This is a genomic window from Arthrobacter sp. Leaf234 (assembly GCF_001422665.1).
In the GTDB taxonomy this organism is placed as follows: domain Bacteria; phylum Actinomycetota; class Actinomycetes; order Actinomycetales; family Micrococcaceae; genus Arthrobacter_D.
Genome location: NZ_LMLU01000008.1, coordinates 1 through 57345 on the forward strand (window position 1 = coordinate 1; position 57345 = coordinate 57345).

54 protein-coding genes (1 of these 54 only partly in view) are annotated in these 57345 nt (G+C 70.5%); 10 read left to right on the forward strand and 44 right to left on the reverse strand.

Translation table 11 applies throughout. The annotated features are described in order from the left end of the window. Positions 1-1099: 1099 nt before the first annotated feature. From tyrS to ASF21_RS13670, 4 genes are all read right to left on the reverse strand, one after another. A complete protein-coding gene (gene tyrS, locus ASF21_RS13655) occupies positions 1100-2422 on the reverse strand; it encodes a tyrosine--tRNA ligase (RefSeq protein WP_055772394.1) in 1323 nt (440 codons plus the stop codon). 12 nt (positions 2423-2434) lie between these two features. Next, entirely contained in the window at positions 2435-4687 is a 2253-nt protein-coding gene (locus ASF21_RS13660) for a HelD family protein (protein ID WP_055772397.1), read from the reverse strand. 38 nt (positions 4688-4725) lie between these two features. Further along, a complete protein-coding gene (locus ASF21_RS13665) occupies positions 4726-5265 on the reverse strand; it encodes an adenine phosphoribosyltransferase (RefSeq protein ID WP_055772771.1) in 540 nt (179 codons plus the stop codon). An 84-nt stretch (positions 5266-5349) separates the two neighbouring features. Then, a complete protein-coding gene (locus ASF21_RS13670) occupies positions 5350-5976 on the reverse strand; it encodes a DNA-3-methyladenine glycosylase (protein ID WP_055772773.1) in 627 nt (208 codons plus the stop codon). Between the two features lie 97 nt (positions 5977-6073). Between ASF21_RS13670 and ASF21_RS13675 the strand changes: the two genes are divergently transcribed. Both ASF21_RS13675 and ASF21_RS13680 read left to right on the forward strand, forming a co-directional pair. Next, positions 6074-7654, forward strand: coding sequence for an Ada metal-binding domain-containing protein (locus ASF21_RS13675; RefSeq protein WP_055772400.1), 1581 nt, complete (start codon positions 6074-6076; stop codon positions 7652-7654). Beyond that, positions 7651-8250: a methylated-DNA--[protein]-cysteine S-methyltransferase gene (locus ASF21_RS13680; protein WP_082471579.1), complete on the forward strand. Its 600-nt coding sequence runs from the start codon at positions 7651-7653 to the stop codon at positions 8248-8250. The genes ASF21_RS13675 and ASF21_RS13680 overlap by 4 nt, the downstream gene beginning before the upstream one ends. Positions 8251-8420: 170 nt before the next feature. Here ASF21_RS13680 and ASF21_RS13685 read toward each other — a convergent pair whose 3' ends face one another. The 9 genes from ASF21_RS13685 to argC all read right to left on the reverse strand — a co-directional run bounded on the left by ASF21_RS13685 (position 8421) and on the right by argC (position 19335). Continuing rightward, a complete protein-coding gene (locus ASF21_RS13685) occupies positions 8421-10316 on the reverse strand; it encodes an ABC transporter ATP-binding protein (RefSeq protein WP_055772403.1) in 1896 nt (631 codons plus the stop codon). A gap of 125 nt (positions 10317-10441) precedes the next feature. Further along, entirely contained in the window at positions 10442-11956 is a 1515-nt protein-coding gene (gene argH / locus ASF21_RS13690) for an argininosuccinate lyase (RefSeq protein WP_082471580.1), read from the reverse strand. Next, positions 11956-13158 carry an argininosuccinate synthase gene (locus ASF21_RS13695; RefSeq protein WP_055772407.1) on the reverse strand — a complete coding sequence of 401 codons (1203 nt, stop codon included), beginning with the start codon at positions 13156-13158 and terminating at the stop codon, positions 11956-11958. The genes argH and ASF21_RS13695 overlap by 1 nt, the downstream gene beginning before the upstream one ends. Before the next feature lie 104 nt (positions 13159-13262). Beyond that, positions 13263-13796, reverse strand: coding sequence for an arginine repressor (locus tag ASF21_RS13700; RefSeq protein ID WP_235498989.1), 534 nt, complete (start codon positions 13794-13796; stop codon positions 13263-13265). A gap of 2 nt (positions 13797-13798) precedes the next feature. Next, positions 13799-14746, reverse strand: a complete 948-nt coding sequence (argF, locus tag ASF21_RS13705) for an ornithine carbamoyltransferase (RefSeq protein WP_055772413.1) — start codon at positions 14744-14746, stop codon at positions 13799-13801. Next, complete coding sequence (locus ASF21_RS13710; RefSeq protein WP_082471581.1) at positions 14743-16176, reverse strand: acetylornithine transaminase; 1434 nt, start codon at positions 16174-16176, stop codon at positions 14743-14745. Before ASF21_RS13710 ends, argF begins: the two co-directional genes overlap by 4 nt. After that, positions 16173-17126: an acetylglutamate kinase gene (argB, locus tag ASF21_RS13715; RefSeq protein WP_055772784.1), complete on the reverse strand. Its 954-nt coding sequence runs from the start codon at positions 17124-17126 to the stop codon at positions 16173-16175. Before argB ends, ASF21_RS13710 begins: the two co-directional genes overlap by 4 nt. 11 nt (positions 17127-17137) lie before the next feature. Next, positions 17138-18307: a bifunctional glutamate N-acetyltransferase/amino-acid acetyltransferase ArgJ gene (gene argJ, locus ASF21_RS13720; protein WP_055772417.1), complete on the reverse strand. Its 1170-nt coding sequence runs from the start codon at positions 18305-18307 to the stop codon at positions 17138-17140. Continuing rightward, the gene (argC, locus tag ASF21_RS13725) at positions 18304-19335 is read right to left on the reverse strand and encodes an N-acetyl-gamma-glutamyl-phosphate reductase (protein ID WP_055772420.1); all 1032 of its coding nucleotides are present in this window, start codon (positions 19333-19335) and stop codon (positions 18304-18306) included. The genes argJ and argC overlap by 4 nt, the downstream gene beginning before the upstream one ends. A 106-nt stretch (positions 19336-19441) precedes the next feature. Here argC and ASF21_RS13730 point away from each other — a divergent pair, with 106 nt between their 5' ends. Next, positions 19442-20407, forward strand: a complete 966-nt coding sequence (locus tag ASF21_RS13730; protein WP_055772423.1) for a quinone oxidoreductase family protein — start codon at positions 19442-19444, stop codon at positions 20405-20407. An 84-nt stretch (positions 20408-20491) separates the two neighbouring features. Here ASF21_RS13730 and pheT read toward each other — a convergent pair whose 3' ends face one another. Together pheT and pheS are read right to left on the reverse strand one after the other, a co-directional pair. Continuing rightward, positions 20492-23035, reverse strand: a complete 2544-nt coding sequence (gene pheT / locus ASF21_RS13735; RefSeq protein ID WP_055772426.1) for a phenylalanine--tRNA ligase subunit beta — start codon at positions 23033-23035, stop codon at positions 20492-20494. Then, positions 23036-24118, reverse strand: coding sequence for a phenylalanine--tRNA ligase subunit alpha (pheS, locus tag ASF21_RS13740; protein WP_055772429.1), 1083 nt, complete (start codon positions 24116-24118; stop codon positions 23036-23038). A gap of 216 nt (positions 24119-24334) precedes the next feature. Here pheS and ASF21_RS13745 point away from each other — a divergent pair, with 216 nt between their 5' ends. Then, positions 24335-24814 (forward strand): eCIS core domain-containing protein, encoded by a 480-nt coding sequence (locus ASF21_RS13745; protein WP_055772432.1) that lies wholly within the window; start codon positions 24335-24337, stop codon positions 24812-24814. Positions 24815-24910: 96 nt separating this feature from the next. On the opposite strand, the gene pcp is transcribed toward ASF21_RS13745, so the two are convergent. Continuing rightward, positions 24911-25549: a pyroglutamyl-peptidase I gene (gene pcp, locus ASF21_RS13750; protein WP_055772435.1), complete on the reverse strand. Its 639-nt coding sequence runs from the start codon at positions 25547-25549 to the stop codon at positions 24911-24913. A gap of 61 nt (positions 25550-25610) precedes the next feature. Here pcp and ASF21_RS13755 point away from each other — a divergent pair, with 61 nt between their 5' ends. After that, a complete protein-coding gene (locus tag ASF21_RS13755; RefSeq protein WP_082471582.1) occupies positions 25611-26717 on the forward strand; it encodes an Rv2578c family radical SAM protein in 1107 nt (368 codons plus the stop codon). Between the two features lie 12 nt (positions 26718-26729). Here the strand turns inward: ASF21_RS13755 and ASF21_RS13760 are convergent, their stop codons facing one another. The 4 genes from ASF21_RS13760 to ASF21_RS13775 all read right to left on the reverse strand — a co-directional run bounded on the left by ASF21_RS13760 (position 26730) and on the right by ASF21_RS13775 (position 29406). Continuing rightward, positions 26730-27299 (reverse strand): DapH/DapD/GlmU-related protein, encoded by a 570-nt coding sequence (locus ASF21_RS13760; RefSeq protein WP_055772438.1) that lies wholly within the window; start codon positions 27297-27299, stop codon positions 26730-26732. A 66-nt stretch (positions 27300-27365) separates the two neighbouring features. After that, on the reverse strand, positions 27366-27821 hold the full coding sequence (locus tag ASF21_RS13765; RefSeq protein ID WP_235498990.1) for an NUDIX domain-containing protein: 456 nt from the start codon (positions 27819-27821) through the stop codon (positions 27366-27368). A gap of 22 nt (positions 27822-27843) precedes the next feature. Next, positions 27844-28092 carry a hypothetical protein gene (locus ASF21_RS13770; protein WP_055772441.1) on the reverse strand — a complete coding sequence of 83 codons (249 nt, stop codon included), beginning with the start codon at positions 28090-28092 and terminating at the stop codon, positions 27844-27846. A gap of 153 nt (positions 28093-28245) precedes the next feature. After that, positions 28246-29406: a glutamate--cysteine ligase gene (locus ASF21_RS13775; RefSeq protein ID WP_082471583.1), complete on the reverse strand. Its 1161-nt coding sequence runs from the start codon at positions 29404-29406 to the stop codon at positions 28246-28248. Between the two features lie 331 nt (positions 29407-29737). Between ASF21_RS13775 and ASF21_RS13780 the strand changes: the two genes are divergently transcribed. Continuing rightward, positions 29738-31036 (forward strand): MFS transporter, encoded by a 1299-nt coding sequence (locus tag ASF21_RS13780; RefSeq protein WP_082471584.1) that lies wholly within the window; start codon positions 29738-29740, stop codon positions 31034-31036. 101 nt (positions 31037-31137) lie between these two features. Here the strand turns inward: ASF21_RS13780 and ASF21_RS13785 are convergent, their stop codons facing one another. The 4 genes from ASF21_RS13785 to infC form a co-directional block, all read right to left on the reverse strand. Further along, positions 31138-32100, reverse strand: coding sequence for a TrmH family RNA methyltransferase (locus ASF21_RS13785; RefSeq protein WP_055772444.1), 963 nt, complete (start codon positions 32098-32100; stop codon positions 31138-31140). 44 nt (positions 32101-32144) lie between these two features. Next, on the reverse strand, positions 32145-32534 hold the full coding sequence (gene rplT / locus ASF21_RS13790; RefSeq protein WP_055772447.1) for a 50S ribosomal protein L20: 390 nt from the start codon (positions 32532-32534) through the stop codon (positions 32145-32147). 89 nt (positions 32535-32623) lie between these two features. Further along, positions 32624-32818, reverse strand: coding sequence for a 50S ribosomal protein L35 (rpmI, locus tag ASF21_RS13795; RefSeq protein ID WP_055772451.1), 195 nt, complete (start codon positions 32816-32818; stop codon positions 32624-32626). Positions 32819-32924: 106 nt separating this feature from the next. After that, positions 32925-34049, reverse strand: coding sequence for a translation initiation factor IF-3 (infC, locus tag ASF21_RS13800; RefSeq protein WP_055772454.1), 1125 nt, complete (start codon positions 34047-34049; stop codon positions 32925-32927). Positions 34050-34389: 340 nt separating this feature from the next. Here infC and ASF21_RS13805 point away from each other — a divergent pair, with 340 nt between their 5' ends. After that, positions 34390-34890, forward strand: a complete 501-nt coding sequence (locus tag ASF21_RS13805) for a DUF1844 domain-containing protein (RefSeq protein WP_321166902.1) — start codon at positions 34390-34392, stop codon at positions 34888-34890. Positions 34891-35014: 124 nt separating this feature from the next. On the opposite strand, the gene ASF21_RS13810 is transcribed toward ASF21_RS13805, so the two are convergent. From ASF21_RS13810 to ASF21_RS16580, 8 genes are all read right to left on the reverse strand, one after another. Further along, on the reverse strand, positions 35015-36316 hold the full coding sequence (locus tag ASF21_RS13810; RefSeq protein WP_055772456.1) for an MFS transporter: 1302 nt from the start codon (positions 36314-36316) through the stop codon (positions 35015-35017). 27 nt (positions 36317-36343) lie between these two features. Beyond that, the gene (locus tag ASF21_RS13815) at positions 36344-37270 is read right to left on the reverse strand and encodes an SseB family protein (protein ID WP_055772459.1); all 927 of its coding nucleotides are present in this window, start codon (positions 37268-37270) and stop codon (positions 36344-36346) included. Next, a complete protein-coding gene (gene priA, locus ASF21_RS13820; protein WP_055772462.1) occupies positions 37267-38025 on the reverse strand; it encodes a bifunctional 1-(5-phosphoribosyl)-5-((5-phosphoribosylamino)methylideneamino)imidazole-4-carboxamide isomerase/phosphoribosylanthranilate isomerase PriA in 759 nt (252 codons plus the stop codon). Before priA ends, ASF21_RS13815 begins: the two co-directional genes overlap by 4 nt. A gap of 62 nt (positions 38026-38087) precedes the next feature. Beyond that, positions 38088-38246 (reverse strand): hypothetical protein, encoded by a 159-nt coding sequence (locus ASF21_RS17180; protein ID WP_200914841.1) that lies wholly within the window; start codon positions 38244-38246, stop codon positions 38088-38090. Positions 38247-38250: 4 nt separating this feature from the next. Beyond that, on the reverse strand, positions 38251-38889 hold the full coding sequence (gene hisH, locus ASF21_RS13825) for an imidazole glycerol phosphate synthase subunit HisH (protein ID WP_055772465.1): 639 nt from the start codon (positions 38887-38889) through the stop codon (positions 38251-38253). Beyond that, a complete protein-coding gene (hisB, locus tag ASF21_RS13830; protein ID WP_055772468.1) occupies positions 38886-39503 on the reverse strand; it encodes an imidazoleglycerol-phosphate dehydratase HisB in 618 nt (205 codons plus the stop codon). The genes hisH and hisB overlap by 4 nt, the downstream gene beginning before the upstream one ends. Positions 39504-39641: 138 nt before the next feature. Next, positions 39642-40736 (reverse strand): histidinol-phosphate transaminase, encoded by a 1095-nt coding sequence (locus ASF21_RS13835; RefSeq protein WP_055772471.1) that lies wholly within the window; start codon positions 40734-40736, stop codon positions 39642-39644. Between the two features lie 106 nt (positions 40737-40842). Beyond that, positions 40843-41340: a LysM peptidoglycan-binding domain-containing protein gene (locus ASF21_RS16580; RefSeq protein ID WP_082471609.1), complete on the reverse strand. Its 498-nt coding sequence runs from the start codon at positions 41338-41340 to the stop codon at positions 40843-40845. Positions 41341-41720: 380 nt separating this feature from the next. On the opposite strand from ASF21_RS16580, the gene lexA reads away from it, so the two are divergent. Next, positions 41721-42428 (forward strand): transcriptional repressor LexA, encoded by a 708-nt coding sequence (gene lexA, locus ASF21_RS13845; RefSeq protein ID WP_055772474.1) that lies wholly within the window; start codon positions 41721-41723, stop codon positions 42426-42428. Between the two features lie 285 nt (positions 42429-42713). On the opposite strand, the gene ASF21_RS13850 is transcribed toward lexA, so the two are convergent. Together ASF21_RS13850 and hflX are read right to left on the reverse strand one after the other, a co-directional pair. Beyond that, complete coding sequence (locus tag ASF21_RS13850; RefSeq protein ID WP_055772477.1) at positions 42714-44795, reverse strand: ATP-dependent DNA helicase; 2082 nt, start codon at positions 44793-44795, stop codon at positions 42714-42716. Beyond that, complete coding sequence (gene hflX / locus ASF21_RS13855) at positions 44788-46365, reverse strand: GTPase HflX (RefSeq protein ID WP_055772480.1); 1578 nt, start codon at positions 46363-46365, stop codon at positions 44788-44790. Before hflX ends, ASF21_RS13850 begins: the two co-directional genes overlap by 8 nt. A 121-nt stretch (positions 46366-46486) precedes the next feature. Here hflX and ASF21_RS13860 point away from each other — a divergent pair, with 121 nt between their 5' ends. Further along, positions 46487-47095, forward strand: a complete 609-nt coding sequence (locus ASF21_RS13860; protein ID WP_055772483.1) for a class I SAM-dependent methyltransferase — start codon at positions 46487-46489, stop codon at positions 47093-47095. 82 nt (positions 47096-47177) lie between these two features. Here ASF21_RS13860 and dapF read toward each other — a convergent pair whose 3' ends face one another. From dapF to ASF21_RS13895, 6 genes are all read right to left on the reverse strand, one after another. Next, positions 47178-48158, reverse strand: coding sequence for a diaminopimelate epimerase (gene dapF, locus ASF21_RS13865; RefSeq protein WP_055772486.1), 981 nt, complete (start codon positions 48156-48158; stop codon positions 47178-47180). Then, a complete protein-coding gene (gene miaA / locus ASF21_RS13870) occupies positions 48155-49078 on the reverse strand; it encodes a tRNA (adenosine(37)-N6)-dimethylallyltransferase MiaA (RefSeq protein ID WP_055772794.1) in 924 nt (307 codons plus the stop codon). Before miaA ends, dapF begins: the two co-directional genes overlap by 4 nt. Further along, positions 49072-50628, reverse strand: coding sequence for a tRNA (N6-isopentenyl adenosine(37)-C2)-methylthiotransferase MiaB (gene miaB / locus ASF21_RS13875; protein WP_082471587.1), 1557 nt, complete (start codon positions 50626-50628; stop codon positions 49072-49074). Before miaB ends, miaA begins: the two co-directional genes overlap by 7 nt. 199 nt (positions 50629-50827) lie before the next feature. Beyond that, complete coding sequence (locus tag ASF21_RS17390) at positions 50828-51862, reverse strand: regulatory protein RecX (RefSeq protein WP_235498991.1); 1035 nt, start codon at positions 51860-51862, stop codon at positions 50828-50830. A 4-nt stretch (positions 51863-51866) separates the two neighbouring features. Beyond that, a complete protein-coding gene (recA, locus tag ASF21_RS13890) occupies positions 51867-52910 on the reverse strand; it encodes a recombinase RecA (RefSeq protein WP_055772494.1) in 1044 nt (347 codons plus the stop codon). Between the two features lie 200 nt (positions 52911-53110). Further along, positions 53111-53329, reverse strand: a complete 219-nt coding sequence (locus ASF21_RS13895; RefSeq protein WP_055772804.1) for a DUF3046 domain-containing protein — start codon at positions 53327-53329, stop codon at positions 53111-53113. A 270-nt stretch (positions 53330-53599) separates the two neighbouring features. Here ASF21_RS13895 and ASF21_RS13900 point away from each other — a divergent pair, with 270 nt between their 5' ends. Next, entirely contained in the window at positions 53600-54109 is a 510-nt protein-coding gene (locus ASF21_RS13900) for a MarR family winged helix-turn-helix transcriptional regulator (protein WP_055772498.1), read from the forward strand. Positions 54110-54164: 55 nt separating this feature from the next. Here the strand turns inward: ASF21_RS13900 and ASF21_RS13905 are convergent, their stop codons facing one another. The 4 genes from ASF21_RS13905 to ASF21_RS13920 all read right to left on the reverse strand — a co-directional run. Next, on the reverse strand, positions 54165-54605 hold the full coding sequence (locus tag ASF21_RS13905) for a helix-turn-helix domain-containing protein (protein WP_055772501.1): 441 nt from the start codon (positions 54603-54605) through the stop codon (positions 54165-54167). A 118-nt stretch (positions 54606-54723) separates the two neighbouring features. Then, positions 54724-55224 (reverse strand): CinA family protein, encoded by a 501-nt coding sequence (locus tag ASF21_RS13910; RefSeq protein WP_055772503.1) that lies wholly within the window; start codon positions 55222-55224, stop codon positions 54724-54726. An 82-nt stretch (positions 55225-55306) separates the two neighbouring features. Then, positions 55307-55894 (reverse strand): CDP-diacylglycerol--glycerol-3-phosphate 3-phosphatidyltransferase, encoded by a 588-nt coding sequence (gene pgsA, locus ASF21_RS13915; protein WP_055772506.1) that lies wholly within the window; start codon positions 55892-55894, stop codon positions 55307-55309. Between the two features lie 9 nt (positions 55895-55903). Continuing rightward, positions 55904-57345, reverse strand: partial view of an FtsK/SpoIIIE family DNA translocase gene (locus tag ASF21_RS13920; RefSeq protein WP_055772509.1) — the 3' portion only. 1435 nt of this gene lie beyond the right edge of the window; only the last 1442 of its 2877 coding nucleotides appear in the window; the start codon falls outside the window, past its right edge; its stop codon occupies positions 55904-55906.

Sequence of the window (57345 nt, forward strand, 5' to 3'; positions counted from 1 at the left end):
GGCACACTATTGAGTTCTCAAACAACAGGAGCTACCGGCACCAAACACAACCAAACCGCTGCATTATCGCTCCGAAGCAACTTTTCAAGCTTACCCACACCAACCCGATCCTGCAAATCCATCCCCGATCCCGCCACCAACCCCCAGAACACTCCAGGAACCAGCACCACAACCAGAACAAACCCACACAACCGACAACAAACAAGAAGCCCATCCCAACGCCATGCACAGCACACGCCGGAACAACTTCAACTCTGTAAGGGGGGTCGTCACCCACACCGGGGCAACTCCATAACTATACGACCACCCCACCCCCACCACCAAATCCACCCACACCCCCAAACCCCAGGCCCCGAATCAACCACCCGGTGCAGGGCAACCGGGCCGACCCTGTGCGGACTGCTTCAGCAGACCGCACAGTCCCACCGGAGCACGTGCTGGTTGGCGCGGAGCCGACTCGTCCTCGCCCGCATCGGCCCGCGCAGAGCCACGTCAGGCGGGCACGGATCTGGGCAGTCTCGGTCGGGATACGCGGGCACCGAGCTGACTCGCATCGGCCCGCGCAGTGCCACGTCGGGCGGGCACGGATCTGGGCAGTCTCGGTCGGGATAGGTGGGCACGGAGCTGACTCGCCGCAGCTCGCGCCGGCCGCCGGTGCCGAAGCACGCAAGCACGCAAGCACGCAAGCACCGAGCGACCTCGTCGGAGCCAGTATCTACTCTGCAAGGGGAGGTGGGCATCGAGCTAAGTCGCCGGAGCAGGGTCGCGAAAGCGCCGTGCTGCAACGACGGGCAGTACGGCCCACACAGCGCAGCCGTGACAAGCACGACGAACCCGGCAAGCCTGACGAACGGACGAACCCGACGAACCAGACGAACCCGACGAACCAGACGAGTCCGACGACCGGACGAGCCCGACCTACCCGACGACAAGCCCGACGACACGACGGCGGACAGTGCAAGGACAAGGCGGGCGTCACGGACGAAGAAGGCCGGCACCTTCCCCACGGGGAGGTGCCGGCCCTACTCGTCGCCGCCGGCCGGTGCCACGTGCGGCGGGTCCGGCCGGACGCGGCCCGATCATCCTGGCCGGTGGGGCGTCAGCCCGCGTCGACCATCGCCAGGTTGCGCTTGCCCCGGCGCAGGAGCAGGTAGCGCCCGTGGAGTAGGTGCTCCTCCCCCACCACATGATCCACATCCGAGATCTTCTGGTTGTTGACGTACGCGCCGCCCTCCGCGACCGTGCGGCGCGCAGCGGAATTGCTGGCCGACAGCCCGGAGGCGACGAGGAGTTCGATGATGCCGAGGCCGTCGCGTCCGACCGTGACCGACTCGAGCTCTGCTGTCGCGGCCTGCAGGGTGGGGAGGTCCAGCGACGCGAGGTCGCCCTGACCGAACAGGGCTGCCGAGGCCGCGATGACCTTGTCGGTGGCCTCGACGCCGTGCACCAGCGACGTGACATCGTAGGCCAGCGCCCGCTGCGCCTCCCGGGCATGCGGCCGCTCCGCCGTCGCGCGCTCCAGCTCCTCGATCTCGGCACGCGAGCGGAACGTGAAGATCCTGATCCGCTCCGCGACATCGGCGTCGGAGGTATTCAGCCAGAACTGGAACATGGCGTACGGGCTGGTCATCGTGGGATCCAGCCAGATGGCGTTCCCCTCGCTCTTCCCGAACTTGGTGCCGTCCGAGTTCGTGATCAGTGGCGTGCCGATCGCGTGTACGCCTCTCCCCTCGACCTTACGGACCAGCTCGGTGCCGCTCGTCAGATTCCCCCACTGGTCCGATCCACCCGTCTGCAGCACGCAGTCGTAGTCGCGGAAGAGCTGGAGGTAGTCCATGCCCTGCAGGATCTGGTAGCTGAACTCGCTGTAGCTGATGCCCTCGTCGGAGTTCAGTCGCTTGGCGACCGTCTCCTTCTTGATCATGGTGCCGACGCGGAAGTACTTCCCGACGTCGCGGAGGAAATCGATGACGGACATCGGCCCGGTCCAGTCGAGGTTGTTGACCATCCGCGCGGCGTTGTCACCCTCGAAGTCGAGGAAGCGCTGCACCTGCCCCTGGAGGTAGCCGACCCACTCGGAGACGGTCTCCTTGGTGTTCATCGTCCGTTCCGCCGTCGGCCGGGGGTCACCGACGAGGCCGGTGGATCCCCCGACCAGGCCCAGGGGACGGTGCCCCGCCAGCTGCAGACGGCGCATCGTGAGTAACTGGACGAGGTTGCCCAGGTGCAGGCTGGGCGCCGTGGGATCGAACCCGCAGTAGAACGTGATGGGCGGACCGGCCAGCAGCTCCCTCAGTTCGCCTTCGTCCGTGGAGACATGGATCAGGCCCCGCCAGGCGAGCTCGTCGTACACGCCGTCGAAGGACGGATCGTTGCGCTGGCCTGCGAGGCCACTGACCGGGGAGTCTGTTTGCTGGGACACCCCACCAAATTATCAGTCGGCCATACCAGCGGGAATTCGGCCGGAGGAGATGACGCGCAGGCGCTGCGTGGGCCTCGTCATCGCGACGTACAGGTCCCCCACCCTCGCGCCGGCGGAGTCGAGCATCTCCTGCGGCTCGAGGATGACCACGCCGTCGAACTCCAGGCCCTTCGATTCGCGGGGACTGATGACCACGATGTCCTGGCCGGGCCCACCCGCGCCGGTCCCTACACGATCCGCGTAGCAGGGAGCGAGCGCAGCGCGGACGTCGGGTACCAGGGCCTCGGGGGCGATGACCGCCAGGAGGCCGCCGTCGATCGCCGCGAGCTCCTCGGGCATGGCCCGCACCAGTGCGGGCAGCACCTCGGGAACCGTGTCGAGCACCGGGGGGAACCTGCCCTCACGCACGGCCTTCGGCGCCGAGACCACCAGTCCGGCGGCGTTGGCCATCCGCACGGCGGCTTCGGCGATCTGGGAGGGGGTCCGGTAGTTGACCGTCAGCTCCTCCAGCTGCCACCGCTCCCCGACGAACGGTTCGAGCGCCTGCTGCCAGGAGCGCGAACCGGCGGCGGAGCTGGTCTGGGCGATGTCACCGACGATCGTGAAGGACTTCAGCGGGCAGCGTCGCATGAGCAGGCGCCACTGCATCGGGGACAGCTCCTGTGCCTCGTCGACGACGATGTGCCCGTACGCCCAGGTGCGGTCGGTGGAGGCGCGATCGGCGGCGGACAGGCGCGTCGCGGACACCGCGTTGTGCTGCGCGAGGTCCTCCGCCGTCAGGACCCCGTCCACGCCGGAGTCCTCGAGGGAGGCGTTGACGTTCTCGAGGGCACGCTCGGCGTTGGCGAGGTCGCGCTTCTGCTCCTGCTCCCGGGCGGCGGTGTCGCGGCCGGCGGAGGCATCGAGATCCCCCAGCAGTTCGGCGGCCTCGTCGAGCAGCGGGACGTCTGCCTCGGTCCAGGGAGCATCGACGGGCCTCGCCAGGGCGGCCCGCTCGGCGTCGGTCAACCCGGGCGCCGCGGCGCGCAGCAGTTCCGGCCGCGCGAAGAGTTCCGACACGAGCTTCTGCGGCGTGAGCGGCATCCACGCGAGGTTCAGGGCGATCCGGACATCCCTGGAACTGCGGACATCCTCCGCGAGGTAGGAGCGGTCCGCGTTGTTGCCGCCGCCCGAGGACTCCTCGAGCTTGTCCAGCAGCTGCTCGGTGAGCTCCCGGAGCAGGATCTTCACGAAGGTCACGCGGCCCTCGTTGTGCGGCTTCCCGGTCGCACGGGCACGCTCACGCGCACGGCCCACCTGCCGGGGGGTGAGGGTCAGCATGGTCCCCTCGACGTTGAGGCGCTTGTTCTCGGCGGGCACCCGCTCGCGGTTCGCGACGGCGCTGCGGATCACCGCGGCCATGTCGAGGCGGCCCTTGATGGCTGCTGCCTCCTCGCTCGTCTCCTGGACGGTGTGGACACCCGGCATGAGGGTGCCGATGCCGGCCATCACGACCCCGGTCTCACCGAGGGACGGAAGGACCCGCTCGATGTACTTCATGAAGGCGTCGGTGGGTCCGACCAGCAGGACGCCGGCGGACTTCAGCCGCTCGCGGTGCGTGTAGAGGAGATAGGCGGCACGGTGGAGCGCGACGGCGGTCTTGCCGGTACCCGGCCCGCCCTGCACCACGGTCACGCCCGGCAGGGGGGCGCGGATGATGCGGTCCTGCTCCGCCTGGATGGTGCCCACGATGTCCGACATCTGGCCTGTGCGGCGAGAATTCAGGGCGGCGAGCAGGGCTCCCTCCCCCTGCAGCGAGTCGTCGTCGCCGAGGAGGTCCGCATCCAGGACGTCGTCCTCGATCGCGACGACGTCGCGCCGCGAGAGGATGAGGTGCCGACGACGCCGGACGCCCATCCGCTCGAAGGCCGTGGCCTGGTAGAACGTCCCCGCTTCGGGTGCACGCCAGTCGACCATGAGCTGCCGGAGGTCGTCGTCGGACAGGCCGATGCGGCCGATGTAGCGCTTGTCCCCGCTGTCGAGGTCCAGGCGGCCGAACACGAGGCGGTCGTCGACAGCGCTCAGCTGGGCGAGACGGTCCTCGTACATGGTGGCGAAGGCGTCGCGCTCCGAGCGGTTCTGGTGGGAGCCGGCCGCCTGGGTGCGCCGCACGTCGGCGAGCTGCTGGGCCTTCTCCGCCCGGAGATGATCGAGCCGGCGGTACAGGCCATCGACGTAGTCGCGCTCCGCGTCGAGTTCGACTCTCGCCTGGGGCGTCTCGGGCATCGGGAACTTCCTTCCATCACACAGGCGGACCGTCAAGTCTAGCGCGGGGCGGGCGCCACGATCTCCAGTGCGTGAACGGTCCGTCCGGCGAGCTTCTCGCGCCCGCCGAGGCCGCCGAGTTCGAGGACCACTCCGCAGCCGACGACGGTTGCTCCCGCCCTGTCGAGCAACGTGCACGCCGCGACGAGCGTTCCGCCCGTGGCGAGGACGTCGTCGAGCACGAGCACGCGGGACCCTGCAGGAAGATCCGATTGGTGGATCTCCAACGCTGCCTGGCCGTATTCGAGGTCGTAGGACTCCCGGTGCACCGCTCGCGGCAGCTTGCCCGCCTTCCGGATGGTGACGACGCCGGTCCCCGTCGCGTACCCGACGGCGGCCGCCAGCAGGAAACCGCGCGCCTCGACCCCGGCGACGGCGTCGAAGGTCCCGGCGAAGGACGCGGCGATCGCATCGACGACTTCGCGGAAGCCCGCCGCGTCCGCGAACACGGGAGTGAGGTCGCGGAACAGGATGCCCGGAGACGGGAAGTCGGGGACGACGACGGTGAGGCGGTCGATGGCCGCCACCGCACGGTCCAGGAGGTGCGTGCTGCCGGGGTCCGCTGCCGGTCCGGGTGCACTGGTTCCGCCGGTCCCGGCTCCGCTGATCGTCACGGATCAACCTTACGGGCTGCGCGGCTTGCCCGGGCGGTACCGGGAGACCGTCGGCTCGTCCGGCAGCCAGAATCGCCAGGGATACTCCTCGGTCCCCGCGACGCCGCTGACACCGACGCGTGGGCCGCGCTCGAACCTGTCCGCACGCTCCTGCGACAGGTCCAGGCTGAACGGCTCCGCGAGCGCGTCGGCGCCGTCGAACCGGCGGTCCAGTCCCAGGGCCTGGGCGAGGCGTGCCGGCCCGCGTGCGAGGTCGAGATCCGACGCGGGGCGGGATCGCCGTTCGCGGGCGAGGTCGATACCCTCCTCGATCTCGCCCCCGCGCAGCAGGAGTCCGGTGGCCCAGCCCTCCGTGCCGCACACGATGTTGGCGCAGTAGTGCATTCCGTAGGTGAAGTACACATAGAGGTGTCCGGCAGGTCCGAACATGGTCGCGTTCCGGGCGGTCATCCCGCGGAAGGCATGCGAACCGGGATCGGCGTCCCCCAGGTACGCCTCCACCTCGGTGATCCGGACGGTGACGGCGCCCTCCTCCGACTGGTGGGTGAGGCGGGAGCCCAGGAGCCTGGGTGCGACGTCCAGCGCACTGCGGGCAAGTTCCGCCCGCGTCGCCGGGCCGGTGCCGCTCTCCTCGATCACGCATCGACCGTAGCAAAGTCCCCGCATCCCGAACGCCGCCGCCATGTCCGAATCCCGCTAGTTCCAGACCGTGACGACTGTCAGGATGGCGGGTATGGACTTCTGGCAGCAGTACCGGGCGATCGATGCCCGCGATGCGCGCTTCGACGGGCAGTTCGTCACTGCGGTCTCGAGCACGGGCATCTACTGCCGTCCGTCCTGTCCCGCCCGGACGCCGAAGCCCGCGAACGTGACGTTCTACCGCACCTCGGCGGCTGCCCACGACGCCGGGTACCGCGCCTGCAAGCGATGCCTCCCCGAAGCGGTTCCCGGCGATCCGGGATGGAACCTGCGGAACGACGCAGCGGCCCGTGCCATGCGCCTGATCATGGACGGGGAAGTGGACCGCACCGGCGTATCCGGCCTGGCGGCCCACCTCGGCTACTCCACACGGCATCTCAACCGGATCCTGACGGCGGAGCTCGGGGCCGGAGCCCTCGCCCTCGCCCGGGCACACCGCGCCCAGACAGCCCGAACGCTCCTCACCTCGTCCGCGCTCCGTTTCGCCGACGTCGCCTTCGCCTCCGGTTTCGGCAGCATCCGCCAGTTCAACGACACCGTGCAGCAGGTCTTCGACCTCACCCCCCGGCAACTCCGCGACGCCGCGCGTGGACTCCCGGTCGAGGTGCCGCCTCCACACGGGCCGGGCCGGGGTCCGGTCCGGCTGTCCCTCGCACTGCCGGTCCGCCTGCCGTACGACGACGGCATCTTCCGCTTCCTCGCCGCGCGGGCCGTGGTCGGCGTCGAGCTCGGGACGGGATCCACCTACGAGCGGCTCCTGAGGCTCCCCACCGGACCGGCCTGGTTCCGTGCCGCACGGGTCGAGCGCCGCACGGACGGCCGGGCCCTGCTCCCCGTGACGGTCTCGGTGACCGGTCTCGGTGACCTTCCCGCCCTCCTGGCGCGCATCCGGCGGCTTTTCGACCTCGACGCCGATCCTGTGGCGATCGACACGGCGCTGGCACGGAGCCGATCCTTCGCTCCCCTCGCCGCAGCGGCGCCGGGACTGCGCCTGCCCGGCTCCCTGGCTCCCCACGAGACGCTGGTCCGGGCGATTGCGGGTCAGCAGGTCACGGTCGCTGCAGCGACGACGGCCCTGGGGCGCCTCGCGGAGGCGGGTCGGCCCGTGCACGCGCCGGGAACGACCCTGACACGGTACTTCCCCTCCGCCCAGGACCTTGCGGACCGCCTCGGACCCCTGCTGCGGGGACCACGCCGCCGGAACGACGCCCTGCGGGCCGCGGTCGTGGAGCTCGCGACAGGAGCACTGTCCTTCGGCGTCGGCTCCGATCCGGCAGACCTCCGCAGGGACCTCCTGGCACTCGACGGCGTGGGGCCCTGGACGGCGGACTACGTCGGGATGCGTGTGCTGGGCGACCCGGACGTCCATCTGCCCGACGACGCCGCCGTCCGCACGGGCTGGTCGCGGGTCCTCGCGTCGCACGCGGCATCCGCGGGATCGGACACGCCCCTCGAGGCGGCGATGCTGGGGATCAGGCCCTGGCGTTCCTACGCGACGCTCCACCTCTGGCGTGTCGCTGCCGAACCTCGTGGCCGGGCAGCGACGGCACCCCGCACCTCATCAGCTGCACCACGTACCCTGTTGGCACCCACCGAACGGACGATCTTCCCATGAGCACCCTCTCCCCTGCAGCACCCACCGCGACGGGCACAACCCCCACTCCGACGCCGACGCCGACGTCCGGCATCCTCCGGCTGCAGGGAACGACGACGACCACCATCGACACCCCCGACGGCGCCTTCACCGTCATAGAGGCCGAGGGCGCGGTGCTCTCCTCGGGGTGGACGGACACCGCGGGGGACCTCGTGGGCCAGATCCATCCCACGATCAGGGCCACCGCCTTCGATCCGGCCGCCTCGGCGCCGGCCCCGATCCTCGAGGCGGTGGCACGGTACTACGACGGCGACTTCGCAGCGATCACCTCCGTGCGGGTGCGTCAGGCCTCCGGTCCGTTCCGCGTGCACGCCTGGGACGTGCTGCGGACGGTGGAACCGGGCGCGCCCGTGACCTACCTGCAGTACGCCGAGCGCGCCGGCAACGCGGCAGCCATCCGCGCCGCCGCGGGCGCCTGCGCGAAGAACGCGGCGGCCCTCTTCGTCCCCTGCCACCGCGTCATCCGGACGGATGGCACCCTCGGTGGATTCCGGTGGGGCCTCGCCGTGAAGCAGCGGCTGCTCGACCGCGAGGCGGGACGGCTTCCGCTCCCCTGATCACCGCCACGCCGCGAAGGCTCCGGCGAGCCGGTGTGCCCGGCGGGCCTCGCCGCGTGGGGGCACCGGCGCGTGGGCTACGGCGTCGGGCCGTGGGCCCGGGCTCGGGTCCTGAGCGATTCCGTCAGGCGTCACCGTCGGGCGTGGGCGTCAGGCGTCAGGCGTCACTGTCAGGCGTGGGCGACGAGGCGCTGCCGGGCCGCCATGTCCCGGTACAGCTCGCTCGTCGCCAGCAGCTCCTCGTGGGTGCCCACCGCGGAGACCCGCCCCTGGTCCAGCACGACGATCTGGTCGAAATCCGCGACCGTGGACAGGCGGTGCGCGACGACGACGACCGTGCGGTCCCGTGAGGCCTCCCCCAGCGTCTGCTGCAGCAGCTGCTCCGTCCGCGAGTCCACGGCCGACGTCGGCTCGTCCATCAGGAGGACGGGCCGATCCGCCAGGATCGTCCGTGCCCAGGCGAGACGCTGGCGCTGGCCGCCGGACAGCCTGATGCCGTCCTCGCCGAGGTTCAGGTCGAGCCCGTCCTCGGACCGGTCACCGAGCGCATCCAGTCCGACGGCGGCGAGCACCCGGCGCAGCTCGGTGTCCGGTGCGTCCGGGGCTGCGAGACGCAGGTTGTCCGCCAGCGTGCCGCTGAGTACGGGAGCTTCCTGCTCCACGAGGCCGATGCGCGCCCGCAGCTCGGAGCGCTCGAGGTCGCGGATGGGGACGCCGTCGAGGCTGATGCCTCCACCGTCCGGCTCGTAGAACCGCTCGAGCAGGGCGAGCACGGTGGACTTGCCGGCGCCCGAGGGGCCCACGAGGGCGGTCCGGCTCCCGGCAGGGACCGTGAAGCTCACGCCGTCGAGGACGAGCTGGGCGTCGTCGTGCAGCTCGCTCCGATCGGCGCCGCCGGTCGTCGCCGCACCGGGCGCACCGCCGGCACTGCCGCTCGCGGAGGGGCCGGCGGCGTCGTCCTCGGTCGCCGCATAGCGGAAGCTGACGTCGCGCAGCTCGATGGTGCCACCGGCCCGCGCACCGGTGGACCCGACGACAGCAGAACCGACAGCAGCAGAACCGCCGACAGCTGAATCCTGGGTCAGGTACTGCTCATCCGCACGCTCGGGCTCGAGCCGGGCGATCTCCTGGATGCGGTCGAGCGCCGCGAGTCCCGACTGGATCTGCACGAAGGCGCCCATGGCCGAACCGATGGGCATGACGAGCAGGAACAGGTACAGGATGAAGGCGATGAGGTCCCCGAGCAGCAGCTCTCCCGCGGCAACCCGGATGCCGCCGACCGCGAGGACCACGATGAAGGCGCCCTGGATGCAGATGGACATGATGGGCTGCACGGCGGCCTGCAGGCGGGCCATGGCGATGCCGGCGCGGAAGGCCTTCGTCGCCTCGACGTCGATGACCGCGGCCTCGCGCTCCTCGGCGACCGAGGCCTTGATGGTGCGGATGCCGGACAGTCCGCGCTCGACGGCGGCGGTCATCGAGCCGACGGCGTCCTGCACCGCGCGGCTGCGCGTGCGGATCAGGCGCCCGAGGAACAGGACGCCGCCGGCGCCGAACAGCACGGCGGTCAGGGTGATACCGAAGAGCAGCGGATCGATGAGCACCATCAGGACCACGGCGGCGCAGAACATGAGGATCGAGGACACGATCTCGAAGAGACCGGACGTGATGACGCTGCGCATCAGCGTGGTGTCGGATCCGACGCGGGAGATGAGGTCGCCGACGCGCCGCCGGTCGAATTCCCGGATGGGCAGTGCCAGGAGCTGCCCGACGAGCGAGCGCCGCACACCCAGCACCACCGACTCCGCGGTCCGCTGCAGCAGGTAGGACTGTGCCGCTCCGAAGACCGCTCCGCCCAGCGTGATGGCCACGAGGAACCAGACGAACACCGTGGCCGGCTCGCTCGCCGAGACGGCATTCACGAGCTGCTGCACCATCAGCGGCTGGGCGATCGAGAGGCCGGTCGAGACGAGGGAGACGACGGCGACCAGGACGAGGACACGGACGTGGCCCCGCAGGTAGGGGAAGAACTCCCGGAGGGTGGCGCGCTGGGTGGTGGTGTTCATAGCCACACAGTGCGCCGGACGGCCGGGCGAGTCAAAGCACTTCGCGACGGGCGTAGGAGGACGCGGGTCAGAGGGATGGCCGGTCCCGGTGTGTCCCCCGCGGGGCACACACCGGAACCGGGCTGTCACCCGGCAGCGTAGGGCTGCACGTCCTCGAGCTCGGCCTTCAGCGCCGTCAGCTGGCGCCGGACCGCGGCCGGCGCGGTTCCGCCCTGGGCGTCGCGGCTGGCCAGCGATCCCTCGACGGTCAGCACCTCGCGGACCGCAGAGGTGAGGTGGTCCGAGATCCCCGCGAACTCCTCGTCCGTCAGATCCCACAGTTCGACGCCGCGCTGCTCGGCCACGCGCACCGCCGCACCGGACAGTTCGTGCGCCTCGCGGAACGGCACCCCCTGGCGGACCAGCCACTCGGCGATGTCCGTCGCCAGCGCGAACCCCTGCGGTGCGAGGGAGGCCATGCGCTCGGTGTTGAACACGAGCGTCGCGATCATCCCGGAGACGGCGGGCAGCAGGACCTCGAGGGTGTCGATGGCGTCGAACACCGGCTCCTTGTCCTCCTGCAGGTCCCGGTTGTAGGCGAGGGGCATGCCCTTCAGTGTGGCCAGGAGACCCGTGAGGTCCCCGATGAGGCGTCCGGCCTTGCCGCGCGCCAGTTCGGCGACGTCGGGGTTCTTCTTCTGCGGCATGATCGACGACCCCGTGGAGAAGGCGTCGTCGAGCGTGACGAAGGAGAACTCCTTCGTGGCCCAGATGATGATCTCCTCGCTCACCCGCGACAGGTCGACGCCGATCATCGCCGACACCCACGCGAATTCCGCGTAGACGTCGCGCGACGCGGTGCCGTCGATCGAGTTGTGGGTGGCGGAGAAGAACCCGAGGTCGGCGGCCACGGCTTCGGGGTCGAGCCCCAGCGAGGATCCCGCGAGGGCCCCGGACCCGTAGGGCGAGACACCGGCGCGGCGGTCCCAGTCGGCGAGCCGCTGCACGTCGCGCAGCAGCGCCCACGCGTGGGCCAGCAGGTGGTGGCTGAGCAGGACGGGCTGGGCGTGCTGGAGGTGGGTGCGTCCGGGCATGGACGCCTCGAGGTTCGCCTCCGCCTGGTCGACGAGCGCCGTGATGGTCGCGAGCACGCCCCGCGCGATGATCCGTGCATGGTCGCGCAGGTACATCCGGCCGAGCGTCGCCACCTGGTCGTTCCGCGAGCGCCCCGCACGCAGCTTTCCACCGAGCGCCGGACCGGCACGCTCGATCAGGCCGCGCTCCAGGGAGCCGTGCACGTCCTCGTCGCTCTCCGCCGGGACGTAGGCGCCCGAGCGGACGTCGGCGTCGAGCCGGTCGAGGGCATCGAGCATCCCGGCGAGCTCCACGTCGTCGAGCAGTCCGGCATGGTGCAGCACGCGGGCATGGGCGCGGGAGCCCTCGATGTCGTACGTGGCCAGGCGCCAGTCGAAGTGCGTCGACTTGCTCAGCGCGGCGAGGGCGTCGGCTGGACCGCCGGCGAACCGGCCGCCCCAGAGCGAACCCTCGTTCGTCCCCGAACGCCCCGCACGCCCGCTTCGCTCGGCCGGGGACCCCGGCGCTCGTGGCTCCGCCCGGTGCCCCAGAGGTCCGGCGGTCCCGCCGTCGTGCGCTGGCGCCATCAGGCGCCTGCCTGCTGGTCCCGGCGCGACGCCACCTTGGACGACATCCCGAAGAGTTCGATGAAGCCGCGGGCCATCGACTGGTCGAAGGTGTCCCCCGAGTCGTAGGTGGCCAGGTTGAAGTCGTACAGGCCGACGTCGGAGCGGCGCCCCGTCACGGTGGCGCGGCCACCGTGCAGGTCCATGCGGATGTCTCCCGTCACGTACTTCTGGGTGTCGTCGATGAACGCGTTCAGCGAGCGCGTCAGCGGCGAGAACCACTGGCCGTCGTAGACCAGCTCGGTCCAGCGCTGGCCCACGGTCTTCTTGAAGCGGGCCTGCTCGCGCTCCATGGTGACGTTCTCCAGTTCGCGGTGGGCCGCGATGAGCGCCATGGCGCCGGGGGCCTCGTAGATCTCGCGGCTCTTGATGCCGACCAGGCGGTCCTCGACGATGTCGATGCGCCCCACGCCCTGGGCGCCCGCACGGCGGTTGAGTTCCTCGATGGCCTGCAGCGGGGTGACGGTGTTGCCGTCGATCGCCACCGGGATGCCCTCCTTGAAGGAAATGACGACCTCGTCCGCGGCGGGCGGGAACTCGGGCGACTCGGTGTAGTCGTAGACGTCCTTCGTGGGGCCGTTCCAGATGTCCTCGAGGAAACCGGTCTCGACGGCGCGGCCCCAGACGTTCTGGTCGATCGAGAAGGGGTTCTTCTTGGTGGTCTCGATGGGCAGGCCCTTCTCCTCGGCGAAGGCGATGGCCTTGTCGCGGGTGAGTGCGAGGTCCCGTACGGGGGCGATGCACTTCAGGTCCGGACCGAGGGTCTGGATGCCGACCTCGAAGCGCACCTGGTCGTTGCCCTTGCCGGTGCAGCCGTGGGAGACGGTGGTGGCGCCGAACTTCCGCGCGGCTGCCACGAGGTGCTTGACGATGACCGGACGAGACACCGCGGAGACCAGCGGATACGCGTCCATGTACAGGGCGTTCGCCTTGAGCGCGGGCATGCAGTACTCGGTCGCGAACTCGTCGCGGGCGTCCGCCACGTAGGCCTCGACGGCGCCGCAGCCGAGCGCGCGCTGGCGGATGGTCTCGAGGGACTCGCCGCCCTGTCCGACGTCGACCGCCACGGCGATCACCTCGGCTCCGGTGGCTTCGGCGATCCAGCCGATGGCGACGGAGGTGTCGAGTCCGCCCGAGTAGGCGAGGACGATGCGTTCGGTCACGGGGATGTGCTCCTTCGGTTGTCCGGGCGGGGCCCGGAAGATCCTGGTGTGGGTGGTCTGTGCCGCTGCTGCCAGCGTAGCGGCGGGTGATCGGTGGGGCGGGGTCAGGCGGTCTCGGCGCTGCCCTGCGGCTCCTGCGCGAGGTTCAGGAAGCGTTCGGCGACGGCGGCCCCGCCGTCGACCTCCCGGCTGACGAGCATGACGGTGTCATCGCCCGCGATGGTGCCGAGGATGGACGGGATGACGGAGTGGTCGATCGCCAGGGCCAGGAAGTTCGCGGCTCCCGGCGGCGTCCGCAGGATCACGATGTTGCCGCTCGCCTCCGCCGTCACGAGCAGTTCGTTGCACAGCTTCGCGAGCCGCGCGTCGAGGATCTCCTGCGAGACCCCGCTCTGGACGTGCCGCCCGCCACCCTCGACCGGCACCGCGTACACGAGGGCGCCGTCGGCCCCGCGCACCCGGACCACGCCGAGTTCCACGAGGTCCCGCGACAGCGTGCCCTGGTTCACCTGGACGCCGTCGGCCGCGAGGAGCGTGGCCAGTTCGGCCTGGGAGCGGACGGGGTGCGCGGTCAGCAGGTCGGTGATCCGGGCGTGCCGGGCCGTCTTCGTGACGGGCCGGGCGGAGTCGCGCTGCACGGTCACGGTGTGGCCGCCGAGCGGGCGACGAGCCAGGTCATGAGCGCCTTCTGCGCGTGCAGCCGGTTCTCCGCCTCGTCCCAGACGAGCGACTGCGGGCCGTCGATGACGTCCGCCGCGATCTCGTAGCCGCGGTAGGCGGGGAGGCAGTGGAGCACGACGGCGTCGGGCGCGGCCTGCGCCATCGCGGCGGCGTCGACGGCGTAGGCCCGGAACAGCTCCTGCCGGGCGGCCTTCTCGTCCTCCTGGCCCATGGACACCCAGGTGTCGGTCGCGACGACGTCGGCCCCGGCGAGCGCGGCGGCGGCGTCGGTGGTGACGAGGACGGACCCGCCCGTCTCACGCGCCCGCTTCTCGGCGGCCGCGACGACAGCGGCCGCAGGAAGGTAGCCCTCCGGCCCCGCGATGCGCACGTGCATCCCTGCCGTGGCGCCGGCGAGGAGATAGGAGTTCGCCATGTTGTTGGCGCCGTCCCCGAGGTAGGTCATGGTCAGCCCCGTCAGCTTCCCCTTGTGCTCGCGGATGGTGAGCAGGTCGGCGAGGAGCTGGCACGGGTGGTAGTCGTCGGACAGGGCGTTGATGACCGGGACGCTGGAGGCGGCCGCCATCTCCTCGAGCCCGGACTGCGCGTAGGTGCGCCAGACGATGGTCGCGACCATCCGTTCCAGGACCTTCGCCGTGTCGGTGATCGATTCCTTGTGCCCGAGCTGGGAGTCCCCCGCACCGATGATGAGGGGGACGCCGCCGAGGTCGGCGATGCCGGAGGCGAAGGACACCCGGGTACGCGTGGACGTCTTGTCGAAGATGACCGCGACCGTCTTCCGGCCCGCACCGCGGCCCGCGAAGGGGGCGTGCGCGTAGGGGTCCGCCTTCAGCTCGGCGGCGAGGTCCAGGACCTCCGCCTGCTCGGCCGGCGAGAGATCGGTGTCGACGAGGAAGTGGCGCGTCATGCTGGTGCCTCCTGGGATGTGCTGTCGGTCGACGGCCGGGCGGCGTCGAGGATGCCGGGGAGCGCGTCGAGGAAGCTCGCTGCCTGGTCCTCGGTGAGGATGAGGGGCGGCGCGAGCCGGATGGTCGCCGGGCCGGTCGCGTTGATGATGAACCCGGACTGCAGGGCGGCCTGCACTGCGGCCGGGGCATGGTCGCCGTCGAGGTCGAACCCGATGAGGAGTCCCTCGCCGCGCACCGCGACGACGCCCCGCGTGGCGGCGAGCCCGCGCCGCAGGAGGGCTCCGACGTGCACCGCGTCCTGCAGGGCACCCGTGGTCTCGAGGACGTGGAGCGTCGCGAGCCCGGCTGCCGTGGCCACCGGGTTGCCACCGAAGGTGGTGCCGTGCTGGCCCGCGGAGATGAGCGTCGAGACCGCCTCGCCGAACGTGACGAGCGCGCCGACGGGGAAGCCCCCACCGAGTCCCTTGGCGAGGGTCATGGCGTCGGGGACCACTCCCTCCACCCCCTGGTGCGCGAACCAGCGGCCGGTGCGGCCGATGCCGGACTGGACCTCGTCGAGGATCAGCAGGGCGCCGTGCTCGCGGGTGAGTTCACGCGCGGCGCGGAGGTATCCGGCGGACAGCGGGCGGACCCCGGCCTCACCCTGGATCGGTTCGACGACGAGGGCGGCCACGGTGTGGTCCATCGCCGCACGGAGGGCCTCGACGTCGTCGAACGGAAGATGCTCGACGCCGCCGGGCAGGGGCTCGAACGGCTCGCGGTAGGCCTTCTTCGACGTCAGCGCGAGGGCGCCCATGGTGCGGCCGTGGAAGGCGCCGTCGAGCGCCAGGATGCGGCGCCGCTCCGGCGTGCTGTTCCGGCGGGCCAGCTTGACGGCGGCCTCCAGCGCTTCCGCCCCGGAGTTGGTGAAGAACACGCGGGACCCCTCGGGGGCGTCGGCGAGCGCGAGGAGCTTCTCGGCGAGCGCCACCTGCGTGGGGCTGGTGAAGAAGTTCGAGATGTGACCGAGGGTCGCCAGCTGGCTCGAGATCACCGACGTGACGAACGGGTGGGCGTGACCGACGGCGTTGACGGCGATGCCGCCGAGCAGGTCGAGGTACCGGCTCCCGTCGGCGTCCCAGACGTAGCAGCCCGAGCCACGCACGAGCACGCGCTGCGGCGTCCCGAACACACCCATCAGGGAGCCGCTGTACCGGGCGAGCCAGTCGGCGCCGGAACTGCCGCCCGTGAGGACGCCGACCGCGTGACCGGCCGTCCCGGCGTCGATCCGGCCCGCCTCCGCGGGGACCGCATCGACCGGACCGGGGGCAGCGTGCCGGCCGTGCGCGGTGCCCTGCGCGGCTGTGATGCCCGTGGTGCCCGTGGCGTCTCTGGTGCCAGGAGTGCCCGGGGTGCCCGTGGTGCTTGTCGTCGTCCCGAGGTCGGTCATGGGGTTCCTCCCGTGAGTGCTGGGGTCTCGTCGGGGACCACCTGGGTGCCGATGCCCGCCGCGGTGAAGGTCTCCAGGAGCATCGAGTGGGCGAGCCGGCCGTCCACGATGTGCGCGCGTTCCACGCCGCCCTCGACGGCCTGCAGGCAGGCGGTCATCTTCGGGATCATGCCGGACTCCAGCGACGGCAGGAGCTCCCGCAGCCTGCCCGCCGACAGCGACGAGATGAGCGAACCGCGGTCGGGCCAGTCGGCGTAGAGCCCCTCCACATCGGTCAGGATCACGAGCTTGGCCGCCCCGAGGGCCACGGCGAGCGCGGCAGCGGCGGAATCGGCGTTGACGTTGAGGACCTGCTGCGTCGGCTCGCCGTCGACGTCGTACTCGGGCGCCACCGTGGAGATCACCGGGATGCGGCCCGCCTGCAGGATGTCGAGGATCGCTCCCGGGTGGACGGCGGTGACCTCGCCGACCAGGCCGAGGTCCACGGGCTCGCCGTCGACCACCGTCCCGGTGCGCACGGCGCGGAGCAACCCGCCGTCCTCCCCGGAGAGACCGACGGCGTAGGGGCCGTGCGAGTTGATCAGGCCCACGAGCTCCCGGCCCACCTGTCCGGTGAGGACCATGCGGACCACGTCCATGGCGTCGGGCGTCGTGACGCGGAGGCCGCCCTTGAACTCGGATTCGATGCCCAGCTTCTGCAGCATCGCGTTGATCTGCGGTCCGCCGCCGTGGACGACGACCGGGCGGATGCCCACGTGGTGCAGGAAGACGATGTCCTCGGCGAAGGCCCGGCGCATGTCGTCGTCCACCATGGCGTTGCCGCCGTACTTGATCACCATCGTGGTCCCGGCGAACCGCTGGATCCAGGGCAGGGCCTCCATCAGCGTGGCGGCCTTGTCCTGCGCCCGCAGGGTCGACGCGGAGGGTCCGGTCGGGGGTGCGTCTGTCATGGTCCCTCCCATCAGCTCGAGTACGCCGAGTTCTCGTGCACGTACTCGTGCGTGAGGTCGTTGGTCCAGATGGTGGCGCCGGCGGATCCCGCTGCGAGGTCGATCTCGACGGCGACATCCCGTCCGCTGAGGTCCACGAGGTCGCGCGGGTCGCCGATGCCGCCGTTCCGGCAGATCTGGACGCCGTTCATGGAGACGTTGAGCTGGTCCGGCTCGAAGACGGCGTCGGTGGTGCCGACGGCGGCGAGGACCCGGCCCCAGTTCGGGTCGTTGCCGAAGATGGCGGTCTTGAAGAGGTTCGAGCGGGCCACGGCGCGGCTGACCACCTCGGCGTCCCGCTCGGTCGCGGCGTTGACCGTCGTGACGGCGATGGTGTGGCTCGCGCCCTCGGCGTCGTGGATGAGCTGCGCGGCGAGGTCGAGGCACACATCGGTCAGGGCCGCCGTGAACTGGGCCTGGTCGGGCGCGATCCCGGCTGCGCCCGAGGCGAGGAGCACCACGGTGTCGTTCGTCGACATGCAGCCGTCGGCGTCGGTGCGGTCGAAGCTGACACGCGTCGCCTCGCGGAGCGCCGCGTCCAGCGCGGCGGGCTCGAGCGCGGCGTCCGTGGTCAGGACGACGAGCATCGTGGCGAGGCCGGGCGCGAGCATCCCTGCCCCCTTGGCCATCCCGCCGATGGCGTAGCCCTCACTGGCGGAGTCGGCGGTCGCCGGGTAGCGGGCTTCCTTGGACACCGTGTCCGTGGTCATGATCGCCTCGGCGGCGGAGGGTCCGCCTCCCCGGCCGAGTGATCCGGCGGCGTCGGCGACACCGGCCAGGAGCTTCTCCATGGGCAGGTGCTCGCCGATGAGTCCGGTGGAGCACACGACGACGTCGGTGGCCGAGACGCCGAGGAGATCGGCCGCCACCTCGGCGGTGCGGTGCGTGTTCTGGAAGCCTTCCGGCCCCGTGCAGGCGTTGGCGCCGCCGGAATTGAGGACGACGGCGTCGGCGCGTCCGTCGGAGACAACCTGGCGGGACCAGAGGACGGGAGCGGCCACGACGCGGTTGGAGGTGAAGACCGCTGCCGCGGTGTGCAGCGGCCCGTCGTTGACCACGAGGGCGATGTCGGGCTTGCCGGTGCTCTTGAGGCCGGCGGCGACGCCCGCGGCGCGGAACCCGCCCGGGTAGGTGATACTCACGGTGCGATCCCCTGGATGGTCAGGCCCCGGGTCTCGTCGAGACCGAGGGCGATGTTCATGGACTGCACGGCTCCGCCGGCGGTCCCCTTGGTGAGGTTGTCGATGACGCTGCTGACGATCACGCGGCCGGCGTGCGCGTCGAACGCGAGCTGGAGGTTCGCGTAGTTCGAGCCGAGGACCGACTTCGTGGCGGGCCACTGCCCCTCGGGGAGGATGCGCACGAACGGCTCGTCCGCGTAGGCCGCCTCCCATGCCTCACGCAGCTCGGCGTAGCCGACGCCGGGGCGTACCTTCGCGGTCGCCGTCGTGAGGATGCCCCGGGCCATCGGCGCGAGGGTCGGCGTGAAGGACAGCGACACGCGCTCGCCGGCGGCGAGGCTGAGGCCCTGCTCCATCTCGGGGGTGTGGCGGTGGCCCCCCCCGACGCCGTAGGGGCTCATGCCGCCCATCACCTCGGAGCCGATCAGGTGGGGCTTCGCGGCCTTGCCCGCACCCGACGTGCCCGATGCCGAGACGACGACGACGTCGTCGGGCTCGAGGAGGCCCGCGGCGAAGCCGGGGGTGAGGGCGAGGAGCACGCTCGTGGGATAGCAGCCGGGAACGGCGATGCGGCGCGCACCCTCGAGGGCGGCCCGGTGTCCGGGCAACTCGGGCAGCCCGTACGGCCAGGTGCCCGCATGCGCGGAACCGTAGAACTTCGCCCAGGCGGCGGGATCCTGCAGGCGGTGGTCCGCCCCGGCGTCGATGACGAGCGTTTCCGGCGGGAGCTGCGCGGCGATCTCCGCACTGGCTCCGTGCGGCAGGGCGAGGAAGACGACGTCGTGCCCGGCGAGGACCTTGGGGGTCGTGTCCTGCAGGATGCGACCGGCCAGCGAGTGCAGGTGGGGCTGGAGCGCACCGAGGGCGGACCCGGCACTGCTGTGCGCGGTGATGGCTCCGACCTCGATGTCGGGGTGGTTCGCGAGGAGGCGCAGGAGCTCTCCCCCGGCGTAGCCACTGGCGCCGGATACCGCTGCGGTGAACGTCATGCCCCAACCCTACAGCAAGGATATGCAGAGCTACACATAGTTATGCAGTCCTTCGGTGCGGCCTGCGGGAATAGCATGGGCAGACGCCACCGAAAGGATCAGCATCATGCCCTCAGCCATCGTCGTCCGGCAGGCAGGCGGACCCGAGGTCCTCGCCCTCGCTCCCGCGGACCGCCCGGAACCGGGTCCCGGCCAGCTCCTCGTGAAGGTCGCCGCCGCCGGGGTGAACTTCATCGAGACCTACCAGCGCAGCGGCGCCTACCCCGTCGAGCATCCCTTCACCCCGGGAGCCGAGGCAGCGGGCACCGTCGAGGCGCTCGGGGCGGAGACCGCGGGCTTCGGGGTGGGTGACCGCGTCGCCTTCGCCGAGGGGACGGGCACCTACGCCGAGTACGCCCTCGTCGACGCCGACCGCGCCCTGCCCGTGCCGGAGGGCGTGGACCTCGAAACCGCCGCGGCACTGCCGCTGCAGGGAATGACCGCCCACTACCTCATCAACTCCACGTTCGAGGTGCGGCCCGAGCACACCGTGCTGGTCCACGCCGGCGCCGGTGGCGTGGGTCTCCTGATCACGCAGCTCATCAAGGCCAAGGGCGCCCGGGTCATCGCCACCGTGTCCACGGCCGAAAAGGAGGAGCTGGCCCGCAGCGCCGGCGCCGACGAGGTGCTGCGCTACGACGGCTTCGCGGATGCTGCGAGGGCCCTGACCGACGATACGGGCGTGGACGTCGTCTACGACGGCGTCGGCAAGGACACCTTCGACGAGTCCCTGCGCGCGCTGAGGATCCGCGGGACGCTGGTGCTCTACGGGGCGGCATCCGGCCCGGTCCCTCCACTGGACCTGCAGCGCCTCAACAGCGGGGGTTCCCTGTTCGTCACCCGCCCCACGCTGGTCCACCACCTGCTCACCCCGGAGGAGCGGCGCTGGCGCTCCGAGGAGCTCTTCGGTGCCGTCGTCGCCGGCCATCTCGAGGTGCGCATCGGCGCCCGCTACCCCCTCGCGGAGGCCGCACGCGCCCACGAGGACCTGCAGGGCCGCAGGACCACGGGGAAAGTGCTGCTGGTCCCCTGACCGGACTGCGTGTCCGGACGACGGAAGGCCCGCCCGCGCGAGCGTGGGCGGGCCTTCCGTCGTGCCGAGCGGGTCTCCCGGAGGTCAGCGCTGTACGGCTCCGAAGCGCTCGGCCGCGCCGGCGACGGCGCTGTCCCGCGCGGCGCTCGCCTCCTCGGCGGTCAGCGTCCGGTCGGGAGCACGGAAGCGCAGCGCGAACGCCAGTGACTTGCTCCCCTCGCCGATGCCCGGGCCCGTGTAGACGTCGAACAGGCTGACGTCCTCGAGAAGTTCGCCCGCGCCCTCGCGCAGGGCCTCGAGCACGTCCCCTGCGACCACGGCGGCATCGACGACGAGCGCCACGTCCTGGGTCGCGGCAGGGTAGGTGGACAGCGGCCGGGCCACGATCACGTCGGCCGCGGCGTCGAACAGCAGGTCCACGTCGATCTCGAAGGCGACGGTCCGCGCCGGGAGGTCCTCCGCCGCGATGAGCTTCGGGTGCAGTTCGCCCGCGTACCCCAGCAGTTCCCCGCTGCGCAGCGCGAACTCCGCGGTACGGCCGGGGTGGAACGCCTGGTGGCTGCCCTGCCGGACCACGACGTCGACCCCGGTGACCTGCGCCATGAGGTGCACCGCGTCGACGGCATCGGCCCAGTCCCAGGCGCGGGGTGCCACCCCGGCCGACGGCGCCGCCTCGTGTCCGGTGAACAGGCCCGCCACGGTCTGCGGCTGGTCCGGGATCCCGGCGTACAGCGCGTCGAGGACGGCGTCGTCGGGCTTGATGCCCAGCGGCGGGATCGAATCCGTGCCGAGCGCATCGCCGGGCAGGAACACCGCCCCCGCCTCGAAGAGGGCGAGGTCCCGGAAACCGCGGGAGTGGTTCCGCCGGGCGAGTTCGGCGAGGCCCGGCAGGATCGACCGGCGGAGGAACCCGAGTTCGGCACTCAGCGGGTTGGCGAGCTTCACCGACGGCGCGGCCATGCCCTCCTCCGGTGCCCCGAACACGGTGTTGGACCGGGCGCTGACGAACGGGTAGGACAGCACCTCCGTGAGGCCCGCCGCCGCGAGGGCGTTCAGGAGCCGGCGACGCTGCTGCTGGCCACGGGTCAGGCCGCGGCCGGGCGGTGCCACGGGCAGGCTCGAGGGGATGGTGTCGTACCCGAGGAGGCGGATGATCTCCTCCGTGAGGTCCTCCCGTGTCTCGAGGTCGGAGCGCCAGCTCGGGGCCGTCACGCGGTAGCCGCCGTCGGTGCGCTCGACCGCCGCGCCGAGGTCGGTGAGCGTGCCGGTGATCTCGCCGTCGTCGAAGGGACGGCCGATCAGGCGCGCCGGGAAGTCGGCGGCCAACTCGATGACCCGCGGCTCCGGTGCCTGGCCGGCATCGGTCACGGCGTCGTCGACCGTTCCGCCCGCGAGGTCGAGGAGGAGCTCGACGGCGCGCTGCGCGGCGATGTCCGCCACGTGCCAGTCCACGCCGCGCTCGAAGCGCTTGGACGCCTCGGAGGGGAGCTTGTGGCGGCGGCGCGAGCGGCCGATGCTGACGGCGTCGAAGTGCGCGGACTCGATCAGGACGTTGCGCGTGCCGTCGGTGACCTCGGTCGCGGCCCCGCCCATAACGCCCGCGATCCCGATGGGGCCGGAGGCGTCCGTGATGAGGAGGTCCGCGGCGTCGAGCGTGCGCACCTTGTCGTCGAGGGTACGGAGCGTCTCGCCGGCGGTGGCGCGCCGGACCACGATCTCGCCCGAGAGCGCGTCGAGGTCGTAGAAGTGCAGCGGCTGGCCGAGTTCGAGCATCACGTAGTTGGAGATGTCGACCACGAGCGAGATGGAGCGGATCCCCGCGAGGCGCAGGCGCGCCGACAGCCAGGGCGGGGTGGGCCGGGTGGGGTCGACGCCGCGGACCGTCCGGGCCACGAAGCGGTCGCAGCCGGGGACACCGTAGACGGGCGCACCGTCCTCGAGCCGCACCGGGTAGCCCCCGCCCGTGCCCGGCGGCACGACGACGGAGGCCGCCGGGTCGGTGAAGGCCGTTCCCGTGGCGTGGGCGTACTCGCGGGCCACACCCCGGATGGAGAAGCAGTACCCGCGGTCCGGGGTCACGTTGATCTCGGCGGCCTCGTCGTACAGTCCGAGCAGCTCCATGGCGTCGGTGCCGACCTCGGGATCGAGGCCCAGCGTCGAGAGCACGAGGATGCCGTCGTGGTCATCGCCGATCCCGAGCTCGCGCACCGAGGCGATCATGCCGGCGGACACGTGCCCGTAGGTCTTGCGGGGGCTGATGCGGAAGTCGCCCGGCAGCACCGCGCCGGGCAGCGTGACCACCACCTTGTCACCCTCGACGAAGTTGTGGGCGCCGCAGACGATGCCCTGCACGCCGGAGGGATCGATCCCGTCGCCGGACAGCGCCTGCCCGGCACCCTCGGGCACCACGCGCACCTGGCACCAGTTGATGGTCTTCCCGTTGGACTGGGGTTCCTTGACCAGGCTGAGGACCTGCCCGACGACTATCGGTCCGGTCAGCTCGTCGGTGGGACGGTGGACGTCCTCCTCCTCGAGCCCGACCTTCACGAGCTCCGCCATGACGTCTTCCGCGGTGGCGTCCGCAGGTACGGCTGCGTACTCGCGCAGCCAGGAGAGTGGGACTCTCACTTAGATCTCCATCCCGAAGTGTTCGCTGAAACGTACATCGCCCTCGATCATGTCGCGCATGTCGATGACCTCGTTGCGGAACATGAGTGCCCGCTCGATCCCCATCCCGAAGGCGAAACCGGAGTACACGTCCGGGTCGATCCCGGTGGCCCTGAGCACGTTGGGGTTGACCATGCCGCAGCCGCCCCACTCGATCCAGCGCGGCCCACCCTTGGCCCCCGGGTGCCAGATGTCGAGTTCGGCGCTGGGTTCGGTGAAGGGGAAGAAGTTCGGCCGCAGGCGCACCCTGGCGTCGTCGCCGAACAGCTGCTGCGTGAAGTGCTCGAGCGTGCCGACGAGGTCCGCCATGGTGAGGCCCTTGTCGATCGCGAGGCCCTCGAACTGGTGGAAGACCGGCGTGTGCGTCGCGTCGAGCTCGTCGGTGCGGAACACCTTGCCCGGGCAGAGCACGTAGATGGGCAGCTCGCGCTCGAGCATGGACCGCACCTGCACCGGTGAGGTGTGCGTGCGCAGCACGAGGTGCGCTTCGGGTGGCTCCACGAAGAAGGTGTCCTGCATCTCGCGGGCGGGGTGGTCCGGCTTGAAGTTCAGGGCGTCGAAGTTGAACCACTCCGACTCCAGCTCGGGCCCCTCCGCGATCTCCCAGCCCATCCCGACGAACACGTCGCTGACGCGCTCCTGCAGGGTGGAGAGCGGATGCCGTGCACCGGTACGACGGCGGCGGGGCGCGGCCGTCACGTCGACAGCCTCCTCGACGAGGATGCGGGCGTCCCGTTCGGCCTCGAGCTCGGTGGTGCGTCCGGCCAGTGCCTGGTTGATGCGCCCCCGCGCCGGGCCGATGTTCTTGCCCGCCGCCGACTTCTGCTCCTTCGGCAGCGCGCCGATGCCGCGGTTGGCGAGGCTCAGGGGCGACTTCTCCCCCGTGTGGGCGATCCGTGCCGCCTTGAGTCCGTCGAGGTCTCCTGCCGCAGCGATGTCGGCGAGCGCGGCATCCACGGCGGCGGCGACCGACGCGGCGTCCAGCGGATCGGGGACCTGCGCATCGGGGCCGGCGGGCCCGGCCTGCTCTGGGGTGTCGGACATATCGATTGCTACCTTGCACTCTCGCGACGTGCGGCGGGCGGCCTGCTCGGCCGGCCACGCCGTGGACAGGAAAACGCCGGCTCGCAGCGTGGGCGCACCGGCGGGTCAAGTCTAGGCGACCGGCTCGGCGGGCCCGCAACCGCATCACGCCCGGGCCCAGGCCTGCTCGTCGGACGTCGTCGGTGACCGGTTCTCCGGCCGCAGTACGATGTCGGCATGCACCGGAGCCTCGTGCCCGTCCTCAACTGGGTGAACCTGTCCACCCCGTGCGGCCTGGCCGTCGCCGTCCTGTCGGGCTGCAGGATCACCCGCGGTCCCCATGGCATCCTCCTCGCCGAGGGCTACCGGAGGCGCCTGCCGAGGGCCCGTGCGTTCACCGTGGGTAGTGTCGTGCTGCTGCGCGGACGGGTCCCCCAGGACGCGCCGGCGGGCTTCCGGCGGCTCCTCGAGCACGAGGCGCGCCACTGCCGCCAGTACGCCGCCTGTCTCGGCCTGCCGTTCCTTCCCGCCTATCTGGTGGCCGCCGGGTACTCGCTCGTGCGGACGGGCGATCCGGCGTCGCGGAACCCGTTCGAGCGCGGGGCCGGACTGGCCGACGGCGGCTACCGCGAACAGCCGCTCCGTCCTGTCACAACCGCGGTCCGGGCCGCACTGGACACCAGGCGCGTGCGCCGGAAACAGGACCCGACGTCGTGAGCCCTGCCCGGCAGCGGTCCGCCGCGTGTCCTGCTCCGCCGGTCCCTGCGTCCTCTCCCTGCCCCTGTGTTCCCGCCGTCATCGTCGCGCCCGGTCCTAGTGCTCCGCGCCGGCGGAGACCCGCAGGTCCGTCGATGTCCCCGCCGTCGTCGTCGCGATGGCCACGAGCGCAGCCGCCATGTCCTCGACCGGGAGTCCCGGGGCGCCGTTCGCCTCGCCCTGCTCCGTCGAGTACGGGACGTGGACGAAGCCGCCCCTCATCCCACTGCTTCCTGCGAGGCGGTGCATGAGCCCGTAGAAGATGTGGTTGCAGACGTAGGTCCCGGCGGTCTGCGAGACCTCCACCGGGACGCCGAGCGAGGCCACCGCCTCGCGGCACGCCTTGATCGGCAGGGTGGAGAAGTAGGCGGCAGGACCGCCCGGCTCCACCGCCTCATCGACGGGCTGACGGCCCGCGTTGTCCGGGATGCGTGCGTCGTCGACATTGATGGCGACACGCTCGATGGAGACGCGCTCGCGGCCTCCGGCCTGCCCCACGCAGAGGACGATGTCCGGCCGGTGGCGGTCCATCGCCTCCGCCAACGCATCGACGCTGCGGCCGAAGACGCACGGCACCTCGACGGCGGTCGCGTCCAGACCCTGCTCGCGCAGCAGGGACGTCGCACGCCGGGCGGCGAGCCAGGACGGGTTGGTCGCTTCTGTCCCGAAGGGTTCGAAGCCGGTGAGGAGGATCATTCGACAAGCCTAGGTCAGCCGTCGGATGACAGAGTATTAGAACGCGTGTTCTAATACTTCCATGCGGTGGGAAGGCCAGAGAGTCACGGAGCAGAACGGCAGCACCGTTGCGGAACCAAGCCTCCTGCCACTCGCGGGTCTCGTCCGCACGGTGAGGACCCCGGACTTCGCGGGGATCACCTTCCACGAGGTCGCCGCCAAGTCGGTGCTCAACAAGGTGCCGCCGACATCCTCGATGCCCTTCTCGTGGACGATCAATCCCTTCCGTGGGTGCTCCCACGCCTGTGTCTACTGCTTCGCGCGGAAGACCCACAGCTACCTGAACCTGGACACCGGGCTCGATTTCGACGCGCAGCTCGTCGTGAAGATCAACGCCGCGGAGGTGCTGGCCCGCGAACTCGCCAGGCCCTCGTGGAACCGCGACCATGTGGCCCTCGGGACGAACACGGATCCGTACCAGCGCGCGGAGGGCCGGTACCGTCTGATGCCCGGGATCATCTCCGCCCTCGCCGAGTCGGGGACCCCGTTCTCCATCCTCACCAAGGGCACGCTCCTGGCCCGGGACATCCCCCTCCTCGCGGCGGCGTCGCACGCGGTGTCCATCGGTGTGGGTATCTCGCTCGCGCTGATGGACCCGGTCCTCGCGGAGTCGATCGAGCCGGGCACCCCCGCTCCGAAGGCGCGTCTTGCGCTGATCTCGCGGCTGCGCGACGCCGGACTGCCCTGCGGGGTGATGGCCATGCCGATCCTGCCGTGGCTCACCGACGGCGACGAGTCCCTCGACCAGCTGTTCGGGGCGCTCGCCGCCGCCGGTGCGACCGGGGTCAGCGCGGGCCCCCTCTACTTGAGACCCGGGTCGCGGGAGTGGTTCATGCAGTGGCTCTCAGCGCATCACCCCCGCCTCGTGTCACGGTACGAGGGCCTGTACAGCAGCGGGAGCTATGCGTCGAAGGAGTACCGCGACTGGCTGTCGGGACGGATCCGCGTCTTCAGGCGGAAGCACGGACTCACGGCGGGCGCCGGGTTCTTCCGGAACCTGACGCCGACCGGGTCCCCCGCACCAGCCACTCCCGGCGCTCCCGGCGCTCCCGGCGCTCCCGGCGCTCCCGGCAGGCAAGCACCGTCAGACGCACGGACGCCCGCTCCGGTTCAGGCGGCGCTCTTCTGACCAGCGGTCGGGTCAGCCGGTCACCGAGCGCACCACTCGTGCCGGAGAACCGACGACGACGGCGTTCTCCGGCACGTCCTTCGTCACGACGGCAGCGGCTGCGACGACCGCGTTGTCCCCGATGGTGACCCCGGGAAGGATGATCGCGTTCGAGCCGACCCAGACGTTCCGGCCGATGACGATCGGGGCGGGGATCATGTCGGCGCGCCTGCCGGGGTCGAGGTCGTGGTTGAGGGTTGCCATCACCACGTTGTGCCCGATCAGGCAGTCGTCCCCGATGACCACCCCGCCCTGGTCCTGCAGCTTGCATCCGGCGTTGATGAAGATGCGTCGCCCCAGGGTGATGTTCCGGCCGAACTCCGAGTAGAACGGCGGGAACACCGTCACGGTCTCGTCGACCGGCCTGCCGGTCAGCTCGGACAGCAGCACCCGGACGCGCGCCGGGTCCTTGTACCCGTTGTTGAGTTCGCCCGTGATCCGCAGGGCGTCCTGGCTCACGGCGTGCATCACCTCGTGCAGAGGCGAGTCGCCGGTGATGGTCTCCCCGGCGTCTAGTGCGGCGAGTAGGTCATCGAGTTCCACAGTTCTCTCCTTCGGCAGGTCAGGGTCTCCGGCGTCGGATCAAACCGTCGACGTCCGGCAGCAGGCTCATGACACCCGGCGTGCAGCCGCCTCGGCTCGCAACGCGGCGAGGATCGGACGGTCTGCCGGGATCCACGGGAGGGCTTCCAGCTCGTGGGAGGGGTCCAGGAGGACCCACCGCACCTCGTCGTGGTCCTGGAGGGGCGCAGGCTCGCCGTCCGCGACCTCGGCAAGCCAGACGCGCATCGCGGCCACAGCATTGAGCTGCCACCCCTGGTGGCCCGGACCCTCGATCTCGGAGCCCAGGACGGCGCGGACGCCCAGTTCCTCCTCGAGCTCCCGCAGGAGCGCCGCCTCGCAGGTCTCCCCCGGCTCCACCTTGCCGCCCGGGAACTCCCACATCCCGGCGAACTCGGGCGGCGCCGTCCGACGGGCCACGAGGAGTCGGGTCGGCTGCACGAGGGAGTCCACGACGGCGGCTCCCACGATCTGACGGAGCGGATCCGTTGCTGGTTGCGTCACCCGGGAAGTCTATCGAGTGCGCTCAGCTCTCCTCGGGCGAGGCCGGGCCGTCGCCCGTCGGCGCCGTCCGACGTTCCGGGTCATCCCCGCGCCGGTATTCGCCGTGCGGGCTCAGCCCGGGCACCTGCTGACCGGCGTTGAGTTCCATCGAGGTGTAGGACTCGTCGGAGAAGTCCGCAGCGCTCTCGGACGCGGGCTCGGCAGGCAGGTTGATGTCCTCGCGAAGATGCTCGCTGTGGGGTAATTGGGAGGGGTGCGGTGTCCAGCTCATCCCCCGATCACATCATCAGGGCGCGGGATCGGCCAGCTGAGGTCGACGGCACCGCGGGGCTTGACGAGCGGCGCCGATCGGTCTCGGGAGCGGCCCATCCCGCACGTTCCAGCATGCAGGGTCCGTCATGCAGGGTCCGTCATGCAGGGTCCGTCATGGCCTGCCCCGACCCAGGAGACCGGCGAATGAGCGTGACGCAGGACGAGCGGCGGCCTCATGCTGATCCGTGATGCCGCCGCGGGGGAGGTTGGTCACGCGGACCACCTCGGAGACGACGTCCCGGAGATCGCCCCTCCTCGACAGTGCTGCACGCTGGCGGCGCGCTCCGGTTCCGCGGGCGAGGAGCTGGCGCAGCAGGGACTCGGCGATCTCGGCGTCTCCCTGGTCCCTGAGGACAGGGCGCAGGCGCTGCAGGAGGGCGAGCGCGACGTCGCCTGCATCCTGCGGAGTGGCCGTCACCGGATGCAGGAGCCGTCCGTCCATGCCGAAGCGGCCCGCCCGCCACGAAGCCACCCTGACGGTCGCGGTGGGTATCTCGAGCGGCGGCACGCCGGCGTGCCACTCGCGTGCGGCGGTCTCGACGAGTCCCCGGGTCAGGAGCGCGATCAGGACGGCGTCGTCGGAGTACAGGCACACGTTGCTCACGCGCACCTCGACCGTAAGGTCCTGGTGGTTCAGGCGGGCGTCGAACGGGATCTGCCCGAGATCCACGGGTACGGCGGCCTCGAGGAGGGCCTCGACCGTTGCGTGGTACCGCTCCGCGGTTCCGAAGAGATCGCATGGACCCGCCATGGGCCAACGCCGCCGGGCCCGGGACCGGTAGCTGGCGTACCCCGTGTCCGCTCCGTCCCAGTACGGCGAGTTGGTCGACAGCGCCAGGAGTACCGGCAGCCACGGGCGGATGCGGTCGAGGACCGCCACACCTTCGTCGTCGTCCTCGACAGCCACATGGACGTGGCACCCGCAGGTCACCTGGTCGCCGGCAGTCAGGGCGAAGCGCTCGTGTGTCCCGTCGTGCCTGCTGGCGGGAGAGGCGAGCGGGAGGACCGGCTGCGGGGACACCGCGAGGGCGGCAGCCCGTGCACCCACCCGGAGGGCCGTCTCGTCGGCGAGCGTGCGGCACCTCGCGAGGTCGAGGGCGAGGTCGTTGACATCCCGGTGCGGTCGGGTGACTGTCTCGAGCCGCTCCTGCGTGACCTCGCACGTCAGCCGATCGTCGAAGCTCTGCTCGACGACCTGCCGGCCGACAGGCCTCGGCTCTCCCGTCACCGCGTCGACGAGAAGAAACTCTTCCTCGACGCCGAAGGTCCTCATGGCTTCATACCCGAAGGTGAAGCGGATTGCGTCCAGGCGCGTCGCGCGAGGACCTCTGCGGGTATCTGCATGTCGAACTCCTGAGCAGGAAGACGTGTCAGGGCCTCTGCTCACCCACGATTCCGTCAGCAATCGTAAGTCTGCTGAATTCCGGGCGGCAAACCCGTCGTGACGCACGTTTCCCTTGCATTTCCCGACCTCGGAGCCCTCGCCTAGGCTTGAGGGGGAACGACGACGTCACCTGTCGCCGTTCCGCCCGGCGGTCATCCCGTCCCGGGCATCCGGCGACCGGGCCGACCGCTCCCGACAGACTCCCGCCGCTAGGACACCCATGACTGACACCCCCGCCCAAGGACCACCCTCCCAACGCCTGTCAGGCCGCCGGTTGAATCTCGCCATCGCGGCGCTGGCGGTGGGCGGCTTCGCCATCGGTACCACCGAGTTCACCATCATGGGACTCCTCGAGCAGATGCGCGCGGATCTCGGCGTCGACTACGCCCAGGGAGGGCACGTCATCTCGGCCTACGCGCTCGGTGTCGTGATCGGTGCGCCGGTGCTCGCGACCATCGGGGCGAAGAAGCCGCAGCGCACCGTGGCACTGGCCCTGATGCTGGTCATCACGCTCGCCAACCTCTCGTCCTACTTCGCCTCCGGCTTCGGCTGGATGCTCGCGTCACGCTTCCTGTCCGGCCTGCCGCACGGCGCGTACTTCGGCGTCGCGGCCGTCATCGCCGCGACACTGGCCGATCCGGCGAAACGGGGCCGTGCGATCGCCATGGTGATGCTGGGACTCAGCATCGCGAATGTCGTCGGCGTACCGTTCGCGACGTGGCTCGGACAACAGTTCGGGTGGCGCACCATGTTCCTGCTCGTGGGCCTCATCGGCATCGCGACGCTGGTCTCCATCCGCGCCTTCGTACCCGACATCCCCGTCCGGCCGGGCGCGAGTATCCGCACCGAGCTGGGCGCGCTCCGCCGTCCGCAACTGTGGATGACCCTGCTCATCGGGATCGTCGGCTTCGGCGGCTTCTTCGCCGTCTACTCGTACATCTCGCCGATCATGACCGAGGTGGCAGGACTGGAGTCCACGCTCCTGCCGCTCGTCGTCGCGTTGTACGGCCTGGGGATGGTCGCCGGCAACATCCTGGGCGGCCGGCTCGCCGATCGGTCCATCATGGGCAGCATCTACGGCGTCATGGCGAGCATCACGATCGTCCTCCTGCTGTTCCCCGTGGCCGCCACCGCTCCCTGGTCCGCCTGCCTCTTCGTCTTCCTCGTGGGGACGAGTGGCTCGACGCTCATCCCGCCGCTGCAGGCACGGCTCCTAGATGTCTCACCCGGGGCTCCCTCGCTCGCCTCATCGATGAACCACTCGGCGCTGAATACGGCCAATGCCCTCGGCGCAGCGGTCGGCGGAGCCGTCATCACGGCCGGCTGGGGTTTCACCTCACCGGCCCTCGTCGGCGCCGGCCTGGCGGTCCTCGGCCTCGGCGTCGCCCTCCTGAGCGGCCGCATCGATCGACGGGACGCTCCGGCGCCTGACGGTGGATCGAACGGGCGGTCCGAGGCACCAGCGACAGCCGGGACGCCCGGTGCGGTGTCGAGCGCGGAGGGCGTCCGCGTCCCCTGACGAGTGGGGCGGCCCGGGTCGCCGCCGTGGGCATCCCTCCGGCCGGCACGGTGGACGCGTGGGTGGGAGTCCGGCGTCCATCCCGCCGGCACCGGTCAGCCTCAGCGTTGTGCGCGCGCCGAGGCGTAGAGGCACACCGTCGCAGCCGTTCCGACATTGAGGCTCTCGGCCCGGCCGTAGATGGGGACGGCGACACGGGCGTCGGCGGCAGCGGAGACCTCCTGGGCCAGACCCTGCGCCTCGTTGCCGAACAGCCAGGCCGCGGGCTGCTCGAGGCGCACCTCGGGCCCCTTCGTCGGGCTGGCGTCGGGCCCGGCCGTCGACTTGCTTGCCCCTGGGTCGACGTCCGGCCCCGCGGTGCGCGCGGGCCCACGCCTGGCGGCACTGGAGTCCTGCAGATCGTCGAGGCTCGTGCTCCCGTATCCGTCGGCGGCGAGGACGGCCAGTCCGGCAGCCCGCAGTCGCTCGGCCAGCCCGTCGAGCTCTGCGCCGATCACCAGCGGGAGGTGGAAGAGCGATCCGACCGTGGAGCGGACCGTCTTCGGGTTGTAGGGATCGACGCTCGCGCCGGTGAGGATGACGGCATCGGCCCCTGCGGAGTCTGCTGCGCGGATGATCGTGCCGGCATTCCCGGGATCCCGTACCTCGACCAGCACGGCGACGAGGCGCGGGCGCGCCGCCAGGACGTCGTCGAGGGAACTGTCGACGAAGCGGCAGACCGCGATGAAACCCTGGGGTGTCACGGTCGAGGACATCGCCGCCAGCACGTCGGGGCTGACCAGCCGCACCGTCGGCGTGTCGTCGGAGGCCAGGAGTGCAGCGACGTCAGGATGCCGCTCGAGCGCGTCGGCGGTCGCATAGACGTCGACCACCACCCCGGAGGCGCCGTCGTCGTTCCGCTGCTGGTGCAGCCGGAGGGCCTCACGGACGGCCTGTGGCCCCTCGGCGAGGAACTCCCGCCGCCTTAACCGCGACGGACGCCCGGCCAGACGTGCCACCTCCTTCACCCGATCAGCGTGGGTGTTGGTCATCAGTGGCGCCTGGGGGCGTCCGTTCACAGTCATCGTGGACCGGGTGCGCGGGCCTGGGCCCGCGGCAGCCGATGTGCCTAGGCCGAGGCCTTCAGCGGAGCCGACGTGTCGGCCGGCAGGGCGTTCTTGGCGATCTGGACGAGCGCGGCGAACGCGGCTCCGTCGGTGACCGCGAGATCGGCGAGCATACGGCGGTCGACCTGGATCTCGGCAGCCTTGAGGCCCTGGATCAGGCGGTTGTAGGTCAGGCCGTTGGCGCGGGACGCAGCGTTGATGCGCTGGATCCACAGGCGACGGAAGTCACCCTTGCGCTTGCGGCGGTCGCCGTAGCTGTAGACGAACGAGTGGAGCAGCTGCTCCTTGGCCTTGCGGTACAGGCGCGAGCGCTGTCCACGGTAGCCCTTGGCGCGTTCGAGGATGACGCGACGCTTCTTGTGGGCATTGACTGCCCGCTTCACACGTGCCACGTGTGTACTCCTTTGCTTCTTCGGTCACGGCCGCAGCCGCAGCGCGGCACCTGGGGTGCCCGTGCTTTCCCGAGGGGGTGGATTGGTGGTTAGATGCCCAGCATCTTCTTGATGACCTTGGTGTCGGCCTTCGAGACGATCTGGTCGCTCGCGAGTCGACGCGTCAGGGTCGAGGACTTGTGCTCGAGGTAGTGACGGCGGTTCGCCTGCTGGCGCTTCAGCTTTCCGCTACCGGTCAGCTTGAAGCGCTTCTTGGCTCCGCTGTGGGTCTTCATCTTCGGCATGGGAACCGATCTCCTTCTCGTAGCCGGGGCGGATGCACCCGGAGGTCGGCACCCGAGGGTGCCTGCTGGTTGTCGAACGTACCCGGGGGAACGGGGGCCGGGGCCCTTAGTCCGTGCTTCCGGGCTTGGGACGGCTGGTCGGGCTCTTGGGAGGAGCCGTCCGGCCGGCAGGCTTGGGGGTCGCCGAAGGCTTCGGCGCACCCGGCTTGGGCATGGCGGACGGCTTTGCAGCCGCCGCCGGCTTGGGTGCCGCCGCAGGCGACGGCGCCGGAGCCGTGGCAGGCCTCGGGGCGGCGGGAGCTGCAGACGCCGGCCGCGGCGTCGTGGATGCGGTCCGCGGTGCGGAGGATGCCGGCCGCGACGCGGATGAGGCAGGGCGCGACGATGCGGGGCGCTCGGTCGAGGTACGGGCCGGCGCAGACCGCGGTGCCGACGTCGAGCGCGTAGGAGCAGCCTTCGGTGCAGCAGCCTTCGGCGCTTCCGTCGTCGGCTCCTCACGTCCCGTCGCTTCGACCGCAGGAGCATCGGCAGTCGTCGACGCCGTCTCCGGCACCACCTCGACAACCGGGGCGGCGGGAGCCTCGGGCTCCGTGTTGACGGTGTACCCCTCCGGCAGGAGATCGGCGAGCGACTGCGTGAACGGTGCGTTGTCACTACCCGAGGTGTCGACGCGGCCGGTGTCGACACCGGACTTCGCAGCCTCGTTGGCGGCCTTCGCCTCGGCGCGCTGCGTGGCGCGACGGGCTTCGGCCTTCGCTTCGGCCTTGTTCTTCGTCGGGCCGATGACCATGACCATGTTGCGTCCGTCGATCCGCGGTGACGACTCGACCACGCCGACCTCCGCCACGTCCTCCGCGAACTTCTGGAGCAATCGGATACCCATCTCGGGCCGCTGCTGCTCACGACCGCGGAACTGGATCATGGCCTTGACCTTGTCGCCGGCTCCGAGGAAGCGGATGGCGTGGCCACGCTTGGTCTCGTAGTCGTGCGTATCGATCTTCAGGCGGAACCGGATCTCCTTGAGGACCGTGTTGGTCTGGTTCTTCCGCGCCTCGCGGGCCTTGACGGCCGCTTCGTACTTGTACTTACCAAAATCCATGAGCTTGGCCACCGGAGGCTTTGCCTGCGGTGCTACCTCGACCAGATCCAGGTCGGACTCGGCGGCAAGTCGGAGTGCGTCCTCGATACGGACGATTCCTACCTGTTCGCCGGCAGGTCCAACCAACCGCACCTCGGGGACGCGGATACGATCATTGATTCTCGGCTCGCTAATGTGTGACTCCTGTAGGTGCTCTAACCGAAACCGCCTGCAGACGGAAGAAGGCCTCCCATTGCATGCGCAATCGAAGGCCTCGGAAACCGGTACCGGATGACCGGAGGAAGCGTGAGCTTCCTGCACGTCCATCATCAGGACCGACCAGGGGACCCGGCTACCTGCAATGCTGCCGAAGGCTGCACCAGGCAAACGCGGGTGGGAGAGGACTCCGCTTGCAGACCGGCCAGCTTCAGCGCGCTCCTTACAGAGCACAGCGAGTAACGATGACCGGTTGGTCTATGCCAAGCTTACCAGTATGAACACGCCACACGACAATCCGCCGCACTCCCCCGACACCGACGCCGCGGCCCCCACCCGGCGTAGCTTCACGGAGGAGAACCAGCATCCCCTGGACGGCGGCACGGACGGTCACGGTGACGGGCACGACCGTGGTCCCGCGGACGGTCCGGGCGATGCCGAGCAGGACGTCCGGCGCCAGATGCGCGACATCTCCGAGGTGGCGGCCGTGGAGGTCATCGTCACGTCGGCCGTGCACCTCATGAGCGCGGCGGCGGTGAAATGCGGTCTGGGCCACGAGGAGAACGCGGAGCAGCTCAAGGATCTCGACGAGGCCCGCAAGCTCATCACCGCTCTCGCCGGCTTCGTCACCGCTGCCGCGCCGGAGATCGGTTCCCAGCACGCCGGACCGTTGCGTGACGGTCTGCGATCCCTCCAGCTCGCCTTCCGCGAGGCGTCGATCATCCCCGATCCGCCGGGGCAGGGCCCGGGCGAGAAGTACACCGGTCCGGTCAACTGACGCATCGCGCCGCCCGCGAGACCTGGCACGACGAGGGCCCGCACCGTTCGATCGGTGCGGGCCCTCGTCATGTCCGGCGGATACCCGGGCCGCTGCTCGATCCTCGCATCCAGCCGCCCGGATCCTACCGGCCGGCGTGCGCCGACTCCGCCGTGGCCGGACGGCGGGCCAGGTCGCTGACCGAGAACCCGACGACGCCGATCAGCGAGGACACGACGCCGACGGCGATGAATCCGCCCCAGGGGCCCGTGGCGTCGATCAGCAGACCGGCGACGGGAGCTCCGAGCGCGACGCCCGACGTCAGTGCGGACCCGTACCACCCCATCGCCTCCCCCCGCCGGTCCTCGGCGACGAGGTCCGCGACCTTCTCCGATGCAGCCGACAGGACCGGCGCACACAGCAGGCCGGCGGGGATGGAGAGGAGCGCGAGTTCCAGGGTCGAGTCCGCGAAGGCCAGGGGTAGGGTCAGGAGCGCCATGCCGAGCAGGAGGAGGGATGGCGGTACGGGTCGGTGGAGCGCCCCGTAGAGGAGTCCGCCCATCACGGAGGCGGCACACCACGCGACGAACACGAGGCCGAGTTCGCCTTCGTCGCCGGACAGCTCGAGCGCGGCGACGATCCCCACCTCGGTCCCCGAGAGCACGAGCCCGGCACCTGCTGCGACCACCATGACGATCAGGAGCGGGAAGGTCAGCCAGGGCAGCGCGCGGCGCACGCCCCTGCGGAGGAGCGAGGCTCTGGCTCCCGGCGACGCTCCGGTGTCCCGGGTGCCGATGAGATCGGCTGCAGCCTCTCCGACGCCGGACGGCGCGGCAGCGGGCACCGTGGCGGCGTCCGGCAGCTGCTCGGACCGCGTCGGCGGATTGAACCACATGAGGAACAGGCCGGCGGACGCGGTGGCGATCCCGATCAGCGTCAGCCCGAGGACCGTCGAGACCTGCGTCGCGAGGACGACGCCGACGGCCGGTCCCGCCATGAAGACGACCTCCGTCGAGATCGCGTCGAGCGTGAAGGCGGTCCGGCGCCGGTCCCCCTCGACCAGCACGCCCAGCGCCTGCCGGATCACGGAGAACGCCGGAAGCGTGAACAGCCCGCCGACGAGCGCGGCGACCAGGAGCCAGGGATAGGGCAGGTGCGGCGCGACGGACCAGATGACCGCCTCGGCGACGACCGAGGGGATCAGCGCGCGGCGCAGACCCGCACTGTCGATACGGCGTCCGCGCCAGGGCGCTCCGACGGCGATCCCGATGGTGACGACGGCGGCGACAGCGCCGGCTTCCGCATAGCCTCGATCGAGGGTCTGCACCACGTGGAGGGTCAGCAGCACACCGGCCGCGGAGTGCGGGAACCGGGCGATCATGCCGACGATCAGCAGGGTACGGACGGAGCGGATGCGCAGCAGGTCCCGGTATACGGCGAAGTTCACAAGTCGTCTTCCTGGCCGACGCTCCCGTCAGCCCATGAGTTTGATGTCGAGCGAGTCGACCCGTTCCACGAAATCCGGGAGACCCAGAAGGGTGGACCTGAGGGCGGTGACGGCCTCGCGGACGCCCTCGGCGGGCAGTCCCGGTCGTAGCCGCACGTCCATCCGGAGTTCGGGGCCGGGCCCGCCTCCGGAGGCAATGCTACCGTCGGCAGCCCGGCTGAGGACGCCTGCGGCGGGCCGGAGAGCCACCGACAGGATCTCCTCCTGCCCGGCGGCGGCGGTCTCCACGAGCGTCACCAGTGCAGGGTCCTCGTAGGACGGCGTCCAGGCGACCTGCTGCGCCAGCGCCCACACCGCTGGGCGGCGGACGACGACGGTCAGTGCGGCGCCGGGATCGAGCACCAGGAGTTCGGCGCCGTCGGCGGCCGCCGCGAGGGCGGCCCTGGAGGCATAGGCCGCGACGGGCCGTGCCTCCGGATGCCAGCGCTCGAGGGCCCCGGTGGAGGAGAAGACCGGCAGCGCCTTCCGGCCGTCGGGCGCCGTGAGCGTCACGAGCGCCATGTCGGCCTCCTTGTCGGAGTGCAGAGCGCCCCGCGGTCCCGCGGCACCGGCCGCACCATCGGCTTCCCCCGCGACGGTGAGCTGCGCGACGATCGGGATGAAGACGCGCGCCGTGGCGAGTGCTGCGAGGACCCGGCGCTCACCCGGACCCGGCTGGTCCACCGGCCCGTCCGTCGCCGCCGGACCCCCGAGCAGGCCGGCCACGGCCGCGGCCAGACCTGGATCGGCGGACCCGTCGTCGTCGTCGAACGCGTGGAGTGGGTTGTCAGGGCCGGACAGGTCCCGTCCGGCCCATGGACGGCCCGCGGAGTCCGCGGTGTTCCCGCCCTCGGCGCCGTGCTGACGGCCGGCGAGGGCCGCGGCGATATGTGCGGGGAGGCGCCTGGCCGTCACGCGTCCGCGCCGGGCATTCCCGCCACGTCGAGGGCCTGCGGGAGCGTGAAGGCACCGGCGTAGAGCGCCTTCCCGACGATCGCGCCCTCCAGGCCGTGCGGCACGAGGTCCCGCAGTGCGGCGATGTCATCGAGGCTCGAGATGCCACCGGAGGCGACGACGGGTCGCGTGGTCCGGGCGAGGACCTGCTGGAGGAGTTCGAGATTCGGTCCGCGCAGGGTTCCGTCCTTCGTCACGTCGGTGACCACGTAGCGGGCACAGCCGGCATCCTCGAGCCGCTGCAGCACCTCCCACAGGTCACCACCCTCCTCGGTCCAGCCGCGGGCCGCGAGCGTAGTGCCGCGGACATCGAGGCCCACGGCGACGGCGTCGCCGTAGCGCGCGATGGCGAGTTGGGTCCACTCGGGATTCTCGAGCGCTGCGGTGCCCAGATTGACGCGCGTCGCGCCCAGTTCCAGCGCGGCATCCAGCGAGACGTCGTCCCGGATACCGCCCGAGAGCTCCACCTTGATGTCGAGGTTGCGGACCACGCGTTCGAGGAGGTCCTTGTTCGAACCACGCCCGAAAGCGGCGTCGAGGTCGACCAGGTGCACCCACTCGGCGCCCGCCTCCTGCCAGGCGAGGGCGGCGTCGAGCGGATCGCCGTAGCTGGTCTCGCTACCGGCTTCGCCCTGCACGAGGCGCACGGCCTGGCCGTCGGCGACGTCGACGGCCGGAAGGAGTTCGAGCGTGGGTGATTCGGTGAAGGGGCTCATGGGTGCGGTGTCTGCTTTCGTCGGTACGGGAGGACGCGGGGGGGCGATGGACGGGTGCCCGGTCAGTCGCCGGGAAGGGTGAAGAGGTAGGCAGCGACGAGCGAGAGGCCCGCCAGGACGAGGAAGGCGATCCAGACCCATCGGGGGAAGTCCTGCCCCCGGAGCGAGAAGGCACCACCGATCAGGAGGCCGGCCACCCCCATCAGCACGAGGCTCAGCACGCGGTCACCGCAGGCCGTCGATCCAGTTCCGCAGGAGGTGCGCCCCTGCGTCACCCGACTTCTCGGGGTGGAACTGGGTGGCGCTGAGGGGTCCGTTCTCGACGGCGGCGATGAACGGACCACCGTGGTTCGACCACGTGACCTGGGGAGGCTTCATGGCGGGCTGCGTCACGTCGAAGGACCAGTCCTGCACGCCGTAGGAGTGGACGAAGTAGAAGCGCTCGTCGCGGATGCCGTCGAACAGGACGGTGTCCTCCGGCGCCTGGACGGTGTTCCATCCCATGTGCGGGACCACGTCGGCCTTGAGCCGCTCGACGACTCCGGGCCACTCGGCCATCCCGGGCGTCCGGACACCGTGCTCCACCCCTTCGTCGAACAGGACCTGGAGCCCGACGCAGATGCCGAGTACCGGCCGACCTCCGGCGACCCGGCGGCCGATCATGCGCAGGGCATCGACGTCCTTCAGGCCCTTCATCACGGCCTGGAACGCGCCCACCCCGGGCACCAGCAGCCCGTCGGCGTTCAGGACGTCGTCCGGCTTGGCGCTAAGGAGGACCTCCGCGCCCACGTGCTCGAGGGCACGCACCACCGAACGGACGTTGCCGGAGCCGTAGTCCAGGACGGTGACGGTCCGCGCACTCACAGGGCCCCCTTGGTGGACGGGATGCCCTCGACCCGCGGGTCGGGCTCGACGGCGGCGCGGAGCGCCCGGGCGAGGGCCTTGAACTGCGCTTCGACGATGTGGTGGGGATCCCGGCCGGCGATCACCGTGACGTGGAGGCAGATCCGGGCGTGCAGCGCTATCGCCTCCAGCACGTGGCGCGTCAGCGATCCCGTGAAGTGCCCGCCGATCAGGTGGTACTCCAAGCCCGCGGGCTCTCCGCCGTGCACGAGGAAGGGGCGGCCGGAGATGTCCACGACGGCGTTCGCCAGCGCCTCGTCGAGCGGTACGGTCGCCTCGCCGAAGCGGCGGATCCCGGCTTTGTCGCCGAGCGCGACGAGCAGGGCCTCGCCGATCGCGATGGCGGTGTCCTCCACGGTGTGGTGCACGTCGATGTGCGTGTCGCCGGACGACCGGATGGTGAGATCGATGAGTGAGTGCTTCGACAGCGCCGTCAGCATGTGGTCGAAGAACGGGACCGTCGTGTCGATGGTGGACACGCCGGTGCCGTCCAGGTCCAGTTCCACGAGCACGCTGGACTCACTGGTGACGCGCTGGATCCGGGCCGTGCGGCCGCGGGGGGCATCTGCAGTCATGTCATTCCTTCTGTGCGCTGCCGGGCTTCCGGGCGCTGGTCGGCGAATCAGGCGCAGGGGCCGGCCCAACTCCGCCCAATGGACGGGTGCCGCGATCCTGCCCTTCAAGTCTAGGAGAACAGGCGGGGCCGCGAAGCCCTACAGGAGGTTCTTCAGCGCCGAGAGGAAGAGGGTCGTCTCCTCCTCGGTCCCGGCCGTCACCCGCAGCGACCCCGGTATGCCGACGTCACGGATCAGCACCCCGGCCGCCAGCAGGCCTTCCCAGACACGGTGCGGGTCGTCGAGGCCCGTGAAGAAGACGAAGTTCGCGTCGGACGGCGCCGGCGTCAGCCCGAGCCGCTGCAGTTCCACCACGATCCGGTCCCGCTGCACCTTGATCGCCTCGACGTTGGACAGCAGCGTGGCGGCGTGGGTCAGGGCCGCATTGGCCGCCGCCTGCGTGATCGCGGAGAGGTGGTACGGGAGGCGCACCAGGCGGAGGGCGTCGGTGATCTCCGGTGCGGCGGCGAGGTAACCGATCCTGGCCCCGGCCAGGGCGAACGCCTTGCTCATGGTCCGCGAGACGAGCAACCGGGGCCGACCGGGCAGCAGGGTCAGGGCGCTGGCCGTCCCCTCCTGGGCGAACTCGCCGTAGGCCTCGTCCACGATCACGATCGCCCGGGAATCCTTCCCTGCCTCGTAGACCGCCTCGACGACCTCCAGCCCGAGCGCCGTCCCGGTCGGGTTGTTCGGGGAGCAGAGGAACACGATGTTGGCGCCGGAGTCCCGCACGGCCCGCGCCGTGGCGTCGGGCGTCATGGCATAGGCCGCGTCGCGTGGTGCGGTGACGTACCGGGTCCCGGTCCCGCTGGCCAGCAGCGGATACATCGAATAGGTGGGAGGAAAGCCGATCGCCGTCCGCCCCGGCCCCCCGAATGCCTGGAGGATCTGCTGCAGCACCTCGTTGGAACCATTGGCCGCCCAGAGCTGGTCCGGCGTGAGCCCGTGGCCGAGGTAGCGGGCGAGGTTCGTCCGCAGCTCGGTGAACTCGCGGTCCGGGTAACGGTTCAATCCCTGCGCGGCCGCATCCACGGCGGCGACGATCGCTGCATGCACGTCGGCCGGAACACCGAAGGTGTTCTCGTTCACGTTCAGGAGGACCGGAACATCGAGTTGTGGCGCGCCGTACGGGTGCAGCCCCACGAGATCGTCACGGAGGGGCAGGTTCGCTAGGGCGTCGACGGTTGAAGGCACCCATCCAGTTTAAGCGACGGCTTCTCCACCGACGAATGCGACGGGACCCCGTCAGGAGCATCGGACCTTCGGGCCGGCACCTCCGGGGGAATCCGGACGGAGCGATTCAGCCCCGAGCCGGGATGGAGAGGCTCTGACCCGCGTGGATCACCGACGTGCGCAGATTGTTCAGCTCCACCATCTCGCCGACGACCTGACGTGTGTCACGCTCCGGCGCGTACTGGACGGCCAGGTCCCAGAGTGTCTCGCCCGCCGCGACATCGACCTGGACCACGGCTGACGGCGCAGGAGCGTCCACCCCGGCCTGCGCCTGTGATGTGAGGAACGCTCCGAGGAGGACCAGCGCCGCGACACCGAGGGCGATGGGCAGGCCCACCAGCAGCAGGCGTCCGCGCCTCGTCAGTGTGAGCGGCCGTGCTGCCGGTGGCGTGTCGTTGACGGTGCCTTCGGAACCCGAGAAGCCCGTAGTCCGCTGCGTGGACGTACGGACCCGGGCAGGATCGGCGTCGAGCGTCGAGGGAACGACCCGGAGATGGGATACCGCCCGTGCAGGCGTCAGCGCCCACAGCGCCGTGCTGCCGTGCAGAACTGTTGCTTCAGCCATGCCCATTCCCTCTTTCTTCGAATGTACGGACCCGCCCGATCAGCGTGTTCGAACACATGTTCTAATTCGTCTGGTCCTATTTCTAGCACTCAGCGACGACCGCTGTCGAGACTCGCTCGAACATATGTTTGATAAGTGCCCCGGTCTGTCCTAGCGTGAACGTGACAGGAGAACACCGGTGACGTCGCTGCTTCCGCGTAACGACGGCCCCGATGAACCCAAGACAATCACCCGCCACTGACACAATCGCTTCCGGGACGACCGGAGGCGCGAGGGCGGAACCGACGGGACGGACAGTCCCAGGCGAAAGGCTCACCGTGGCGGAACGAACACCGGCAGCTCGACAGGATTCGAACACCGTTGACGCCCCGACCGACGTCGTGCCCCTCAGCGCGGGCCGCGGCAGGCCACGGGGCCGGTCCGTGTCCAAAGGACTGACGGCCCGTCAGCTGACCATCCTGGAGACCATCCAGCGGTCGATTGCCGACAAGGGGTATCCCCCGTCCATGCGGGAGATCGGCGACACCGTCGGTCTGGCGAGCCTGTCGAGCGTCACGCACCAGCTGTCACAGCTCGAGCGCCTCGGCTATGTCCGGCGGGACCCGAAGCGGCCCCGTGCCATGGAGGTCCTGCTGCCGCTGACGCTTGCCGCGGAGACGCCGGGTGACGCGTCGTCCGCGTCGGGTACGGCCCCGGAGCAGCAGTTCGCCGTCGACACGGCGCTGGTGCCGCTCGTCGGACGCATCGCGGCGGGTGGACCGATCCTGGCCGATCAGGTGGTGGAGGACGTGATGCCCCTCCCCCGGCAGCTCGTGGGCCACGGCGATCTGTTCATGCTCAGGGTGTCCGGGGACTCGATGGTCGACGCCGCCATCTGCGACGGCGACTGGGTGGTGGTGCGGCGTCAGCAGAGCGCCCAGAACGGCGACATCGTGGCTGCCCTGCTGGACGACGAGGCGACGGTCAAGACCTTCCGCCAGCGCGACGGCCACACGTGGCTCCTGCCGCAGAACACCCGCTACGAACCGATCCTCGGAGACCACGCGAGCATCATGGGCAAGGTCGTCTCGGTGATGCGGGCTCTCTAGCCCGTTCCGACCGGGGCGGGAGCCCGCCCGCCCGGTGATCGCCCGACGGTGCTGGGACACCTGCCGAGGGGGTACTGCCCGCGGGCATCCTGCACGGCCCCCGCCCGGTGACCTCAGCGCCCCGAGAACCACCTGAGGACACCCCGCCCGGAGACCTCGGCGCTACGAGACCCGCCGGAGAACACCGCACCCCGAGACCTCGGCGCCCCGAGACCCGCCGAAGAACACCGCACCCCGAGACCTCGGCGCCCCGAGACCCGCCGGAGGACACCGGGCCCGGAGCCCTCAGCGCCCCGAGATCCGCTCGAGGATGCCGGTGACCGTGGCCCGGTCCGTCGTCGCCCAGAAGGGCGGCAGCGCTGCCCGGAGGAACCCGCCGTACCGCGCCGTGGCGAGACGGCTGTCCAGCACGGCGACGACCCCCCGGTCACCGGTGGCACGGATCAGGCGTCCCGCTCCCTGGGCGAGGCGGACCGCCGCGTGCGTGGCGGACACGCTCATGAACCCGTTGCCGCCGTTCCGGGCGACGTCCCGGGTGCGCGCCGTCATCAGCGGATCGTCCGGCCGCGGGAAGGGGATGCGATCGATCACGACGAGGCGGCAGGACTCCCCCGGCACATCGACGCCCTGCCAGAGCGACATGGTGCCGAACAGGCACGTGTCCTGTTCCTCGGCGAACTGCGTGACCAGGGCGTTGAGCGAGGACTCCCCCTGGCAGAGGATCTCGAAGTCCACCTTCGGGCGCAGTGCCTCCGCGGCTTCCTCGGCGGCCCGCTTGGACGAGAAGAGCCCCAGCGCTCCGCCCCGCGACGCCGTGAGCAGCACCAGCAACTCCTCGAGCTGCGCGTCCGACGTCCCGCGCTCAGGTTTCGGCAGATCCTTGGCGACGTACAGAACGCCCTGGCGGGGGTAGTCGAACGGACTGCCCACGTCCACGCCGGTCCACGCCGGCGCGCCCGGGCCACTCAGACCCAGGGACCCGGCGACCGGGCCGAATTCGGATCCGATGGCCAGTGTCGCCGACGTCAGGATCACGGTGTGGTCCTCGAAGAGCCCTTCGCGGAGCCGGCCGGCCACCGAGAGCGGCGCCACGTTGAGGGTCGCCGGCGCACTCTCGTCCGCCGGTGAATAGCCGGATCCGGGCGTGAAGCTGCTGGGCCTCGACGCCCAGACCACCTCCTTCGCGTCCGACGCCGCGAGGATCCGCTCGGCCAGGTCGAACACGAGCGTGACGCGGGACCTCGCCATCTGGCGTCCGCCGTCCGCATCGGCCTCGGACTTCCCGTCCGTCCTGGTGTCGGAGAGGGCGGCGCGAGCCGCATCGCGGACCTGGGCGAGGGTCTGCTCCAGATCGTCCGGGAGCCCGCCGGCGAGCAGACCGGAGGAGACCAGCTCGGACGCGGCCTCGAAGGCGCTGGCTGCGGAGCCGAGCGCTGTCGTCGCAACGGACGCATGGCGCCTGAGGCCGGCGGCCGCCGTGCTGACCATGGCGGCGGAGAGCTGACCGGAGACGGCCCCGGTGACACGGTCGTGGAGCTCGTGCGCCTCGTCGATCACGACGACGTCGTACTCGGGCAGCACGGCGAGCCCCTCGAAGGCGCTGATCGCCAGCATGGCGTGATTCGTGATGATGATGTCGGCGTCGGCCGCCGCGGCGCGGGCCTTCTCGCTGAAGCACTCCTGGGCGACGGGGCAGCGCGCGGCGCCGAGGCACTCCATGCTGGAGACGGACACCTGCCGCCATGCACGATCGCTGACGCCGGGCACGAGGTCGTCGCGGTCACCCGTCTCCGTCTCCTCCGCCCACTCCCGGAGCCGGACCACCTCACGGCCCAGAGCCGAGGCGGTTCCACCCGCGATGGCGGCCGGCGCCGGGTGGGGAGCCGCATCCTCGCCGAGGCTGAAGAGCGTGTCCGGCGCATCCTCCTCCGGGAATCCCCCGCCGGTCTTGTGCAGGCAGACGTAGTTCGAGCGCCCCTTGAGCAGCGCGACGTCGACCGGCCGGGCAAGCGCGGGCCGGACCGCGTCCAGCAGTCGTGGCAGGTCCCGGCCCACGATCTGTGCCTGGAGGGCGAGCGTCGCGGTCGATACGACGGACGGGCGATCGCTGTCCATGGCGTGGGCGATCAGGGGCACCAGATAGGCGAGCGACTTGCCGGTTCCCGTGCCGGCCTGGACGAGCAGGTGGTCGCCCGAGTGGATCGCCTCACTGACCTGACGGACCATCTCGTGCTGGCCCGAGCGCATCTCCCCGCCCATGGCGGAGACGGCGGCGTCGAGGAGCTCGAGCGCCTGGCGTGATTCCGGGGAAGGGCGAGCCGCGTCCGGCGCCGCGACGGCGGCGCCGGACCGCGTGCTGTCACTCATGCCGGACGTACGGCTCCAGCTCGGCTGCCAGGCCCTCGCGGACCATCACCTCGAGGCGGGTCCCCTCGTCGACGTGCTCCATCCCGAGGATCTCGGCATCCTCTTCGTGGAGGCGGCTGACGATCTCGCCGTGCTCGTAGGGCACCATCAGGTCGAGCTTCACCCCGGGGCGCGGGATGCTCGTGCTGATCAGCTGCCGCAGTTCGGTCAGGCCCGCACCGGTCCGGGCGGAGACGACCACGGAGCGCGGCTCCCGCTGACGCAGTCGCTCGATGACGAACGGATCGGCTGCATCGGCCTTGTTGAGCACGATGATCTCGGGGACGTTCCGGGCCTCGACCTCCGTCAGCACCGCGCGGACCGCGGCGATCTGCCCCTCGGGGTCGGGGTGGGAGGCGTCGACGACGTGCAGGATGAGGTCCGAGTCGGCGACCTCCTCGAGGGTGGACCGGAAGGCCTCGATGAGCTGTGTGGGCAGCGACCGGACGAAGCCGACGGTGTCGGCCAGCGTGTAGCCGATCCCGTCCGGCGTCTCGGTGCGTCGGATGGTCGGATCGAGAGTCGCGAACAACGCGTTCTCGACGAGCACGCCGGCATCGGTGAGGCGGTTCAGGAGCGAGGACTTCCCGGCGTTCGTGTACCCGGCGATCGCCACGGACGGCACCTGGTTCCGGCGGCGGTTGGACCGCTTCGTCTCCCGGGCAGGCTTCATCGCCGCGATCTCCCGGCGCAGTTTCGCCATGCGGGTGCGGATCTTGCGTCGGTCGAGTTCGATCTTCGTCTCACCCGGTCCGCGCGATCCCATGCCCGCCCCGGCACTGCCGACCTGGCCACCGGCCTGGCGGGACATCGACTCGCCCCAGCCACGCAGACGCGGCAGGAGGTACTCGAGCTGGGCCAGTTCCACCTGCGCCTTGCCCTCGCGGGACTTGGCGTGCTGCGCGAAGATGTCGAGGATCAGGGCGGTCCGGTCGATGACCTTCACCTTGACGATGTCCTCGAGGCCACGCCGCTGGGACGGCGAGAGCTCGCTGTCCACGATCACGGTGTCCGCGCCCGTGGCCTGCACGATGTCCTTCAACTCCTGTGCCTTGCCCGAACCGAGGAACGTCCCGGGGTCCGGCTTGAGCCGGCGCTGGACGATCCCGTCGAGGACCTCGGAACCTGCTGTCTCGGCGAGGGCCGCCAGCTCCTGCAGCGAGTTCTCGGCATCCTGCGCCGTGCCCTCGCTCCACAGTCCGGCGAGGACCACGCGCTCGAGCCTCAGCTGGCGGTATTCGACCTCGGTGACGTCCTCGAGCTCCGTCGAGAGTCCCGCGACGCGCCGCAGGGCGCGGCGTTCGGCGAGATCCTGCTGGTCCCCGTCGGCGTCCGACGTCTCGTCCCCGTCCGAGAGGGCGAGCGCCCGCGATCGCCAGGTCTTCTCCGTGGGCGCGGCAGCCTGCTCCCATGTACCGGCCTTCGTCTTCGCCACGGCAGCTTCGTCGCTGGCGAGAATCCGATCGATGACTGCCTGGATCTCCTCCGGGCCCATGTCGGCTCCGGTGGAATGTCCGTTGTTCGTGGTCATGGTCTCCCTAGGTATGAGTAGGTCAATTCTACGTCCACGCACGACGACGGACACAGGCTCTTCTCCCAGCGCGAAATGTCGGCCGGACCGGTTGCCTGCAGGCTGCCACTAGGCTTTCCCCATGGAGTCCCAGCACTATTTCAGCGAGCAGCCGTCCGGTCCGGACACCCGGAAACCCCTGTCTGTCGTCCTCGCCGGCGAACGGCGCGAGCTCGTGACCTCGTCGGGGATCTTCAGTCCCGACGGCGTCGACAAGGGCACGCGGATCCTCCTGGACGGCGTACCGGCCCCCGAGGGACAGCGGCTGCTGGACGTCGGGTGCGGGTGGGGTCCGATCGCGCTGACCCTGGCGCTCCGGGCCCCGCAGGCGTCGGTTCTTGCGGTCGACGTGAACGAGCGGTGCCTCGCACTCACCGCCGAGAATGCGACACGCCTGGGCCTGACGAACATCACGGGCGCGAAGCCCGACGATGTCGACCCGGACCTCGAGTTCGACACCATCTGGTCGAATCCACCGATCCGTATCGGCAAGCAGGACCTCCACGCGCTGCTGCTCCGCTGGATCCCCCGGCTCGCCCCGGGCGGTCGGGCCTGGCTGGTGGTGCAGAAGAATCTCGGCGCCGACTCACTGCAGCGGTGGCTGGCGGACGAACTGCCCACCGGCTTCACGGTGCGGCGCGCCGAGACGTCCAAGTCCTTCCGCATCATCGAGGTGCACCGGGCGGACTGACGTCCCTGCCGCTCCGGCCCGTCCAGCGCCGGAACCACGATCACCGCACCGGGGTGAGCATTCAGGAGCATTCAGGCGCTGCTCAGGAGCCGTTCAGGAGAGTGCCGTGGACCACCAGGACGGCCGGCCCGCTGAGCTGCACGTGCTCCCGACCCTCCGGACCGTCGAAGAAGGTCACGCCGACCACGCCGCCGGGTACCGTGACGAGCCAGTGCGCCGGCGCCGTGGGCCCTGCCCAGAAGCGCGTCGCCGCTGCCGCGGCGCAGGCCCCGGTCCCGCAGGACTGCGTCTCTCCGACACCCCGCTCGTGCACCCTCATGGTCAGGCGACCCACGCCGTCGTCCCCCACCAGCGGATCGGACGGCACGACCAGCTCCACATTGGTCCCGAGCGGAGGCACCGGATCCACGACCGGTGCCCTGTTCAGGTCGGTCCGGCCCAGTTCCTCGTACTCCGCCAGCGCGACGACGGTGTGCGGGTTGCCCATGCTGATCGACAGGCCGGGACGATCGACGTCGAGCCCGCCCACGGCGACGAGCGAGTCCGTGCCCCGAGACACGGCGGCATCGGGCACGATGAACTCCCACGGGCCCATGTCCACCGCGTACCCGTCGCCGGACCGTGCGACGCGCTTGACGCCCGCGCGCGTACCGATGGCCAGTTCTCCGCCCTCGGGCAGGTGCGCGACGGACGTCTCGAGGAGGAAGTGGGCGAAGACGCGGACGCCGTTGCCGCACATCTCCGACACGGACCCGTCGCCGTTGCGGTAGTCCATGAACCATTCCGCGGCGGGTTCGGTCTGCAGGAGAGCGCGGCCCTCCGGGAGCGAGGACGAGCGGACCGCGCGGATGTAGCCGTCCGCGCCGATGCCGCGGTGCCGATCGCACAGGGCTGCGACGAAAGGGCGGTCCGTCGGTGCGAGGCCGTCGGGGTCGAGCACGAGGATGAAGTCGTTGCCCGTGCCATGGCCCTTGGTGAAGGTGAGCCCGGAGGAGCCTCCGACGACGGCGTCCGTCTGGTGGGTGCCTCGGGCTGGTTCGGTGTCGCTGCGGAAGTCGGTCACGCTTCCAAGGATAGGTCCCGGCGGGACCGCACCAGGGCGTCGGCGTCGTCGACGAGGCTCTCCTGCTGCGCGTCCAGCCAGGTGATCCTGGGGTCCCCCCGGAACCAGGTCAGTTGACGCTTCGCGAAGCGGCGCGTGGCGGCGATGGTCTCGTCGACGGCTTCGGCCTCGGTCAGGCCACCGTCGATGACCCGCAGGAACTGGCCGTAGCCGAGCGCGCGCGATGCCGTCCGCCCTTCGCGCAGTCCGCTCGCGGCGAGTCGCTCGACCTCCCTGCGCAGCCCGAGGCGGACCATGCCGTGCACGCGCTCCCCGAGACGCTCACGCAGGAGATCACGGTCCACTGCCAGGCCGATCTGCACGGCCGGGTGATGATACTCGCGCGTCGGCATGAAGGAACTGAAGGGCCGCCCGCTGACCTCGTGGACCTCCAGCGCCCGGACGAGGCGGCGGTCGTCCTCGATACGACCAGCGGATACGGGATCGACGGCCCGGAGCCGCTCACGGAAGACCGCGCGGCCGCCGTCGAGCAGTTCGGCCTCCAGGCGGGAGCGGACCGCCTGGTCTGTGGGAGGGAAGTCGAGACGGTCGAGGGCCGCCCGGAGGTACAGCCCCGAGCCACCGACGAGCACGGGAACCAGCCCGCGGCTGCGGATCTCGTCGATGGCACTCCGTGCGTCCCGCTGGTAGGCCGCGACGGATGCTTCCTGCGTGACGTCGAGGACGTCGAGGAGATGGTGCTCGACGCCCCGGCGGTCCTCGACAGGCAGCTTCGCCGTGCCGATGTCCATGCCGCGGTAGAACTGCAGCGCATCGGCATTGATCACTTCCCCGCCCAGCCGGTGTGCAAGTGCCACCCCGAGCTCGGACTTGCCTGATCCGGTCGGGCCGACCACGGCGACCACGGGGAGGATCACCAGGCGCTCGCCCTGACGGGGAGGGCCGGCATGCCGAGGGACACGGCCCGGACGGCCCCGTCCCCTGCGGCGGGGACACCGCAGGAGTCGGCCTGGCTCCGGTCCCATGCGTCTCCTGCCCGGGAACGGCGGAGGACGTACTGTTCGGGGCCCGGGTCCGAGAGCAGGTGGAACGACGCGGCCTCGGTGACGGGCACGGTGACGACGTCGCCGGGCCTCGGTGCGGGTGCTCCCTCGGGCACGGAGAAGTGGACGAGCCGCTGGTCGCGTGCCCGCCCGGTCAGGCGGTGCGTCTCGCTGCCCTTGCGGCCCTGCTGATCGGTCACGAGCACCTCGACCGAGCGGCCGACCTGGCGGGCGTTCTCCTCGCGGGCGATGCGGTCCTGGAGTGCTGTGAGCCGTTCGAAGCGCTCCTGGACCACGGCCTTCGGGAGCTGGTCGGGAAGATCGGCAGCAGGCGTACCCGGCCGCTTCGAGTACTGGAACGTGAAGGCCGTCGCGAAGCGGGACCGCTCCACGACGTCGAGGGTGGCCTGGAAGTCCTCCTCGGTTTCGCCCGGGAACCCGACGATGATGTCCGTGGAGATCGCCGCGTCCGGCATGCGCTCGCGCACCCGGTCGAGGATGCCGAGGAACCGTGAGGACCGGTAGGAGCGGCGCATCGCCTTGAGGATCCGGTCCGAGCCCGACTGCAGCGGCATGTGCAGCTGCGGCATCACGTTCGGCGTCTCCGCCATCGCCTCGATGACGTCATCGGTGAATGCTGCAGGGTGGGGGCTGGTGAAGCGCACGCGCTCGAGCCCCTCGATGGACCCGCAGGCGCGGAGCAGCTTGGCGAAGGCACCGCGGTCGCCGAACTCCACACCATAGGAATTGACGTTCTGCCCGAGCAGCGTGACCTCGACGGCCCCGTCCGCCACCAGCGCCTCGATCTCGGCGAGGATCTCCCCCGGCCTGCGGTCGCGCTCCTTCCCGCGCAGGGCGGGCACTATGCAGAAGGTGCAGGTGTTGTTGCACCCGACCGAGATGGAGACCCAGCCGGCGTAGACGGATTCGCGTTTCGTCGGGAGCGTGGACGGGAACACGTCGAGCGATTCCAGGATCTCCAGCTGTGCGTCCTGGTTGTGGCGTGCTCGCTGGAGCAGGGCGGGCAGGGCGCCGATGTTGTGGGTTCCGAAGACCGCGTCGACCCAGGGAGCCTTGGCGAGGATGGTCTCCCGATCCTTCTGCGCGAGGCACCCCCCGACGGCGATCTGCATCTCAGGTCGCTGCTCCTTGATGGCCTTGAGCATCCCGAGGTTGCCGTACAGCTTGTTGTCCGCGTTCTCGCGGACGGCGCAGGTGTTGAAGACGACGACGTCGGCCTGCCCGTCCTCGTTCCGGCTGAGGCCGGAGTCCTCGAGGAGGCCCGAGATCCGCTCGGAGTCGTGGACGTTCATCTGGCAGCCGAAGGTGCGCACCTCGTAGGTGCGTGGCGGTACCGGCAGGGCGGAGGGTGCTCCGGCTGGTTCGAGATCGATGGGGCCGACGGCGACGGGGACTGTGCTGCTCACGGCATCAAGCCTACGACCGCCGGGACGGAGCTCCACAATCGCACCGGCCCGGTACAGCAGTCCGACGATGAGCCGAGCGACGGCCCGCCTCCGGTCGCGTCCGGTCGCACCCGGACCGGCGCCTCTGCGGGCACGCCCTCGACCTCCCGGGCTCTCGGCGCGATCTGCGTCTCCGCCATCCCCGGGTCATGCATGAGGGTCACCCCTCCGGCTCTGCCCCTTCTGCCGCATCTGCTGCCGCCCCGGCGATGACCTCCTTGACGATGGAGTAGGCACTCCCCGGGTTGTAGCCCTTCCGGGCGAGGACTCCGACGAGCCTGCGCATCTCCTTCTCGCGGACCGTCCGGTCGGCGAGATCGGCGGACACCCGAAGCTTCCGTCGGACCACGTCACGGGCCTGCTCGATCTCGTCCTCGTCGGACACCTGCTCGAGGGCATCCTCGACGAGCTCGACGGCGATGCCCTTCTCGGCCAGCTCGCGACGCAATGACGACCGGGACAGGGATTTGGCCGCGATCCGCGTGCGGACCCACATGCGCGCGAACTCCGCGTCATCGATCAGCTGCACCTCGACGAACCGGTCGAGGAGCGCCGAGGCGACCGACGGAGGCACCTCCCGCTCGGCGAGCTTGCGGTCGAGTTGATGACGACTCCGCGCACCGAGGGCGAGTTGCCGCAGGAGCACCGAGCGACCCAGTGACGTCCACTCCTCGTCGGTCCTCGCCGCGTCGGCAGGCATCTCATCACCGTCAGGATGCCGCGGTGGCCCGGCCGGTCCGTCGAGTGCGGCATCCGCTCCGGTCCCGGTCTCGACTCGCGCCCCCTGCCGACGGCGGCGTCCCTGCGGCCGGGCTCTCGGGCTCTCGCCGCTGTCGGACAGCCCAACCGTCACATCCGCGGAGGCATCGGCGTCGGCATCGGCCGACGATCCGACGACCGGTCCGAACGGATCGACGAAGGAGCGTCCGCCGCGGCCGCTGGTAGCCCGCGCTCCCGGCTGCCGCCGGCTGCGCTTGGGCGTTCCGGCTTCCGTGCGCCCGGACGCCGACCTCGATACCCCGCTCCGGCCGAAGGAGGACGACCCGAACCGCGTCAGGCCCTTCCGCATGCCCTGCCGACGGGGAATCTCGCCGTCGCCGTCCGACCTTTCGGCAGGCTCCTGCGAGCTGTCGCCGCCGAATCGGCCGAAGGAGGTCCCCCACTCGACGGGACCCGCGCCGTCGTCCCCGTTCATGCGGCTACTCGCCGCTGACGGCCTTCAGCTTGGGCGCCTCAGGCTCCTCCGCGTGGACACCGATCCCCAGCTTCACCCGGATCTTCTGCTCCAGCTCATCGGCCAGTCCCGGGTTGTCGATGAGGAACTTACGGGCGTTCTCCTTGCCCTGTCCCAACTGGTCACCGTCGTAGGTGAACCAGGCGCCCGACTTCTTGACCAGGCCATTCTCGACCCCGACGTCGATCAGCCCGCCCTCACGGGAGATCCCGTGTCCGTAGAGGATGTCGAACTCCGCCTGCTTGAAGGGCGGCGCCATCTTGTTCTTGACGATCTTGGCGCGGGTCCTGTTGCCGACCGGGTTCACCCCCTCCTTCAACGTCTCGATGCGCCGCACGTCGATGCGGACGGAGGCGTAGAACTTGAGCGCCTTGCCACCTGTGGTGGTCTCGGGGCTTCCGAAGAACACGCCGATCTTCTCGCGTAGCTGGTTGATGAAGATGGCCGTCGTCTTGGTCTGGCTCAGGCGACCGGTGATCTTGCGCAGCGCCTGGCTCATGAGGCGCGCCTGCAGACCGACGTGGCTGTCGCCCATCTCGCCCTCGATCTCGGCGCGGGGCACGAGTGCGGCCACGGAGTCGATCACGACGATGTCGATGGACCCCGACCCGATCAGCATGTCCATGATCTCCAGCGCCTGCTCACCGGTGTCCGGCTGGGAGACCAGGAGGGCATCCGTATCCACACCGAGCCGCTTGGCGTACTCGGGGTCGAGCGCGTGTTCGGCATCGATGAACGCGGCGATCCCGCCGTTGCGCTGGGCACTGGCGACGGCGTGGAGTGCGACGGTGGTCTTGCCCGAGGACTCCGGCCCGTAGATCTCGACGACCCTTCCCCGGGGCAGCCCGCCGATACCGAGCGCGGCGTCCAGCGCGATGGAGCTGGTCGAGATGGTCTCGATGGGCGCCCTGGTCTCGTCACCGAGACGCATCACGGAACCCTTGCCGTACTGCTTGTCGATCTGAGCGAGAGCTGCTTCGAGGGCTTTCTCGCGGTCTGGAGCGGCCATTCTTCACCTCGGTTGTCCATGGCCGTGAGGCCTGTTTACGTGTTCAGTGTCGACTGTAGGAGTCTGCGCCGACAGTTTGAGGTGGGCCTGCCGCTATGTGTACAAGAGCACTCCGCCTCCAGGATCATTCTACCGCGATCCGAACAGATATTCGATTATCCACGACCTCCCCCGCGTGTTCGCCGACGGTCCGGGCGGGGTCAGCGCGGCTTCACGTCCTGGCCCAGCCAGCGGTCCCGGGGGACGTCCTGGGCGCGGCACACCGCCTCCCACACCGCTTTCGGATCCAGGCCCGCCGACAGCGCCTCGGAGGCGGTCCTGTCACCGAGCTGGTCCACCACGAGGTCACGGGCGAGGGTGCGGGAATACCGCTCCCCGAACTCGTCGTCCATCAACCGCCAGAAATCGCTCAACCGCATGTCCAGTTCCCTGCCGTTCCTGTTCGACGGCGCCTGCATGCCCTGCGGCGCCCTCTCCATTGTGGCCGCCCGCACCGACGCCGCGCAGCATCGGCCAGGGCGGGGCCGAGCTGCCCGCCACGAGGGCAGGCTGCGCGGCTGGACCGTGCAGCGCCGTGGTGCTCTTGGCGACCCGGCAGGCGACGGAGTCGCGCCACGTCGACGGAGGTCGCGGGATATCGGCCGGCGTCGCATGGTGCCGCCTGGGAACCGGAACCCTACAATTGGCCCATGAACGCGAAGCCGAGCAGCACCGACCCCGGCCCGAGCCTGGCGCCCTATCCCGGCGACGACGCCGACACCGATGCCGCCATCGAAGCGCTCGAGCAACAGCTGAGCATGCTGTGGCGTCGTGCCAGGTCGAATTCCTACAAGGTCGCGCGTCGCGTGCACCCGGACATGGAGCCGGCGGCCTACGGCCTGCTCGTGATCCTGCAGCGGGAGGGGTCGATGCGCCTGACGGACATCGCTGCGAGCGTCGGGGTGGGCAAGCCCTCGGTCAGTCGCCAGATCGCGATGCTGGAGCAGCTCGGCCTGGTGCAGAAGGAGGCGGACCCGCTCGACGGGCGGGCACAGTCCATCTCGCTCACGGACGCCGGAACCACTCAGCTGGTCGCGGCGCAGTCTGCCAGGAAGCAGGCGTTCCACCAGCTCATGGAGGACTGGGAGGTCGACGACCTCACGCGTCTGGGCACCCTGATCGCGCAGCTCAACAACACGTACACCAAGGACAACTGGTAGCGGACAGCAGGAAGGCCCGTCCCCTGTGGGGCGGGCCTTCCTTGTCGTGGGGTGGCTAGCGGTTCGTCGCCGCGAGCCCCCGACGGAAATCGTCGTTCAGTCCGTCGCTGAGGTCGTCGCCGAACTCACGCGCGAATTCCTGGGGAACGGTATCTGGGATGGACACGCCTTCTGCTTCTGCCAGCCGGTCGCTGACTTCCCGCAGCATCGAGGAGAGCGGCACCTCGAGTGCACTGCAGATTGATGAGAGGAGTTCAGAGGATGCTTCCTTCTGTCCACGCTCGACCTCGCTGAGGTATCCGAGGGAAACCCTCGCACTGTGCGACACCTCACGCAGGGTACGGCCCTGGCGCTGGCGGACATCCCGGAGGACATCGCCGATCTCATGGCGAAGTACGACCATTTTGCGCTCCTTGGGCTTGCGTTGTGCATCATCTGCCAACCCCACATCACGCCAACGGACGACGCCGTTTACGGATACGGGCTGCTTTACCATCTGTATCGCCTTGCTCCCTCATAGATGCGGCACCGCCGTGATCGACGAACGCCCGTGATGATGACCTGCCCGATCTGCTTGAGCCTGAGCCGCCAACCCTATCAACGGCCGGCAGTGTTTATAACTCACCCCGTGGGCGGTTTGTTCCCCCGGAGAGTTCCCCGAGGAGTTCCGCCAGGACGGCTTCGACGGTCGCGGCGCGGACGCCGTCCCGCCCGCCGTGGAAGTGGTGTTCGAAGCTCCGGGTCCCGGATGCCGTCGAGATCGCCGTGAAGACGGTGCCCACGGGCTTGCCCTGGTGCGCCGACGGCCCGGCCACTCCCGTGGTGGCGACGCCGATGTCGGCGACGAGGGCGAGCCGGGCCCCCTCGGCCATGGCCGCCGCGACGCGGGCATCGACGGCGCCGACATCGGCCAGCAGATCAGCGTCCACGCCGAGCAGATTCTGCTTGACCTCGACCTGGTAGGCGACTACACCGCCCTGCAGGACGGACGAGGCGCCGGGCACATCGGCCAGTGCCGAGGCGACCATGCCGGCGGTCAGGGATTCGGCGGTCGCGACCGTCAGACCGCGCCGCGTGGCGAGGGCGATGACGTCGGCGGCGAGGGTGCCGCTCACCGAGCGTCCCCTGCTGCTCCCTCCGCGACCGGCCGCGGCAGGACCAGGAGCCTGTCGCCCGTCGGGTCGGACGAGGACGGGCTCACCGGCGGGCCCGCGCGCGGAGACGGATCGCCTGGAGGATGTAGTCGACCCCCGTCACGACCGTGATCACGAGCGCGGCGGCCATGACCGCCGCGGCGACCCACCAGGCCCAGTCGCCGAGCAGCGCCTGCAGCGGGACCAGGAGCAGGAGGATCGCGACCGTCTGGACGACCGTCTTCAGCTTCCCGCCGCGCGAGGCGGGCATCACGCCGTAGCGGATCACCGCGAAGCGGAGCAGCGTGATGCCGATTTCCCGCACCAGGATGACGATCGTCACCCACCACCACAGTTCGCCGAGCACGGACAGCAGGATCAGCGCGGAGCCGATGAGGAGCTTGTCGGCGATCGGGTCGGCGATCTTGCCGAAGTCCGTGATGAGTCCCCTGCTCCGGGCGAGGTCGCCGTCGAGCTTGTCCGTGTAGATCGCGACGGCGAACGTCGCGACCGCGAGCCAGCGGAAGAGGCCGCCACCGCCGTCGTCGAGCAGGAGGAACCAGATGAAGAAGGGGACCAGCAGGATGCGCACGACCGTCAGGACGTTCGCGATGTTCAGTACCGGCACCGCCGGGGTCGGGGAGCTGTTCACGGTGTCAGGCTACCTGCCGGTGAGGTTCCAGGCGTCGGTGTCGCCGTCCGCGTCGTCCGAGCCGTCAGCACCGTCGTGATAGTCGACGGCCTGTGCCCGGGAGGCGAGGTCGTCGGCGACGAGGTCGATCGGGGGCTGGGCAGGGCGGGGCACCGAAGCGGCCTGCGACGCCGGTTCGTCGCCGCGCATCGCCGCGAGGACGGGCTCGAGGTCGTCCGGCTTCACGAGGACGTCGCGGGCCTTGGACCCCTCCGAGGGGCCGACGACGCCACGCGACTCGAGCAGGTCCATGAGCCTGCCCGCCTTGGCGAAGCCGACGCGCAGCTTGCGCTGCAGCATCGACGTCGAGCCGAACTGGGTGGTGACCACCAGTTCGGTGGCCTGCAGCAGGACGTCGAGATCGTCCCCGATGTCGTCGTCGATCTGCTTCTTCGGCGCGTCGACCGCGACGTCCTCGCGGTACACCGCCTGCAGCTGGCCCTTGACGTGCTCGACGACGCGGTGGATCTCCGACTCCGTGACCCACGCGCCCTGCACGCGCATCGGCTTGGACGCACCCATCGGCAGGAACAGGGCGTCGCCCTGGCCGATCAGCTTCTCGGCGCCCGGCTGGTCGAGGACCACGCGGGAGTCCGTCACGGATGATGTCGCGAAGGCCATGCGGGAGGGCACGTTGGCCTTGATCAGGCCGGTCACGACGTCGACCGAGGGGCGCTGCGTCGCCAGCACGAGGTGGATGCCCGCGGCACGCGCGAGCTGCGTGATGCGCACGATCGAGTCCTCGACGTCGCGCGGGGCGACCATCATGAGGTCCGCGAGCTCATCGACGATGACCAGGAGGTAGGGATACGGGCGGACGACCCGCTTGGAGCCCTCGGGCGGCACCACCTTGCCGTTGCGGACGGCCTTGTTGAAGTCGTCGATGTGCTTGTAGCCGTAGTTGGCGAGATCGTCGTAGCGCGTGTCCATCTCGCGGACCACCCACTGCAGCGCCTCGGCGGCCTTCTTCGGGCTGGTGATGATCGGCGTGATGAGGTGCGGGACCCCCTCGTACGCGGTCAGTTCCACGCGCTTGGGGTCCACCATGACCATCCGCACCTCGTCCGGCGTGGACCGCATGAGGATGGAGGTGATCATCGAGTTGACGAAGGAGGACTTGCCCGCGCCCGTGGCACCGGCCACGAGGAGATGGGGCATCTTGGCGAGGTTCGCGACGACGAACCCGCCCTCGACGTCCTTGCCGACGCCCATGACCATCGGGTGGTCCGTCTTCCGCGCGTTGCCGGAGCGGAGCACGTCACCGAGGGAGACGGTCTCGCGGTCCGTGTTGGGGATCTCGATCCCGATGGCGGACTTGCCGGGGATGGGCGAGAGGATGCGGACGTCGGAGGACGCGACCGCGTAGGAGATGTTCTTGGACAGCGCCGTGACCCGCTCCACCTTGGTGCCCG

Coding starts and splice junctions, on each gene's coding strand:
- argH (WP_082471580.1), bottom strand. CDS start 11,956: ATGGCGCCAGCGCACGACGGCGGGACCGCCGGACCTCTGGGGCACCGG.
- recA (WP_055772494.1), bottom strand. CDS start 52,910: ATGGCCGCTCCAGACCGCGAGAAAGCCCTCGAAGCAGCTCTCGCTCAG.
- ASF21_RS13785 (WP_055772444.1), bottom strand. CDS start 32,100: ATGACTGTGAACGGACGCCCCCAGGCGCCACTGATGACCAACACCCAC.
- ASF21_RS13775 (WP_082471583.1), bottom strand. CDS start 29,406: ATGAGGACCTTCGGCGTCGAGGAAGAGTTTCTTCTCGTCGACGCGGTG.
- ASF21_RS17390 (WP_235498991.1), bottom strand. CDS start 51,862: ATGAACGGGGACGACGGCGCGGGTCCCGTCGAGTGGGGGACCTCCTTC.
- priA (WP_055772462.1), bottom strand. CDS start 38,025: ATGAGCCCCTTCACCGAATCACCCACGCTCGAACTCCTTCCGGCCGTC.
- argB (WP_055772784.1), bottom strand. CDS start 17,126: ATGACAGACGCACCCCCGACCGGACCCTCCGCGTCGACCCTGCGGGCG.
- ASF21_RS13850 (WP_055772477.1), bottom strand. CDS start 44,795: ATGAGTGACAGCACGCGGTCCGGCGCCGCCGTCGCGGCGCCGGACGCG.
- ASF21_RS13685 (WP_055772403.1), bottom strand. CDS start 10,316: ATGAACACCACCACCCAGCGCGCCACCCTCCGGGAGTTCTTCCCCTAC.
- rpmI (WP_055772451.1), bottom strand. CDS start 32,818: ATGCCGAAGATGAAGACCCACAGCGGAGCCAAGAAGCGCTTCAAGCTG.
- ASF21_RS13675 (WP_055772400.1), top strand. CDS start 6,074: ATGGACTTCTGGCAGCAGTACCGGGCGATCGATGCCCGCGATGCGCGC.
- hisB (WP_055772468.1), bottom strand. CDS start 39,503: ATGACTGCAGATGCCCCCCGCGGCCGCACGGCCCGGATCCAGCGCGTC.
- ASF21_RS13900 (WP_055772498.1), top strand. CDS start 53,600: ATGAACGCGAAGCCGAGCAGCACCGACCCCGGCCCGAGCCTGGCGCCC.
- ASF21_RS13745 (WP_055772432.1), top strand. CDS start 24,335: ATGCACCGGAGCCTCGTGCCCGTCCTCAACTGGGTGAACCTGTCCACC.
- ASF21_RS13895 (WP_055772804.1), bottom strand. CDS start 53,329: ATGCGGTTGAGCGATTTCTGGCGGTTGATGGACGACGAGTTCGGGGAG.
- ASF21_RS16580 (WP_082471609.1), bottom strand. CDS start 41,340: ATGGCTGAAGCAACAGTTCTGCACGGCAGCACGGCGCTGTGGGCGCTG.
- ASF21_RS13710 (WP_082471581.1), bottom strand. CDS start 16,176: ATGACCGACCTCGGGACGACGACAAGCACCACGGGCACCCCGGGCACT.
- ASF21_RS13805 (WP_321166902.1), top strand. CDS start 34,390: ATGAACACGCCACACGACAATCCGCCGCACTCCCCCGACACCGACGCC.
- ASF21_RS13780 (WP_082471584.1), top strand. CDS start 29,738: ATGACTGACACCCCCGCCCAAGGACCACCCTCCCAACGCCTGTCAGGC.
- pcp (WP_055772435.1), bottom strand. CDS start 25,549: ATGATCCTCCTCACCGGCTTCGAACCCTTCGGGACAGAAGCGACCAAC.
- ASF21_RS13680 (WP_082471579.1), top strand. CDS start 7,651: ATGAGCACCCTCTCCCCTGCAGCACCCACCGCGACGGGCACAACCCCC.
- ASF21_RS13730 (WP_055772423.1), top strand. CDS start 19,442: ATGCCCTCAGCCATCGTCGTCCGGCAGGCAGGCGGACCCGAGGTCCTC.
- ASF21_RS13860 (WP_055772483.1), top strand. CDS start 46,487: ATGGAGTCCCAGCACTATTTCAGCGAGCAGCCGTCCGGTCCGGACACC.
- ASF21_RS13905 (WP_055772501.1), bottom strand. CDS start 54,605: ATGGTAAAGCAGCCCGTATCCGTAAACGGCGTCGTCCGTTGGCGTGAT.
- ASF21_RS13660 (WP_055772397.1), bottom strand. CDS start 4,687: ATGCCCGAGACGCCCCAGGCGAGAGTCGAACTCGACGCGGAGCGCGAC.
- ASF21_RS13770 (WP_055772441.1), bottom strand. CDS start 28,092: ATGAGCTGGACACCGCACCCCTCCCAATTACCCCACAGCGAGCATCTT.
- argC (WP_055772420.1), bottom strand. CDS start 19,335: ATGACGTTCACCGCAGCGGTATCCGGCGCCAGTGGCTACGCCGGGGGA.
- pheS (WP_055772429.1), bottom strand. CDS start 24,118: ATGTCCGACACCCCAGAGCAGGCCGGGCCCGCCGGCCCCGATGCGCAG.
- argF (WP_055772413.1), bottom strand. CDS start 14,746: ATGACGCGCCACTTCCTCGTCGACACCGATCTCTCGCCGGCCGAGCAG.
- hflX (WP_055772480.1), bottom strand. CDS start 46,365: ATGACCACGAACAACGGACATTCCACCGGAGCCGACATGGGCCCGGAG.
- ASF21_RS13755 (WP_082471582.1), top strand. CDS start 25,611: ATGCGGTGGGAAGGCCAGAGAGTCACGGAGCAGAACGGCAGCACCGTT.